This window comes from Mesorhizobium delmotii, assembly GCF_900149755.1.
GTDB lineage: Bacteria > Pseudomonadota > Alphaproteobacteria > Rhizobiales > Rhizobiaceae > Mesorhizobium > Mesorhizobium delmotii.
On sequence record NZ_FUIG01000019.1, the window covers coordinates 57,672 to 115,342 of the forward strand.

The following is a 57,671-nucleotide window of genomic DNA, read 5'->3' on the forward strand; positions in this document are numbered from 1 at the left end:
CAAGGCGATTAGCAGGAAATCCCGTAGCGGCGAGTACTCTGGAGACCATCTCAACGACATCGCCTCGCATGAACTGCGTTGGTGATAGATTAACGGCGAAATTGAGCTCGCCCGGCAATTTTACAGCTGCTCGACAGGCTTTTTCCAACACCCACTCGCCCAGGTTGACGATCAAGCCCGTGGCTTCGGCGATGGCGATGATTTCCTCCGTTTCGACGGGTCCGTGTCTGCAGCCCGGCCACCGCAACAGTGCTTCAAGTGTGGTAACTTGCAGCGTGTGAATGTTCACGATCGGCTGGAATACTACATCGAACTCCTGGTCAAAATCGGCGGCACGCAAATCGAGTTCGATCGTCCGACGGCGCTGAAGACGCGCATCCATCTCGGGCTCGAAAAAGCGATATGTGCCACGCCCGTGTTCTTTGGCCCGGTAGAGCGCCAAGTCGGCATTTTTCAGAAGCGTGTCTGGGTCATCGGAAATCCCGGAGGTCACGGCTACGCCGACGCTCACCCCGATAATCACCTGATGCCCATCGAGCTCGTATGGTTCGCTAAGGGCCTCGAGTATACGTTGGGCAAGTTGATCCACGTCCGCTGGCTGTGTGACGTCCGCCTGCAGGATCACGAATTCATCGCCTCCCAGCCTAGCCACAGTGTCCTCTCGGCGAACGAGGGTTGAGATGCGCGCAGCAACCTCGCGGAGGAGCCGATCGCCCATGGAATGTCCGAGCGTATCATTGACGTTTTTAAAATGATCGAGATCCAAGCAGAAAAGCGCGGCAGAGCGCTGATGCCTTTGGCACCGAGCCAGCTCACTCACCATGCGGTCACGAAGCAGTATTCGGTTAGGTAAGTCGGTAAGAGCGTCATGGCGCGCCATGTGCACCATTTGGGCCTCAGCGAGATGGCGTTCGGTAATATCGTCGTAAGTAGCCACCCAGCCTTCATCGTTCATCGGTTGATGCAAAATTGAAATCACGCGGCCATCGCTCAGTTCCTGCAGTAACGTACCCCGCTTCTTTCGAGCAATGAGGCTAAGTTGTTCCGAATGGATGTTCTCGGCGTTGTCCCGGGAGCAGATACCCGTCTGGACCGTGAGCCGTGTGATATCCTCAAGGGTACTCCCCGGCCGCAGCGATTCCGGAGACAGACCATACATGGTGGCCAACCTACGATTGCTAACAATAAGCCGGCGGTCTTCGCCGAACATGCAAAGCCCCTGCGACATGTTGTGTAGTGCAGTATCGAATAGACGGTTTTGCGTGATCAACTCATCATTTGCAGCGTGCGCTGCAGAATTGGCCTTCTCGAGGTCCCCGCTCGTTTGCACCAATGTCGCATTGAGCGCGTGGAGTTTTTGCTGAGCCTGGATAAGAAGTCGGTGCCGTCTTTCCAAAAGTACAATAAGAACAAACGTGCAGAGCACGAGGCCCCAAGCCAGGGCAGAGAACGTCCAATGCAGTTGCAGAAGTTCTTGTTGGTCGCGCGCGACCTGTTGACCGCCGTAATTATTGGCCTCCGCGGCGAGACCGATGAGGTCTCCTTCCAGAGGGATCATTTCTGATAGGATGGCTCTCGCAGTTGCGGGAATCTCAACCTGCTCGATCAGCATCTCGGCGCGATGGAGGAAGTTGGATAGCGATTCAACCGTCCTTCGCCGGTCGTCCGCTTCCAGCACAAACGGCTGAAACTCGCCGCTGCGAAACAGCTCAAGCCGATTCTTGACGATTTCAAACCGAAGCTGCGCCTCTTGCTTCGAGCCTTCACCGGCCGCCAATTCGCTGACGCGCTGACGCAGCCGCAAGAACTCGTTCACGCCCTGACCTGCGCTCCAGGCCACATTGTAGCGCGAGACCTTGGCAAGCATCTCCTGACGCTCGAAGATGAGCGTCGAAAGATAAACTGCGCCAACGCTGAGAACAATGATCGCGGTGCCGAGAGCTATCTTTAAGGGGTGAAAAGCGCCCACTGGAGAACCCCGCAACAACGCATAAATTATCTCTTGTTCATCGCACAATCAGGCGAGAAAGTTGCCAAATCGAACGTGCATAGTATTTTTGGGCCTGCAATTCTGGAGAGCTGTCGTAAGGATACACTACGAAGAGGGGCCCCTTATCGCTAACCGGCATGTATTGCTTATCGCGCTTCAGCGCCAATATCACATCGAAGTCTTCAAAATCCTTAAGAGGAATTGTCGTACGGTAGTCGTTCAGCGCTATGGCGACTACTTCCGTGCCGTGCGCTCCGACAAGCGCCATAATCCGTTTGAGTGAGACGCCCTCGAACTCGACCGGTCCGGAAAACCAAGGCGTAGTGGTGGTCAACGTGGTCATACCGAGCTTCTCAAGCATCGCACGATCGAACTGCGCCACACCGTCAGCGTTAGTCACTCGGATATTGCCCTCGATCGACAGGACGGGCGTCTCCTTTGGCGGCAACAGCTGTTGATCCTGAACGTGCCCCGGAGATATGGTCAGCAGAATAAGCGCAACAGCTAAGGCAAGTGCACCGCGAATCCTTGACATCATTTTATCCTTTCCCTCACTACCCGCTTTCAATGTCGTCGCGACCCTGAACGCCGCGTTAACTGCGCGCGTAAAATCGCGGGCTGACGACGCTTTTCATTGAGCCAGGGGGCGGCTCAGCCCGTTTGACACTGATCAATCAGAATGTCAGAAGCTCGGCCTCGGCATTTTAAGGAGTGAATTTTGGAACGTTCTGCCAGCGTCGCCATGGTCGAGACATACAAAGAGTTCACATTCGAGGCCGCCCACCAGCTGAAGCCATTTTCCGGGTTACACGGCCACACCTTCAGGGTTCGAGTCCACTTTAAGGGCTCACCTGATGCAGTGTTTGGCTGGCCGGCCAATCTTTACGAGGTAGAGCCGAGAATTAGTTCGGTGCAAAAAATCCTGGACCATACATACCTGAACGACATTGACGGTTTGGCGGTGCCCTCCTTGGAAAACATCGCCAAATGGATCTGGGATAATCTGGCGCCTCATTGCCCGCAAATTGATCGCATCACATTGTCGCGCGGCCCAGATGGGCAAGCCGAAGGCTGCACATATTCGAGGAGGCCCTGATTGCCGGGGGCCAATCGGCCCTTAAATTGCGGGTAGCGGTCAAGCCATTTCTTCGTTCTTCCATGGACGAGTTCTGTGGCGGAGGTGTCTGGCGATGTTCCGTTTGAGTGCCTCAGCTATGCAACGAGGACCCGGACAAGCCAACCTCAGCCGAATTCGACGAGTCACCGCACCAGGCCCGGGCAGAAGCATTGTGTCAGCCTTCAGTCCTGTTTGTCGTCGCCGGGGTCAACTGAACCGCGGCAACAGGCGCTGAGCGCCGCGCGGACACAATTTGACGCGCGACCATCTCACCAAGCCGATCCCGCCTTCCGTCGACAGGTTGAAGCGTTGGCCGGCTATGGCATTCCCGAACTCGGCATCGCCCGGTTGATCGGCGTCGACCCGAAGACGCTGCGCAAGCACTACCGCTCCGAGCCGGATCTCGGTCACCTCAAGGCAAACTCGGCGGTGGCGCAAAGCCTTTTCAAGAAGGCGACAGGCGACGGCCCGCATCTTCTGGGCAAAGACCCGCATGGGCTGGAAAGAGACTGTCGTCAACGAACATGGCGGCGTTGCAGACAAGTGTGCCGCTTCACAATTTAGCTTTCATTAGCAACGGCGCTGATAAAGAAGCGGCCGACGGGGCCGCAATTCCGATACGTCGGGCCTGACACTTTTGCGAAAGGCCAGGTTCATGGCAGTTGTTTCCGCGCAATCTCCCGGTCATGAAGCGTCTTTCGGATCAATCGAAGCAATCGAAATGGAGCTTCTGCTTCGCCGCTGGCGGTCCGCGCTCAAGGTCGGCGAGGCACTGCCAGCTTATGAGGAAGTCGCGCTCGACGGCCTCGGCCGGATGAACGAGAATATCGCCGTTGTCCGACAGGACGAGGACGACAGTTTCGAAATTATCAGAATCGGCGAAATCTTCCAGAAATGGCTCGGCGTCACAGCCAAGCGCCAACGGCTGCGCGAATTCCAGCCGGACTGCGCCCTTGCGCTGACGGGCGTCATCGAGCCAGCATTGCGCCAGCTAGCGCCGGCGCGATCTGTATCGCACAAGGTGATCGATGGCGCGGTGGCAACTTTCGACATCACTGCGCTACCGCTGGCAAGCCGATGGGGCCGGCCAATTCTCCTCGTCTGCGTCAAGGAACGTGCGTCCCGCTACAGCCTCGTCGATACCATCTTCGCGTCGACCGATGAGGGGATGCTGGCGCTTGCGGCGATTCGCGACACCAAAGGGGAGCCGGTCGATTTCCAGATCATTGCCTTGAACGACGGTGCCACGCGATTGATGAGCCTGCCACGCCAAGCGCTGCAGTGGAAGCGGCTGACCGAGACCAATCTGTGGTCTGAACAATTCGGGATCAGAGAGCATTTGTCGGACGCGCTGTCCACTGGCACGCGAAAATCCGTCGAGACGACCTATCCGACCGATGGCGGGCCGCGCCATTTCAGGGTGGGCGTTGTGCCGATCGGTGATCTGCTTTCAATCACGCTGACCGACATTGGCGACATCAAGGCCAGGGAGGAATCGTTTCGGTTGCTGTTCGAAGGCAATCCGGTGCCGATGTGGTTGTTCGATGCCGCTACCTCCCGATTTCTGCAGGTCAATGACGCAGCGGTGCAGCACTACGGCTATAGCCGAGAGCAGTTTCTTGGGATGTCGGTGTTCGATATCAGGCCAGCCGGCGAGCGGGATGCCGCTCGCCGCGTGCTCGAAGACGTGGCCGATGCCTATCAGCCAGGTCAAGTGTGGCATCATTTGAAGGCGAACGGCGCCAAAATAGATGTGTACCCTTATATGCGGGAGCTCACCATCGAAGGACGCCGGGCAATACTTGCCGCGGTGATCGACGTAACGGAACAGCGCAAGGCGGAAGCGCGCATCGTCCATATGGCGCATCATGACGCGCTCACGAACCTTCCGAACCGGGTCCTATTCCGCGAGCGCCTGGACGAGGCGCTGGTTCGCGCAAGGCGGAACGGCGAGGCCCTTGCGGTGCTCTGCCTCGACCTCGACCATTTCAAGAGCGTGAACGATACGCTTGGGCATCCTGTCGGCGACAAGTTGCTTCAGACAGTGGCCAAGCGCCTTCAGGATAGCCTGCGCGAAACCGATGTCGCCGCCCGTCTCGGCGGCGACGAGTTCGCTGTGATCGGGACCTCTATCGCCGATCCCACCGACGCCAGCGGCTTTGCGGTTCGTCTTATTGAAGCTCTGAGCAAGCCTTACGAAATCGACGGACACCAGGTGGTGATCGGCGCCAGCATCGGCGTTGCCGTGGCGCCGGAAAACGGCTTCGAACCGGATATTCTGTTGAAGAATGCCGACATGGCGCTCTACCGGGCGAAGGCGGACGGTCGCAATACCTTTCGCTTTTTTGAACATGAGATGGATGCGCGGTTGCAGGCGCGCCGTTTGCTCGAGCTCGATCTGCGCAAGGCGCTCGCCAGCGGCGAGTTCGAGCTGTTCTATCAGCCACTGGTTAATGTCCGGTCGAACGCGATCAGCGGCTTCGAGGCGCTGCTGCGCTGGCGCCACCCTGAACGGGGCATGGTTCCGCCGGCCGAGTTCATTCCCCTGGCGGAGGAGATCGGCCTCATCGTCCAGATCGGCGAGTGGGTGCTGCGTCAGGCCTGCCAGCAGGCCGCAACATGGCCGCAATCCATGCATGTGGCGGTGAATCTTTCGCCGGCGCAGTTTCAAAGCCGGAATCTCGTGCCCACCGTCGTAAGCGCGCTGGCATCGTCCGGCATGGATGCGAGCCGCCTTGAGTTGGAGATAACCGAATCCGTTCTGTTGCAGGACAATGACGACAACCTTGCCACGCTGTACCAATTCAAAAGCCTTGGCGTGCGGATCTCAATGGACGATTTTGGTACGGGCTACTCGTCGCTCGGCTATCTGCACAAATTCCCCTTCGACAAGATCAAGATCGATCAGTCCTTCGTGCGCGAGCTTTCCGCGCGCCCAGAAGCCAAGGCGATCATACGGGCCATTACCGGACTTGGCGTCAGCCTTGGGATTTCCACCACCGCCGAGGGCGTGGAAACCGTCGATCAACTCGAGCATCTGCGCGCGGAAGGCTGCACGGAAGTCCAGGGCTACCTGATCAGCAGGCCGAAGCCGGCAGGCGAGATTTCGGCATTGATTGCCGATCATCGGATAGCAGAAGCCATGACTTCAGCGGTTGCAAATCCGAATGTGAGCGTGAAGAGCGTTGCCGGGATGCGCTGATCAGGCGACGAGCATCGAATTGTTGGGCCGACGCGGTCTGGGATAGCGGCAGTGGTCACAGGGTACCAAGTGTCAGTTTCACCCCTCTGGGTCCAGATGGCTCCTGGCCGTGAGGGCACCCCGACATTGTCGATCAGCCGCGTCTCGCCAAGCCAGGCAGCCACGAGCAAGCGTCCGGGCCTGTCTAACCTGTGCATCGGTGCCAGGTCCTCCTCGGCCCGCAGCTCGAGATACTCGATCCGGGCATAGCCTGCCGCGGCAATAGCCGAGCGCGCCTCGTCGAGCGTCACGTCGACCGGCGCGCCCCCGGCGATGCGCTCGGCCGCATCGAAAGGATCGCTGCAAGCCGCGGCGCGACCTGCCGCTCCGACGCCGACAAGCGCACGTTGCGCGACGACATCGCCAGGCTGTCCTCTTCGCGCACGGTCGGGCAGGCGACGATCTCGATCGGAATGTCGAGGTCGCGGGCTATCCGTCGCACCACATGCAACTGCTGGAAATCTTTCTCCCCGAAGAAAGCGAGATCGGCGCCCGTCTGCAGGAAGAGCTTGGCGACGACCGTCGCCACCCCGTCGAAATGGCCGGGGCGATAGGCCCCGCACAAACCCTCGCTCACCCCTGCCACCGAGACGGTGGTGGCAAAGCCTTCGGGATACATCTCGGACGCAAATGGAGCGTAGAGCATGTGCGCGCCAAGCGGCGCGAGCTTGGCGGCGTCTTCGTGCTCGGTGCGCGGATAAGCGGCGAGGTCGGCGGCGCTGTTAAACTGCTTCGGGTTGACGAAGAGCGTGACGATCACCCGGTCGGCGCGGTCGAGCGCCGCACGGACGAGGCTGAGATGGCCCTCATGCAGGGCGCCCATGGTCGGCACGACGGCGACCTTCAAATCCTGCTTGCGCCATTCTGCTACTGCCTTGCGCAGTTCGGCAACGGTGCGGACGATCGGAATGCTCATGCGGCTTCACCTCCACTGACGGTTTTCGGTTTATCGCCGAAGACATGCTCGGCAGCCGGAAAGCGGCCCTCCCTCACTTCACGCGCATAGGCCGCGATCGCGGCCGACGCGGCGTTCCCCAGTTCGGCATAGCGCTTGACGAACTTTGGCCGGAAGTCACCGAACAGGCCCAGCATGTCGTCGACGACGAGAATCTGGCCGTCGCAGGCTGGCGAGGCGCCGATGCCGATGGTCGGAATCGCTACCTCTTCCGTGATGCGGCGGGCGAGCGGCTCGGGCACCTTTTCGAGCACGACCGCGAAAGCACCCGCCTCGGCAACCGCCAGGGCCTCGCGCCTGATGCGCTCGGCATCCTCCCCCCTGCCCTGCACGCGATAGCCGCCGAAGGCGTTGACCGCCTGCGGCGTCAACCCGACATGGGCCATGACGGGCACGCCCCGGCCCGTGAGGAAACGGATCGTCTCGGCCATCGCCTCGCCGCCCTCGAGCTTTACGGCCGCTGAGCCGGTCTCGGCCATGACGCGCGCGGCATTGCGAAAAGCCTGCTCAGAGCTTTCCTCATACGAGCCGAACGGCATGTCGACGACCATCAGTGCGCGTTCGAGCCCGCGGCGCACGGCCTGGCCGTGCATGATCATCATCTCGAGCGTCACGCCGAGCGTCGAAGGCAAGCCGTGGAGAACCATGCCGACGCTGTCGCCGACCAGCACGACGTCGCAGTGCGGATCGACCAGCCGGGCGACCGGGGTCGTATAGGCCGTCAGGCAGACAAGCGGCGTCTTGCCCTTGCGCGCGGAAATCGCCGGTGGCGTAAGAGCCCTGGCTTGTCCCGTTGCGCTCACGACATCTCCTTCCCCAGCGTTACCGACCGCTTGTGTCGCGTTTGGCATATTTTTGTGCAGGTGCGAAGAACTAATTTGCCAGGCGCGTGAGTTGACGTGCCGACCGTTATTGGTGAGAACAAAATTCAATCGGTTCAGCTACTTTCGCGGCCCAAGCACTTCAGGGACCATGGACGATCGCGCAAAAAGGATCAGAAAAGACAGGCCCGGAGGAAAGGCCGACACAGTCAAGGTCGACCTGACCGCGGTTGTCGTTGCGCTGAGCGACAATGAGCCCTGTGTGCTGACCATCGGACAGGCGGACACCTTGCCCTCGGGTCCGCTTGCGCTGGAGCACCGATCGCTGCAGTCCGGTCTGAGGGCATGGGTCGAGGAGCAGACCGGCCACCCGCTGGGCTACATCGAGCAGCTCTACACCTTCGCCGATCGGGACCGGGCCGGCACCGAACTTGAGCAGCGCGTCATCTCCATCAGCTATCTCGCACTCACCCGCAAGGAACATGCAGCGGCACCGTCCAGGTCCTGTTGGCAAAGCTGGTACGACTACTTTCCATGGGAGGACCACCGTGCCGGAACGCCGCCGATGGTGTCCGACGTCCTGCGGCCTCGCCTGATCGAATGGGCGGATGGCGCGGACGACGGTGCGACGCGCCTCGAGCGCCGGCGGCGGGCGGCGATCGCCTTCGGCTTCGACGACCGCCCATGGAACGAGGACCTCGCCCTCAAGCGCTACGAGCTGCTTTACGAAGCAGCCCTGGTTGAAGAGGCGATGCGCGGTTCGGTCCTCCCCCCGCCGGTTCGCGGCAAGTCCATGGTCGCCGACCATCGTCGCATCCTCGCCACTGGCATCGCGCGGCTACGCTCCAAGATCAAATACCGGCCGGTCGTGTTCGAACTGATGCCGCCGGCCTTTACCCTCCTTCAACTGCAGCGAACCGTGGAGGCGCTCGCCGGCAGGCTGATCCACAAGTCCAACTTCCGCCGCCTCATCGAGCAACACGAGTTGGTGGAAGAGACGGGCGATACGGCCACAGAAACAGGTGGCCGCCCGGCGAAGCTTTATCGCTTCCGCCACGCCGTGCTGGAAGAGGGGGAAGTTGCCGGGGCAAAATTGCCGCTGGCTCGGGGTTGACTCTTATACTCATATCAAGAATATGCCGCTTATATTCTCATTGAGTATAATCGGAGCCGTCAATGACCGCCGCGCCGCCTTCGGCCGCCTATCTCTACGAGCGCGTGCGCAGGGTAATCCCGCCGATCGAATGGCCGGCGTTCAGCGACGACATCGACGCCATCCTGGCACTGAAGCGCAAGCGCAACGCCGTCATCCTGGCGCATAACTACCAGACGCCCGAAATCTTCCATTGCGTCGCCGACATAGTCGGCGACAGCCTGGCGCTGGCCCGCAAGGCGATGACGGTCGACGCTGATGTCATCGTGCTTGCCGGCGTGCATTTCATGGCCGAGACGGCAAAGCTGCTCAACCCGGACAAGACCGTGCTGATCCCGGACTTGGAGGCTGGCTGCTCGCTCGCAGAGTCCATCACTGCCGCGGACGTGCGCCTGATGCGCCAGCGCTATCTGGGCGTTCCGATCATCACCTACGTCAACACCTCCGCCGCCGTAAAGGCCGAATCCGACATCTGCTGCACCTCGGGCAATGCCAGGACGGTGGTCGAATCGCTCGGCGTGCCGCGCGTCATCATGCTGCCCGACGAGTATCTGGCAAAAAACGTCGCCGCCGAGACCGATGTCGAGATCATCGCCTGGAAGGGCCATTGCGAGGTTCATGAGCGTTTTACACCAGCCGACATACACGAGCTGCGTGAGGCGCATCCCGGCGTCACCGTGCTCGCCCACCCGGAATGTCCGCCGGAAGTCGTCGCGGAGGCGGATTTCTCCGGCTCGACCGCCGCCATGTCCGACTATGTGGGGCGCGAAAAGCCCGCGCGCGTCGTGTTGATGACCGAGTGCTCGATGAGCGACAATGTCGCGGTCGTGCATCCCGAGGTGGATTTCATCCGCCCGTGCAATCTGTGCCCGCACATGAAGCGCATCACGCTTGCCAACATACGTGCAGCACTGGAGCAAAACCGCCACCTCGTGACGATCGACCCGCAAGTCGCGGACCGGGCCCGCCGGGCTGTGGAGCGCATGCTCGCCATATGACCCCAACGATCATGGACATCGGCGGGGCGCCACTCATCGTCGGCGCCGGCATTGCCGGGTTGATGACGGCGCTTCATCTGGCGCCGGAGCCGGTTGTCCTGCTTTCCAGTACGCCGCTTGGAACCGGAGGCTGCAGCAAGTTCGCCCAGGGTGGTCTGGCGGCAAGCCTCGGCTGCGACGATAGTCGGGAGCTTCATCTGAGCGATACGTTGGCGGCCGGCGACGGCCTCTGCGACCAAGCGGCTGTAAGGCGGATGGTCGAAGCAGCACCCAAGGCGATCGAGGACCTCGAGCGCTTCGGCGTCGCCTTCGACCGCGGGCCTGACGGCGCATTGCGGCTCGGGCTTGAGGCAGCCCACTCCTGCCGTCGAATTGTGCATGCCGCCGGCGACGCCACGGGGCGTGAGCTGGTCCGCGCACTCATCGCAGCCGTGCGGCGCACGGCCTCGATCACTATCCTTGAAAACATGGAGGCGCGCCGCCTGATCGTCGAAGACGGTGCGGTCGTCGGGGTACTGGCGGTCGGCGGCACAGATGTGGTCACAATCTCCACCTCACGCGTGGTGCTGGCGACGGGCGGCATCGGTGGCCTGTTTTGCGATACGACGAACCCTCTCGGTTCATTTGGGCACGGCCTCGCGCTCGCCGCCTGTGCCGGGGCGGAGCTTGCTGATCTGGAGTTCGTGCAGTTCCACCCCACCGCGCTCGACAGCCCGCTGCGACCGATGCCGCTCATCAGCGAAGCTGTGCGCGGGGAAGGCGCCGTGCTCATCAACGAGCGAGGAGAACGGTTCCTCGCCGACACGCCCGGCGGCGAGCTCGCTCCGCGCGACGTGGTCGCACGAGTGGTTTGGCATCAGATCGCCGCCGGACGTAGCGTGTTTCTGGATGCCAGCAAATGTCTCGGCCCGAGCTTGGGCAAGCGCTTCCCGGCAATAGCCCAGCTCTGCCGGGAGGCAGGGATCGACCCCGCCACCGAGCCTATCCCGGTGCGGCCGGCGGCACACTATCACATGGGCGGCGTGGCGGTGGACGCGGCGGGCCGCAGTTCCCTCAATGGCTTGTGGGCCTGCGGCGAGGTTGCATGTACCGGACTGCACGGCGCCAACCGGCTCGCCAGCAACTCGCTCACCGAAGCGGTGGTAACAGCCGCCTGGGTCGCTGAAAGCGTCGCCGGCGCATCGCCGGACTGCCGCCGGCGCTTGTTCCCCGCACTCGTGCCCCCTCGGCCGGACCCTTCGTGCATACGCCCGGTCGTCTCCCACGCACTCGGCATCATTCGCGAAGGCGAGACGCTGCGCAAGGCCGCGGCGGCGCTGCTGTCGATCGCCGCTGACAACGAGGCTGCGTCCGATTCGGCTGTGGTCGCACTGATGATCGCCATCGCGGCCCTGCGGCGTGAAGAGAGCCGTGGTTCACATTACCGGTCCGATTTCCCCGGGCGCGATGCAGACGCAAGCCCGTCACGGCTGACACTGCGCACGGCAATCCAGGCCGCGGTCGCGCTCGGCTGGCGGGCCCCGACACGGAGTCACGTGACATGAAATCATTCGCGCCTCTTCCAGCGATCGTCATCGAACCGATTGTGCGGACTGCCCTTCTCGAAGATTTGGGCAGATGCGGCGATCTGACCAGCGACGCGGTGATTCCATGTGATTGCACGACCACGTTGGTGCTCAAGGCGCGGCACCCGGGTGTCGTTGCCGGGCTTGATGTGGTGGCGTTGGCCTTCCTGCTCGTCGATCCGGCGACCGACGTGCACATCCGGCGCCCGGACGGCAGCGATATCGCTGCGGGCGAGACTATCGCGACGGTGTGCGGGCTGGCGCGGGGCCTGCTGACCGCCGAGCGCACGGCGCTGAACTTCCTCAGTCGTCTGAGCGGCATTGCGACGGCCACAGCGGCGATCGTCGACGCAGTGCGCGGCCACAAGGCAAAAATCGTGTGCACGCGAAAGACGACGCCCGGCCTGCGCGCGCTGGAAAAATACGCCGTGCGCGTCGGCGGCGGCGCCAATCACCGCTTCGGGCTCGACGACGCCGTTTTGATCAAGGACAACCACATCGCGATCGCCGGCGACATCCGCACCGCGGTCGGGCGGGCGCGCGCCGCCGCCGGTCACATGGTCAAGATCGAGGTCGAGGTCGACACGCTGGAACAGCTCGAAGTCGCCCTCAGGGTGGGGGTCGACGCGGTTCTGCTCGACAACATGTCGCTCGAGGAGCTGACGCGCGCCGTGCAGATGGTGGATGGGCGCGCCATCACCGAGGCTTCCGGCCGCGTCACGCCGAAAATGGCTCCGGCGATTGCGGCGACCGGCGTCGACCTCATCTCGGTCGGCTGGCTAACACACAGCGCGCCGATTCTCGACATCGGCCTGGACATGCCGGTCGACGGGAACATCTGCACGCACTTGAACTGACATTGGTTCTGGAGAAATGGGATGCGCAAGATCGTCGCCGGCAAGCTGCATGGCATCCACGTCACCGAGGCCAATCTCGACTACCATGGCTCGATCACGCTCGACCCCGACCATTGCGAGGCGGCAGGCCTCCTGCCGATGGAATTCGTCGAGATCTGGAACAAGAATTCGGGCGCGCGCATCTCGACCTATGTCATCCCAGGCGAGCGCGGATCGCGCTGTTGCATCCTCAATGGCGCCGCGGCCCGCACCTGCCAGCCCGGGGATCCGCTCATCATCTGCAATTCGGTCTATGTGGAGGAGGCCGCAGCTGACCAGGATCAGACCGCGGGTTTTGACCTTCAACAGGAACAATCACGTCATCGGGCGGCTGACCTATTCTGTGGAGCGCAATGACCACGGAGGCTACAGCTTTTCTATCCTCGACGAGGCCGGCGCGACCCTGCCGGTACCAGCGCTGGTCGGCAGCTCATAGCCAACCAGGCTCTGCACGCGCTCAGCGAACCAGCAACAGAGGCTTTTGACGATGACGACTGGAATGAACGTGGAACCCGACGTGAAGCCGGCCATGGAACCGACTGGCGGAGAACTGCCCCGATGGAACCGGGAAGCGGCCGAGGCTATCCACGACCTGCCGTTCAACGACCTGCTCTTCCGAGCCCAGGCGGTCCATCGCGCGTATTTCGATCAAAACCGGGTGCAGCTGTCGCGGCTGCTCTCGATCAAGACCGGCGGCTGCCCCGAGGATTGCGGCTATTGCAGCCAGTCGGCGCACTACCCGTCGGGGCTCAAGGCCTCGAAGCTGATGGAGGTTGGACGCGTCGTCGCCGAGGCCAGGAAGGCGCGGGACGCGGGCGCCACGCGCTATTGCATGGGTGCCGCCTGGCGAGGCCCGAAGGAGCGTGACATGGACGCGATCGTCGCCATGATCGAGGGCGTGAAGGCGCTCGGCATGGAGACCTGCATGACGCTCGGCATGCTCGATCCTGGCCAGGCGCAGCGGCTCAAACAGGCCGGCCTCGACTACTACAACCACAACATCGACACCTCCGAGCGCTATTACGGCGAGATCATCTCCACCCGCACCTTCGCGGACCGGCTGGAAACGCTTGGCCATATCCGCGAGGCCGGCATGAAGGTCTGCTGCGGCGGCATCATCGGCATGGGCGAGGAAAAGGCCGACCGCATCGACATGCTGGTCACACTCGCCAACCTGCCCGAGCCGCCGGAAAGCGTGCCGATCAACATGCTGATCCCGATCGGGGGCACGCCGCTTGGGCAGTCCGAACCCATCGATCCGATCGAGTTCGTCCGCGCAATAGCGCTCGCCCGCATCATGATGCCGAAGTCCTATGTCAGGCTCTCCGCCGGCAGGACGGCGATGAGCGACGAGATGCAGGCGTTGTGCTTTTTCGCGGGCGCGAACTCGATCTTCGTCGGCGATACCTTGCTGACCGCCGAAAACCCGCAAGAGGACAAGGACTGTGCACTGTTCAGCCGGCTCGGAATCAAGCCGATGGACCGCGAAGCACAGTGAGAGGACCTGCCGTGCTCGAGCGCTACGAGACGAGCCTGCGCGGGCTGGCCCGCAGGAACCAGTTGCGGAGCCTAAGTGCGCGCGAGGGTCTCGACTTCGCCTCAAACGACTATCTCGGGCTCGCGCGATCGAAGCGGCTGGCGGATGCGGTTGCCAGAGCTCTCGCCAATGGCACGCCCGTTGGTGCTACCGGCTCGCGGCTGTTGCGCGGCAACACGCCTGAGCATGAGACGCTCGAGGCACAAGCGGCCGCCTTCTTCGGTGCCGGGCGCGCGCTCTATTTCGGCAGCGGTTATGTCGCCAATTTCGCGGTGCTGACGACCTTGCCGCAGAAGGGCGATCTGATCGTGCTGGACGAACTCATCCATGCCAGCGCGCATGAGGGGGCGCGAGCCGGTCGTGCCGAAGTGACGGAAGCCGCGCACAACGACGCGGATGCGGTGGGCGATGCGATCCGGAGCTGGCGCGCACGAGGCGGCGCCGGGCGTGCCTGGATCGTGGTAGAGAGCCTTTACAGCATGGATGGCGACCGGGCCCCGCTCGCCGAGCTGATCGCGGTCGCCGACCGCCACGAGGCGTTCCTGTTCATCGACGAGGCGCACGCCACGGGAGTTTATGGCCCGGACGGGCGCGGTCTCGCCCATGATTTCGAGGGCCGCGACAATGTCGTGGTGCTCCACACCTGCGGCAAGGCGCTCGGTGCCTCCGGCGCGCTGGTGACCGGACCGGCCGTCATCCGCGACTACCTCGTCAACCGTTGCCGACCCTTCATCTATGCGACGGCCCCCTCCCCGCTGATGGCAGTGGCGGCATCCGAGGCGCTGGATATCCTGCGCGACGAACCCAGGCGCAGGGAGCGGCTGGCCGGCCTCGTCGCCTTCACCAGCGAAGCGCTCGACGCGCGTTGCGGTCTTGAATCGAGTGGCTCACAGATCCTCCCCGTCTTTGTCGGCGACGTCAGGCGCACCATGGCGCTGGCTTCTGCACTGCAGGGACGCGGTTTCGACGTGCGCGGCATTCGTCCGCCGACCGTGCCCGAGGGCACGGCACGGCTGCGGATCTCGCTGACGCTCAATGTCGGCGAGGCCGATATCGTCGACATGATCGACGCGCTGGCCGAAGAATGGGAGCGCATCAAGGCATGAGCAGAACCTTCGTCGTCACGGGCACCGATACCGGCATCGGCAAGACAGTTGTCGCGGCCGGTCTCGCCGGACTGCTGGGCGGCGCCTACTGGAAACCCGTGCAGTCGGGACTTGACGGCGAAACCGACAGCCAGGCGGTCGCCCGCCTCGGCGGAGTGCCGCCCGAGCGGATCCTGCCGGAAGCCTGGCGCCTGTTGAAACCGCTGTCGCCGCATCGTGCCGCCGAACTTGAAGGCGTAACGATCGACCCCGACCGCCTCGTCCTGCCCGCGGTCGAATGTCCCTTAATCGTAGAGGGTGCCGGCGGCCTGATGGTGCCGCTCACCCGCAAGACCCTGTTCATCGACGTCTTCGCCCGCTGGCAGGCGCCGGTGGTGCTTTGCGCGCGCACCTCCCTCGGCACGATCAACCACACGCTGCTGTCGATCGAGGCGCTGCGCCGCCGTGACATCCCGTTGCTCGGCGTGGCCTTTATCGGCGAGGCAATGCCTGACACGGAGTGCACGATCGCGGGGATGGGCGACGTGCGCGTGCTCGGCCGCCTCCCCTTGCTCGACCCGCTGACGCCGATGACGCTGGGGTGGGCCATGACAACCTATTTCAACATGGCGGCGTTCGATGAGGTCCGCGCATGAACCGCTCGGCTGTCTGGCATCCCTTTACCCAGCACGCGGTCGAGCCGGCGATCCCTGAAATCGTGCTGACGGAAGGCGCCTATCTGCACAAGGCCGACGGCGCGCGTATCCTGGACGCGATTTCCTCCTGGTGGGTGGTCACCCACGGGCACCGCCATCCCCGCATCATGAAGGCGATAGAGACGACCGCGTCGGCGCTTGACCAGATCATCTTCGCAGGTTTCACGCACGAGCCGGCGGAACGCCTGGCCAGGGCGCTTGTCAGCCTCGCTCCCTTCGGACTCGACTGGGTGTTTTATTCCGACAGCGGCTCGACCTGCGTTGAAGTCGCACTGAAGATGGCGCTCGGCTATTTCCGCAACCTCGGGGCACCGCGTTCGCGCATCGTCGTCATGGAGCACAGCTATCATGGCGACACCATCGGCACGATGAGCGTCGGCGCCCGCGGTGTGTTCAACGCCGCCTACGAGCCTTTGCTGTTCGAGGTCGACACCATTCCCTTTCCGGCCGCCGGGCGCGAGCAGGGCACACTGGATCGATTCGAAGCGGTGAGCCGCGACCGGCGCGCCGCCGCCCTGATCGTCGAGCCGCTGGTGCTCGGCGCCGGCGGCATGCTGATGTATCCGGCCTGGGTTCTGGCCGAATTGAAGAGGATCGCCGAGGCCTCCGGCACGCTGCTGATCGCCGACGAGGTGATGACCGGCTGGGGACGCACCGGAACGATGTTCGCCTGCGAGCAGGCGTCCATTTCTCCCGACATCCTGTGCACCTCGAAGGGCCTGACCGGTGGCGCGATCCCACTGGCCGCAACGCTTGCCACCGAAGCCATCTTTCAGGCCCACTATTCGACGGACCGGAGGAAGACCTTCTTTCACTCGAGTTCCTATACCGCCAATCCGATTGCCTGCGCGGCAGCACTTGCCAATGTCGAGATCTGGCGTGACGAGCCGGTGGCCGAACGGATCGCGGCCTTGAGCGCGATGCAGGCCGCTGGGCTTCGACGCTTTCGCGACAATCCCAACTTCACAGACAGCCGGGCGACCGGCACGATAGCGGCGCTCGATCTGCGCGCCGGCTCAGCCGGCTATCTGGCCGAGATCGGGCCGAAGCTGCGCGCTTTTTTCCTCGAGCGCGGCCTGCTTGTGCGTCCGCTCGGCAATGTCCTCTATCTTCTCCCGCCCTATTGCATAACCGGCGATGAGCTCGACCGGCTCCATGACGCAATCGAGGAAGCCGGCGAACGCTTCGGTTCGAGGCCATGAGCAGATCGTCGCGCATTCTCGGGTTTGGCCATCATGCGCCTGGGCGCAAAGTGGAGAACCCGGAAATCGAAAACAATCTCGGGCTCGAACCCGGCTGGATCGAGCGGCGAACGGGAATTCGCTCGCGCTTCTGGGCAACGGACGAAGATACGCTGTCGGGCCTTGCCTCCTCTGCCGGCGACATGGCGTTGGCGAATGCCGGCATCGAGCGCAGCGACATCGGGCTGCTGTTGCTCGCCACTTCGACGCCCGATCACCTCCTGCCGCCCAGTGCGCCGCTGGTCGCATACCGGCTGGGACTGAGCCGCGCCGGCGCTGTCGATCTGACCGGCGCCTGCGCTGGCTTCATCTATGCGCTGATGTTCGCCGACGGGTTCACCCGCCTGCACGGAAAAGCGAGCCTTGTCATAGCCGCCAACATCCTCAGCCGCCGCATCAATCCAGCCGAGCGCGCAAGCTCGGTCCTTTTTGCCGATGCCGCCGGTGCCCTGGTGATTGGTCCGTGCGAGGACGCCTATCAGGGCATTCTCGGTGCATCAGTCGATTCGGACGGTTCGCGCTACGGACTGATCCAGATTCCCGCCGGCGGAAGCAACGTCCCGTTCCAAAGTGGCCTGGATCTCGGGCAAACCCGCATGACGATGACCGATGGCCGCGAAGTATTCAGCAAGGCTGTGGAGATGATGACCGCCTGCTCGCAGGACGCGCTCACTGCTGCCCGAATGCAGCCGCAGGATATCGGTCGGTTCGTGCCACATCAGGCCAATGCGCGCATTTTCGACGCGGTCGGGCGAAGCCTCGGCATTGCCGATCGCTCAATCGTCAAGACAATCGCCGACTACGGCAACTCTTCCGCCGCGACGATCCCGCTCTCCCTGTCGCTCGCCCACCAATCGGAGCCGTTTCGGCCGGGCGAAAAGATCCTTCTGGCGGCAGCGGGTGCCGGTCTCAGCGGCGGCGCCCTCGTCGTCGGAGTTTAACCGAATAATTGGCCGCTCCTAGGGGCGGCATGATTAGTCACGCATGATCGATAGGAAACGGACCAATGCGAAAAATAGTCGCCGGCAAGCTGCACGGCATCTACGTCACCGAAGCGAACCTCAATTACCATGGTTCGATAACGCTCGACCCTGACCACTGTGAAGAAGCAGGAATCCTGCCCATGGAATTCGTGGAGATATGGAACAAGAATTCCGGTGCGCGGATTTCGACCTATGTCATCCTCGGCGAGCGCGGCTCACGATGCTGTATTCTAAACGGAGCAGCCGCCCGCACTTGCCAGCCCGACGACCAGATCATTGTCTGCAACTCCATTTATCTGGACGAAGCGCATATCACCTCTCTGAAGCCGCGGATCGTTACGTTCGACCAGGATAACCACATACTCGACCGCCTGAGCTACTCCGTCGATCTTGACGCCGATGGCCGTTACAGTTTCTCCATTCTTGACGAGGCGAATGAGGCTTTGGCCATTCCTGCCCTGGTCTCCGGGGCGTGACTTGCGCCGTATATGTGAGAGCCTCTCCGCCTCGTTGCAACTCGCCCAGCGCCGAAGAGAGGACCTCACGGAGCTGCTGACACTCCAGCTTCGAAAGGAGGAGGCCCGCCGCGCCTTCCGGGAACGTGGGCTTTCGTGAGATGGCGCAATGTCCCGCGTCTCCATGGTGCGCCAACAGCGGCGTGGCTCTAATGTGAATTTGCGTGTTTGACCCCTGTCTCAGGTTACTTGCCGTGGCGGCTTGCAAATTCTTGCTGCTTTTTCCAGCGCCGCGGCCGGGTCCTTGACGACCTGGCTTTTCATGATCTTTGCCGCCGTGTCGATGAGGCAGGTCACATAGTCGTCTTCCGCATCGGCAGCGGTGCCAACCATCATCGTAAATATGGCCAGCCGAACGGCCGCAAATAGCGTTGAAATGGCCCTTCGGCGATGTGTTTCTCCCGCCGGCGCCAAAGGCTCACCAGCCATCCAACGTCTTCCCAAATCCGGTGGCCTGCCAGCAAGGCCGAGCCTGGCTCGTTGGCCTTCGGCGAAATTCTCGGCGGGAGACTGTGTCTTGAACCGATGAACTGTCAGTTTGCCGTCCTCAACAATATGAACGACCCATCCGCCACCGGCGCGTTTGACGCGCACGTCGTTTGGTTCGCCAGCCACCATTGCTGCCCCTCATTTTCGTCGCCCTGGACCGAGACTGGAAGTCGTTCCCCGCACAGCGAAAAACACGAGACCTTACGTAGCGTCAAGCGCGGATTTTCTGATAGCTGACGCTTTATGGATTGGGCGGGGACAGCGATTTCGGCCCGGAACCTCCGAGCCCGCTTCATCTTGCATTCGGATCGATTTAGATGCGTGAATTTTGCATGTTAATGCCGCCTTATTATCCGCAGCCAATGTGAGTGGGAACGCGTATTCAGTTCGAGTAGCTCTGCAAAAGCCCGCCGCTCTTGCCCTCAAGAGTGGCGGGTTTTTCGGCTGTGAAATGCTGGCGCGACCGGTGCGGATGCTGCCTCGCGAACGCGACCTTCCCGACGAAACCATTTCTGAAGCGCTACGATCAATTCCGGCAACAGGTCGATGCCTTCATCGACATGCCCGAGCGGTTGATCGATCTGCTCTTCCGTTTCCCTCACCAGTATTGTGGCCAACCTGTCGACACGCCCGCGAAAAGGAATTCGCCGCGCTGACCAGGCAGGGCGGATCGAGGCGATCTCCTCGCAAACCTTTGGTGCCGATTGGAGGCGTGATCATCATAAGGATTGATCTTTAGTCCGACGGTTTGGCAGGTCCCGTTGATCCGTCGCCAGGTCTCCGGAGCGTGATTTGTCGCCGACACATGTGCGAGCGTTTTCCTCGGGTTTGTTCGACCGCCGATCACCGCCACTGGCCGAAGGCGCTTGACAAAGCAGTGCCGGCTCGTTCAATTCCAAGCATTCACCAGGGGAGTCCCGGCAAGGGGCTGAGATACTGCTGGCTTTCGCGGCGCAGTGACCCGTTGAACCTGATCCAGTTCATACTGGCGTAGGGACGGTGCAAGCGCTTTGCGGGAGTTTACGCCCGAAAACCTGTAAGCAGGCAGACCAAAGCGTCTTTTCATCCTTCCGGCACAGAACTGGGTCTCCAATGCATGAGCAAAGGAGCCTCACGATGAATGCCCTCACCCCCGCCGTGTCGACGGGACCACTGCCCGCCTCGCGGAAAATCCACAAACCCGGCTCGATCCATCCGCAGATCAGGGTGCCGATGCGGGAAATCGCCGTTTATCCGACGGCCGGCGAACCGGCGGTTACCGTCTATGATCCGTCCGGCCCCTATACCGATCCGACGGTTGAAACGAACATCGAGAACGGCCTTGCCCGGATTCGGCACGGATGGATCAAGGCGCGCGGCGATGTCGAATTCCAGGAAGGCCGCGGTGTGAGGCCGGAGGACAACGGGTTCGCATCAGGCGAACGGCTGACGCCGGAATTTCCCATCCGCAATCGACCACTCAAGGCCAAAGCGGGCAAGGCGGTGACCCAGCTCGCCTATGCTCGCGCCGGCATCATCACACCCGAAATGGAATTCGTCGCCATCCGCGAGAATCTCGGCCGCGGGATCCTGCGCGGCAGCGTGCTGCGCGACGGCGAAGCCTTCGGCGCCGCGATCCCCGACTTCGTCACGCCGGAATTCGTACGCGACGAGATTGCACGCGGGCGGGCCATCATTCCCGCCAACATCAACCACCCCGAGAGCGAGCCGATGATCATCGGCCGCAATTTCCTGGTGAAGATCAACGCCAATATCGGCAACTCCGCCGTCACCTCGTCGATGGCCGAAGAGGTTGAAAAAATGGTCTGGGCGATCCGCTGGGGCGCCGACACCGTCATGGACCTTTCGACTGGCCGCAACATCCACAACATCCGCGAATGGATTCTACGCAATTCGCCGGTGCCGATCGGCACCGTGCCGCTCTACCAGGCGCTCGAAAAGGTCGGAGGCGTCGCCGAGGACCTGACCTGGGAAATCTACCGCGACACGCTGATCGAACAGGCCGAGCAGGGTGTCGACTATTTCACGATCCATGCCGGCGTGCGGCTGCACTACATCCCGCTGACGGTTGACCGGGTCACCGGCATCGTGTCGCGCGGCGGCTCCATCATGGCCAAGTGGTGCCTGCATCATCACCGCGAGAGCTTCCTCTACGAGTATTTCGAGGAAATCTGCGACATTGCCAGAGCCTACGACGTGTCCTTCTCGCTAGGCGACGGCCTTCGTCCCGGCTCGATCGCCGACGCTAACGACGCGGCGCAATTCGCCGAACTAGAAACGCTCGGCGAGCTGACCAAGATCGCCTGGGCCAAGGACTGCCAGGTCATGATCGAGGGGCCCGGCCACGTGCCGATGCACAAGATCAAGGAGAACATGGACAAGCAGCTCGCCGTCTGCGGCGAGGCGCCGTTCTACACGCTTGGGCCGCTGACCACCGACATCGCACCCGGCTACGACCACATCACCTCAGGCATCGGCGCGGCGATGATCGGCTGGTACGGCACGGCGATGCTCTGCTATGTCACGCCCAAGGAGCATCTCGGTCTCCCCGACCGCAACGACGTCAAGACGGGCGTCATCACCTACAAGATAGCCGCGCACGCCGCCGACCTCGCCAAGGGACATCCGGCTGCGAAGGTGAGGGATGATGCCCTTTCCCGCGCGCGATTCGAGTTCCGCTGGGAAGACCAGTTCAACCTGTCGCTCGACCCCGAAACCGCGCGGTCCTTCCACGACCAGACCTTGCCCAAGGAGGCGCACAAGCTGGCGCATTTTTGCTCGATGTGCGGGCCGAAATTCTGCTCGATGCGCATCTCCCACGACATTCGGGCCGAGGCACAGAAAGAGGGCATGGCGGCGATGGCCGCGAAGTACCGCGAGGGCGGCAATCTTTACATGCCGGTGGACGGCGAACCGCCCATGCCGAAGATGCCGGAGCCGTCATGAGGCTGCTGGTCAAAGGGGCCGGCGTCGCCGGCCTCACCGCCGCCTTCGAACTCGCCGCCCGCGGTGCTGCGGTAACCATTGCCGAGACCCGGCATGGCCTTGGCGGCAACGCATCATGGATGGCCGGCGGCATGCTGGCGCCCTGGTGCGAGCGCGAAAGCGCCGAGCAGCCGGTGCTGGATCTCGGACGCGATGCCGCCGACTGGTGGGATGCGGTCCTGCCGGATCATGTCACGCGGGCCGGAACGCTCGTTTTGGCAATGCCGCGGGATGCGGGCGAACTCGACCGGTTTGCAAGCCGCACGTCGGGTTATCGGCGGGTCGACGAAGACGAAATCGCGCTCCTGGAACCCGATCTCGCCGGCCGCTTCCGTCGCGGGCTGTTCTTCCCGGGCGAAGCCCATCTCGACCCACGCCGTGCAATGGCGGCGCTGCATGAAAAACTCGCCGGAAGCGGCGTCGAGTTCCGCTTCGGAGTGGACGCCCGGCACGTGACGGGATTCGACCGCGAGATCGACTGCATGGGAATGGCGTACGGCGATGAAAGGCTTCGCGGCGTTCGCGGCGAGATGCTGATCCTGCGTACACCGGACATCTCGCTGTCGCGCCCGGTCAGGCTGCTGCACCCGCGTTTGCCGCTCTATCTGGCGCCGCGCGCCGACCACCATTTCATGGCGGGTGCAACGATGGTCGAGAGCCTGTCCACGGAGCCGGTCACGGCACGGGCGATGATGGAACTTCTGAACGCCGCCTATTCGGTTCATCCCGCCTTCGGCGAGGCCGCGATCGTTGAGACGGGGGTCGGCATTCGCCCGGCATTTTCCGACAACCTGCCGCGCGTCGAAGCGCATGGCAGGACCGTCGCGATCAACGGGCTCTACCGCCACGGTTTCCTTCTGGCCCCCGCCATGGCGCGCCGGGCGGCCGACCTTGTTTTCGATTCTGACAAACCGGTGGAACTTGCTGATGAAACTGACGGTCAACGGCAAAGCGCATGAGATCACCGCCGCCACCCTGGCGGAGCTTCTCGCGGCGCTTGACTACGAAGGCAACTGGCTTGCAACGGCCGTGAACAGCGACCTTGTGCACGCGACTGAGCGGGCGCTGTTCCAGCTGAAGGACGGCGACCGGATCGAAATTCTCTCACCCATGCAAGGAGGTTAGTAACGTGATCGAGCTTTACGGAACCAAGCTTCCGTCGCGCCTGCTTCTCGGCACCGCACAGTACCCCTCGCCCGCCATTCTTGCCGATGCGGTCAAGGCATCCTGCGCGTCCGCGGTGACCGTCTCATTGCGCCGCGAAATGGCCGGCGGCAGGGGTGGGGAGAAATTCTGGTCGCTCATCCAGTCGCTGCGGCTGCACGTCCTGCCCAACACCGCCGGTTGCCACTCCGTCAAGGAAGCTGTCACGACCGCAAAGATGGCGCGCGAGGTCTTCGGCACGAACTGGATCAAGCTCGAGGTGATCGGCAATCACGATACGCTGCAGCCGGACGTCTTTGGCCTGGTCGAGGCCGCGCGAATCCTGTGCGAAGACGGGTTTGCCGTATTTCCCTATACCACGGACGATCTCGTCGTCGCCGAGCGGCTGCTGGAGGCCGGATGCAGGGTGCTCATGCCTTGGTGCGCGCCGATCGGTTCGGCGCTCGGACCGGTAAACGTCACCGCACTCCGCTCGATGCGCGGCCATTTCCCGGATGTCCCGCTGATCGTGGATGCGGGCCTTGGCCGGCCATCGCATGCGGCGCTGGTGATGGAACTCGGCTTCGACGCGGTTCTCCTCAACACCGCCGTCGCCAAGGCAGGCAATCCGGTTGCCATGGGAGCGGCGTTTGGCAAAGCGGTGGAAGCAGGCCACGAGGCATATTGCGCCGGTCTGCTCGAGCCGCGCGACATGGCCGTTCCCTCCACACCCGTCGTCGGCATGGCAGCGTTTTCATGAAACTTGATCCGTTTTACCTGATCGTCGATTCCTGCGCGTGGATCGAACGTCTGGTGCCGCTTGGTGTGAAGCTGGTGCAACTGCGCATCAAGGACAAGGACGAGTTTTCGCTGCGCCAGCAGATCTGCTCTTCGATGGCGATATGTGAACGCCACGGCTGCCAGCTCATCGTCAACGATTACTGGCGCATCGCGATCGAGGAGGGTTGCGACTTCGTCCATCTTGGCCAAGAGGATCTCGCACGGGCCGATGTGAAGGCGATCCGGCGGGCGGGCATCAGGCTGGGCCTCAGCACCCACGACGACACCGAGCTCAAAACCGCGCTTGCGGCCGAGCCGGATTATGTCGCGCTCGGCCCGATCTACCCCACCACACTCAAAGCCATGAAATGGGCGCCGCAGGGGCTCGACCGCATCGCTGTCTGGAAGCAGCGCGTCGGCGACCTTCCGCTCGTTGCCATCGGCGGGCTGACCATCGAGCGCGCAAACTCCGTCTTCGCTCAGGGCGCTGAGAGCGCCGCGGTCGTGACCGACATCGTCCGCAACGCGCGTCCCGAGGTTCGTGTCCTCAAATGGCTGGCGGCGACGGCCCAATGGCGATGACGCGGCATGTGCTGGTTGTCGCCGGCTCGGATTCCAGCGGCGGAGCCGGAATCACGCGCGACGTCGAGACGATCGCGGCGCTGGGCCTCAGGTCGTGCGTCGCCGTGACAGCGGTCACCGCCCAGACCCACCAATCAGTCGAGTGGATCGAGCATATGCCGCCCGGCATGGTCGCAGCCCAGATGCGGGCAGCGATTGCCGCCAACAGCGTGAAGGCAATCAAGATCGGGATGCTTGGCACGACCGGCGCAATCGCGGAAACCGCGACGGTTCTGCGGGATCACTCCGATATTCCGGTGGTGCTGGACCCGGTTTTCGCCTCCTCGTCCGGCAGGCCGCTGATTGTCCAAGACGCTGTCGCCGCGCTGCGTGGCCATCTCATGCCGCTTTGCCGGCTTGTCACGCCGAACTTGCCGGAATTGGCCGCGCTGACCGGATCGGCGATCGCACCCGATGAGGCATCTGCGTGCCGCCAGGGTCAGGAACTATCGAGATCTGTCTCGACCGCCGTCCTCGTCAAGGGCGGTCATGCCCGCGGCAACGAGGCAGTCGACCTGCTGGTGCAGCCGGACCGACTTCCCCTTCGATTTGTGGCGCCGCGCCTGCCAGGCGAGATGCGGGGAACCGGTTGCATGCTCTCCAGCGCAATTGCCGTCTTCCTTGCACTGGGCGCGTCCCTGGAAGAAAGCGTGCGCAACGCCAAGAAGTTCGTATTCAACATCCTTGCTGGTCAAAGTGAGATTTCGGCCACTTGGGATGATGAACAAGCGGCCGGATGAATTGAAACTACCTTTCAGCCCAGCGATGATCGCAGTGGGTCTACCCGCCTGCTTCTTGAGGTCCTATGCGAAGGCCACGTGTGCGGATTAGAAATCCACACCCCGCCAACCGTACAGCTTCGTCGCCTTGAGGAGGGAGACAATATTGCCCCTGCGCCCGCCGTTGATCCGCCACCTGAAATTCCCCGACCTGTTCGGCGCCATCGACTGCTTGCCGTGCCTTGGTACGCCGGTGAACGACCGGACATTCGAGGTCTTCAACCCGTCGACTGGCGAATTGCTGGCAGAGCTTCCCGACATGGGCGTCACGGAGACGCGTGCCGCGATCGACAAGGCGTTTGCGGCGCAGGCTGGATGGGCGGCGCTGACCGCCCGCGAGCGCAGCGACATGCTCTGGCGCTGGCATCAGCTGATCGTCGATCATGCGGACGACCTTGCAGCGATCCTCACCGCCGAGATGGGAAAGCCGCTTGCCGAAGCCAAGTCGGAGGTCTCCCATGCGGCCGCGTATCTCCAATGGTACGCCGAAGAGGCCAACCGCATCTATGGCGAGACGATCTCCCCGCCGTCGACTGACCGCCGCATGCTGGTGATCAAACAGCCGATCGGCGTCGTTGGCACGATCACGCCGTGGAATTTCCCGGCGTCGATGGTGGCGCGCAAGATCTCGCCGGCCCTGGCCGCTGGCTGCACGATCGTGCTCAAGCCTGCCGAACAGACGCCGCTGGTGGCAGGTGCGATGTTCGCCCTCGCCCACAAGGCTGGATTTCCCGAGGGCGTCGTGAACCTGATATACGCTTCCGAAGGTGATGCGGTCGGGCGAGAACTCTGCTCCAATCCCAAGGTTCGTAAGATCAGTTTCACCGGCTCGACCGAGGTCGGGCGGCTGCTGATGCGCCAGTGCTCGGACCAAGTCAAAAAGGTCAGCCTCGAGCTCGGCGGCAATGCACCGTTCATTGTCTTCGACGATGCCGATATCGGCGCGGCCGTCGACGGTGCAATCCAGGCGAAGTTCCGCAATGCCGGCCAGACCTGCGTTTCCGCGAACCGGCTTTATGTCCAGTCAGGCGTCCATGATGAATTCGTCGACAAGTTCGTGGAACGGGTTCGCCAGCTTCACGTCGGTGACGGCTTCGATCCAGGAGCAGCTATCGGACCACTGATCGACAGGCGTGCACTGACCAAGATCGAATCCCATATCGCCGATGCCGTCGCGAAAGGCGGCATTGTCCGATGCGGTGGCGATCGCATCGGCAAAGAAGGGACTTTTTTCCAACCGACGGTCCTCACCGATATTTCCCGAGACATGACTGTGGCGCAGGAGGAGACGTTCGGGCCGCTGGCTCCGGTCATTCGCTTCGACGACGCGGATCAGGTCGTCCATGAGGCAAACGACACGATCTACGGCCTTGCCGCCTACTTCTATGCCTCGAACCTGAAGCGTGTCTGGCGTGTGGCCGAAACCCTGGAATATGGCATGGTGGGCATCAATACTGGACGCATGTCCTCCGAAGCCGCACCCTTTGGCGGCATGAAACAGTCAGGCATCGGGCGCGAGGGTTCCCGCCACGGGCTCGAGGATTACCTCGAGATGAAATACCTCTGCATGGGCGGCATCTAAACCGTTTGGAAAAGGAATCTGTACACCTTCGTCGGCCAACCGATGCGTGACGCCCAGCGCCGCACCAGATGAGCTGCGGCAGGCTTCCCACTGTCGATGCGCAAGTCAGCGCCAAAAACGTCGTTCAGCGCGAGCAAAATGACGAAGCGCCACCGTATCGTCAACTGGCCGAGCGGGACTGCAATCGCATCGGTAAAGAAGGGACGTTTTTCCAACCAACGGTCCTCACCGATCTTTCCCGAGACATGACTGTGGCGCAGGAGGAGACGTTCGGGCCGTTGGCGCCGATCATTCGCTTCGAAGATGCGGATTAGGTCGTGCATGAAGCCAACGACACGATCTACGGCCTCGCCGCCGCCTACTTCTATGCCTCCAACCTGAAGCGTGTCTAGCGTGTAGCCGAGCCCTTGGAATACGGCATGGTGGGCATCAACACCGGCCGCATGTCCTCGCAAGCGGCACCCTTCGGAGGCATGAAGCAGTCCGGTATCGGGCGGGAGGGTTCCCGCCACGGGCTCGAGGACTACGTCGAAATGAAATACCTCTGCATGGGCGGGATTTGAAGCACATATGCTTGCGTGGGCCCGATCCCGTAGGGATCATAGTCGTGGACGATTGAGACCTCGGCACTCTCGTCGAGCTTGTTGTTCGGCAGGACGTCGTTATCCAGATCTCTGCGTTTTTGTCGTACCGCTGTGACGTTTGCAGCACAGGATCGATGTTGACGTCATCCTTCCCTGCGAGAAGTGAGGCGGTGCGTGTTTTGAAGACTAGTGCACGGTCGATTGACAGTACTTCGCCGCCTGCGCTGCAGGGAAGGACCCAAGCCCATGGCAAAGGCTGAAGCACGGTAAAGACGGCGCAGACCGTCATGCTCAAAAGAGACAATTCTGCAGAGGGATCGTTCATCATTGATCCGGCGGGTCGGGAGGCGCGGCCGGCTGAAAGAGGACGATGGCAACGATGCGGTCAGGAGATAGAAGGCGCCAGGCATCCGCACCGATCACCTCCCCAAAATGGCGGGCCGGTTCCGGAATCGAGCCGCCGTCGCGAGATTTTCGCGGCCGTGGAGGCTTCGCCGTCTGCTGTCCGCAGGGCGAAGCGCGCAGCAGATGAAAGTTGCGGGCGCACCATACTTTACTGCAAACTGCTGGCGTCGGCGGAACGCATCGGCGTCAACATTGTCGGCGAGCGGCAGTCAGGTGACATCGCCGAACTCATGGACGAGGCAGTGCACACTTGCGGGGCCGATCGGCTCCCACCCTGAGCGCGAGATGAAATGCCGATGCAATCATACGGCTTACATTAAGCGAACAGTTGCGGATCAGGCCATTTCCGACGGGCTTGTCCGCAACCAAATTGACCATCGCCGTTAAAGTGTGCGTTGCCTCTATTCAAGTGCATCGTTCCTGACCAAACGGCCGCGCAGCAATGCAGGAATATCATCGATCGGGACAGGTTTCCCGATTAGATAACCTTGAGCTTCATCGCATCTGACGCGGCGCAGATATTCGAGCTGTTCCAGAGTTTCGACCCCTTCGGCTGTCACGTCGATTCGAAGCTCATGCGCCAGTGCAACCAATGATCTTACAATCGCGGCGCAGTCGAGATCTGTAAGCATGTCCTGGACAAAGGATCGGTCGATCTTGAGCCGCGAAAGCGGCAATTTGCGAAGGTAAGTGAGTGACGAATAGCCGGTGCCGAAATCGTCAAGCGCAACTGTGACGGATAGAAAACTCAACGATTGCAACAATGCGATAGCGTCTTCAAAATTCGAAATCAGCACCGATTCCGTGACTTCGACCTCAAGTCGCTTCGGTTCCAAACCGGCGTCCGACAAGGCCGTTAGGATCCCATCAAGTAATGCCTTGTTCTTGAGCTGCACCACCGACAAGTTGACGGCGACCCGCAAGTCGCACGGCCATTGCGCCGCGGCCAAGCAAGCCGACTTGATGGCCCAATGGCCGATGTCGTGAATCAATCCGATGTCTTCAGCGATAGGAATGAATTCCGACGGCTGGATCGCGCCAAGTGTCGGATGGCGCCACCGCAGAAGCGCTTCGAAACCTCGGATGCGGTCGCTCCCGAGGTCAAGAAACGGCTGGAACGCGAGCGAAAGCTGGTTGTTGGCGAGCGCAGATGCCAGATCGCGTTCAAGCGCATGGCGCCTCACGGCCGCTTCATCGTCGGTTGCGCGGAAAAACTGAATCGGACCCGCTCCCAGCGTCGTGGCCCGGTATAGTGCGGTGTCGACGCACCGCAAGAGCTGGTTGGCATCCGAGCCGTCAGAGGGTGCGAAAGCGATACCAACAGAGGCCTTGCAATATAATTCTCGCCCTTCGATCAAGAACGGGGCGGGCATGGCATCCGTGATCTGTTTGGCCAGCGATCTGATTTGATCTGGCCTGCAGTCGCGAGAAGCGATTATTGCAAATTCCGCCCCCTCAAGCCTCGCAATACAATCGCTCTCCCGTGTCGCCTTCCGAATTCTGGCAGCCACTTCGACCAGAACCGCATCGGCCATCGCTCGGCCGAAACGATCATTGACATTTTTGAAGTTGTTGATGTTGAACAAGAGCAACGCAAACTTCTGATCGAATTGCGTGGCGTTTGCGATTGCGTTCTCAAGCCGCTCATTGAAGCTGAACCGGTTTGGTAAACTCGTCAGCACGTCCCGTCGAATGGCACGTTCGCCTTCCGCTTGCAGAATGAAGCGCTGGGTAAATTCGAACGCGTGGGCAAGCACTGCACGAAACAGCGTGGTGGCGTAGGACATGATCAGGATTGCTACGGGCAGATTGACTGCGTCTTCCACCCGCGCAATCGCAAGCATCGAACCGACGAAGATTGGTAGCGTATACGCGACGGCCGCAATAGGAATCGTGGAGAAGGAAGCGGCACCGCCTGCGATCATCCCCGCGCTCAGGCAGGTAATGACAACCTGCACCGCGCTTGCTGCGCCACCGAAGAACAGGACGGGAAGCGCCCCCCACCAAGTGCCGAACAGGAAAGCGTTCCGCACCAGGTTTTGTGTTGTGCGGCGGGACACCGACCTTGGTTTGACCGACTGAAACGATGACCTCGCTTTGAGGCCCACAACAGCAGCCGCTACGATGATGCCACTCGCCCAAAGGATGGCTTCCGTTTGCTCGGGCGAGCCCCAAAGCGCCATGACAAAAACGGCCGCATTAAGTATGTTCGCAAGCATCACAAGAGGGGTGTTGCGAAGCACGATACTGACCTGCTCCGCCCTGATCCGGCCGGCGAGCGGTTCGACCGTAGAGGGCCCGCCAAAGGCGCGCAGGTCTCCCGCCAGAAGGTCACCCAACCTCGCCGCATCCAGACGCTGCATCACTCTTTCACTCCCCGCGCTGGAGCAGTAGCTGCGCTTGGTCCCCTACCACCGAACAATTCGGAAAAAGTAAACTTCAACCGCAAGTTTTGACAACTCAGTAGGAAGACTAGAGCCTCGGAATTCGAGACAGAGAACCGGCCAAACGCAACGCTCCCTTCGGAATCGCCGACCTTTGAGGTTGGCAATCGCGCTTTCTGTTCCACTCTGCTAGACGTCACATTTTGTGTCCCTGCCGTATCCGAATACCCATTTTTCGATCCGCCTTTCTGTCGGCTGACAAAAGGAACCGCTGGTGTTGCAACATCACCGATAAATAGGCCGAGAGCGGCAAATTTCTCTTGGGTTGAATACGGGTTGTCAGCCTGAGCGGTTCATCAGCGTCGCTTTTGGTTGGAGAGGAAGCGATGGCGAAGGGATGGATCGTGGACGGAAGTCATAACCCTGGATGAGAACTCCTGATCTCTTCCTAAGCGCCGCTTGAGATCTCAGTGGAATACGAGCGGCCGCGCTTGGAGCGGATACTCCACGCCGGCTCGAAGCAGTCGGCTGCACGGCGGCAGATGCTCGAAACCGCGAAGACTCCGCGTGCGGGAAGGACGGGAACCATGTTCGTCGCGCCGCATAGCGCCCAGCCAGGTGAGCCTCGCGCCAGTCTCGCCGCCTCTTGCCATCGTCGGTACCTAGGCTTTTTGATTGGCCGATTTGCAGGCGGCAATCCATTGCATCGCAAAGGTCGGATCTTCCAGCATGCCGAACCGTTGCGCGAACTCGCAAAAGGCATCGCGCGCGGCGCTTATGGGTTTGCGCCCGTCGTCATAGCACACCCTTAGGGCGGTATCGTGGATCAGGTCTCTGCGATCTTCGGGCCATTCGTCGAGAAAATCGATAGCGTCCGCAAGGCTGGCAATCTCCTGCACGATGTAGGTGGCGCGCTTCACGAAAATCGGACTGCTGAAAGCCTCAGCCTGCATTTGCTCCTCCCAATCTGCTGAACAACTGGTGTGCATCAAGCGGGACCGCATCGACGCTCGCGTTGCAGAATGTGCTGTCACTTCGATGACGCTTCAAGGGTGCTCTGCAAAATGCCACACCCAGCGGCGCATCCACATCCTTCCGGCCGCTGCCGATGAAGTTACGACTGCCACGTCACTGAGAAGGGCCGACGATCGCTCTGCGTCGCAATTGCTGACGCAGGAAACCCGCCACCTCCGATTTTGAGACTAGCTGATAGGCTTGGGACTGCCTTAGTCCAGCCCCAGCCTCCTCTTCAGTTCCGCATTCTCGTTGCGAAGACGTTCCGCAAGCAGGCCCTTCAGGCGTTGGTTTTCTTCCTCGAGCGCGATGAGATCCTTGAGATCATCGCTTGTCGCTGCCGGCGCCGAGGCCTTCTTCCAAACATAATAGGTTTGCTCTGAGATCCCCGCCTGCGTTACCGAGCTCTTGAGGGTGGCGCCTCCGCTGATCGACCTCGCGATCAGGGCCAGCTTTAGGGAGCGTTCCTTTTGGGAATAGACTTTCCGAGGCCCGCGCGATGTCGCTACCGATGCCCCATTCCCCTGGGAAGCCGCCTTGGCGCCATTCGTCCGAGCAGGTGGTGTGGGCTCAGCTTTGGCCTTCCGTGGCCGCCGGGCTTTCTTCGTCGTCTGTGGCGCCTCCGCTTTCACGGCACCTTCCGCCGCAGCGTCTATTGATTCAGCACGCTCTGGATCTGCCATAAGATGCTCCAATGTCGATTGGTTCAAAGGTTCAGCATCATGGGTCACGGTAGTGGAGTCAACAAGCTGACGATTTGGCAGCTCGATCTCCTGGAGTTCCCTTGTTGTCCCGGCGATAGCCGCGGAGAAATCGAAATCGCCCCAGATGGAACGACCGCGTTTTTGTAAACTGCGCTTCTGTTTCATTTCCACGATGAATGGTCGACTCTGCCGCTTCATGATCCTTCCTTGGCTCCTTGCCATGCACAGGAAGCCGCTGCTGACGAAGCCTGAACTATCCAGGCATTTTCCATTTCGGCGCGCGGAGCATTACCGGATGAGGCCAGTTGGGAGCAAGGGCGACTTCAAGCCGACTGTCTTTAGGCGGCTGGTCCAAAACCCGGCACTGGCTGGCTGGCGCGCGCGCAAATGAATTCTTTCAGTCGCCCCGCCGGATCATTCCGGCGGGCTTTTTTTGGCGATGACGGCCCGAGCCACCTCCCCCTCCCCTTACCGATGTCCGGTACAGCTCTCGTTGGGGCAAGACAGTGCTTGACAACGAAGCTGAGCCGCGGCTTGGACAGCAGCAACTTTTCGAAAACCGTTGGGAAATGCACGGCCGCGGGTCCGTTTCACGCGCAGCTTTCAATCGTGCTGAGAGTCGACGAGGTGGCCGGTTATACCACAGCCGGGGCGCGCGGGCGCGAAAGCGGCAGGAAATTCGCGTTTGACGTTTGCCCGCGCAGCCCGTGTAGCTCGACGCGACACTTCCGGTCCGAGCTCCTGGCTTAAGAACTTGGGATTGAGCGCGTCATCCGAAACCGATATGTCGGCTGCACGGATGAACTTGGAGCATGCGCAAGCGGGTGCTGGGTCATGCCCTGGAAGTACTGACGGGTTACAGAACATCGCAGAGACAAAAAGGCAGTAGTGGCAGCCGTGAATTAGATAGTCGGCTGGTCGAAGGTAAAAACGTGCAGCACGAACATCCTCATCCGTCAGCTCCGACGACGCTTGCCCCGCTTCGCAACCCGGCATTTCGATCGATCTGGACTGCCACACAAATCTCCAGCCTGGGGTGGCTCGTGCAAACGGTGGCCATCAGCTGGCTGATGGCCACCATTTCGGCTTCCGACCTGATGGTCGCACTCGTTCAGGCCGCATCCACATTACCGGTGTTTCTCCTCTCAGTTCTTGCCGGAGCCATCGCGGATAACTTCAGCCGCCGATGGGTGATGTTTGCGGGGCACTGCCTGATAGCATCGGCATCAACGACGCTGATGATTGCTGTGGGCCTGGGATTTGTCGATCCCTGGCTCCTACTCGGATTGGGCTTCCTGGCTGGCTGCGGCTTCGCTTTGAACGATCCGGCCTGGCATGCTTCGGTCGGCGATATTCTTCACAAGCGCGACATTCCGGCCGCTGTGACGCTTATGTCTGTCGGATACAACATCGTGCGCAGCGTCGGTCCGGCTTTGGGGGGCGTGATCCTGGCCTTCTTTGGACCGCTTGCCGCGTTCGCCTTGGCCGCGCTGAGTGATCTGGCGCCTCTAGGCGCAATATGGCGCACCAAGTGGAAAGTTCGCTCTTCGCCTCTCCCTCGCGAGAGAATGGCGATGGCGATTCACGACGGTGTCCGCTTCACGGTGATGTCCCTGGAGATCAGGGCGGCCATCGCCCGTGCGACCCTTTTCGGGTTGGCCAGTATTGCTATCCTCGCGCTGCTGCCTCTCGTCGTCCGGGATCAGCTGAAAAGCGGGCCGATCGTCTACGGCATCTTGTTGGCGGGCTTCGGAATAGGGGCTTTCATAGCAGGGATGAGCAACGGCTTCTTAAGGCGGATCACGTCTCAAAACAGGCTGGTGGCGTTCGCCTCCGTCGCCTGTGCGGCATGCTGCCTGTGCCTTGCACTGACATCGTCGGTCCCTGTGGCGGCAGTCGCGCTGGCGTTCGGTGGCGCGGGTTGGCTGATCACCTGGACCGGTATTGACGTATCGGTGCAGTTGGCAAGCCCGAGGTGGGTTGTCGGCCGGACGCTCTCGATCTACTACGCCTTGAGCGCTGGCGGTATGGCTGCCGGCAGCTGGATCTGGGGCACTGTCGCTCAGAACTACTCCTTGACCTGGGCTATGGAGGGCGCCGCAGGGGCTCTGTTGCTGGTTGCGGCAGCGGGAATAGTGCTGCCGATACGTCCATGGGAAGAAACGGATCAAGAAAGTTCGGACTTTCGCGCCCCGGAGCTCGCACTCGATCTGAAGCCAAGGAGTGGTCCGATCGTTGCCAAGGTCGACTATTCCATACCCGAAAAGAATACCGACGCCTTCCTCGCCTGCATGCGCGCAAAGCGCCATGCTCTTAGCCGTGCCGGTGCACGAAACTGGACGCTCCAGCGCAATCTTCAAACGCCTTCGCTTTGGACGGAGACGTTCCGCACGCCAACCTGGATGGACTTTCTTCGCCTCAATCATCGGCTCACGGCAGCGGACAAGGAAGTAGGCCAGCACCTTCTCGCCTTGCATGGGGGCGAACTTCCTCCGCACACGGAGCTTTCGATCGAGCGAACGACCGAGGCAGCCCGTAGCCGTGTCTCGACATTCGTTTCTCGTCCTCCGAGGTGACGTCATGATGAAGCCGTTACAGGCGCGATAACCCCGGGATTTCCAGAGCACAAGGTTCGCACGGTGCCGGCTGCAGGAAGCGATCTGTAGACTGACGTTCCGCACTGCCCTTTTATGCGACTTTCTAAGCACAAATCGGGAACAGAAACCTCGACGAGGCTCCCCACTCCACTTCACATATTCTATTCATAGTAGGCGCGAAATTTCTCATGATTCCGCAAGGCCTCAGGACGATAGGAGCCGGACCCAGCGCATTGCGGAACCTGCGTGAGTTGGAATCGCTCTTCTACGGTAGAATGGACAGGAGCTTCCGGATTGATTTCCCGGATTTTGGTCTTCCATCCAAGGCGGCTTGCGAGCAGGCGCAGCCAGCGGGGAATGCGGGCTTCAAGCACATCCTGCATGCCCGCGACTTCGCAATGCTGCAGGGCGTCAGCTCTCGGGAAGAGGTGGAGAGGTGTCCCATTTTCAGACGTCTGCGGCAGACGTTTGCCGTCGACAATCACTGGCCCCATCTTAAGACCGTCGGGCAGCCCCAACACCTCTTCGATCATCCATTGCAAGGCAATGTCGGAGAGCCGTGATTCACTCTCCGGGTAACTGCCGCCGATGTCGGAGTGGTTCCCGGCGAACCACAGCTGTTTGAACGTACGGACGTCGTTCCGCTCCTTCGGCATGTCCCTTGTTGGACCCCAACCCACGCGAGCAAAGTCCTCTCTCGTTTCATCGATGGCATTCGCGGAACGCGCATATCCCACAAATCGGCTTAGCAGGCGGTCGAAGTTCTCCCCTTTCCACTCCGCAAGGTGAGAGGATTTATCACCAGGATTAGGGAAATCGCGGATGACTTTTCTGATTGATTTGCGCTGTTGCCAAGTGATCAGAACACCGCCGGCAACCGCCGCTAATCCGACGAATGCCAGCGTCGAAAACCAGAAGGCGAAACCGAAAAGGGAAAGGATGCCGGCCACTACAAGCGCAGGTACTAACGCAAGCGCTGCTGCGAGCAAAGCGGCGCCGACGGCCAGGAAAATCTTGATACCGATCGCAAGCGGACCTTTGGCGCCAAGAGCCGCTACGGTATCAAACACGCCGATGAAGTATGGCGATGCGTTGGAGCGGTGGACCTCACCAGATTCATGATCGGCGCCGTATTGGGCTCGAAACCGGCGTGCAAGCTCGAGCCTTTCGTCCTCAAACTTCGCACGTGGGTGCCCTGCCCCGTGTTCCAGCACGGTGTGAACTGCACTGCTGGCGATATCGCGGACCGCCTTTCTGAAGCGCGGGATCGGATGATCGCCATTGCGGCTGGGAATCCCACAGAGCATCAGCAGGCTGGCCAGGCTCCGCACCGTGTAGGCTCCCCTGCTGAAGCCTAACAAGAAGATCCTGTCGCCAGGTTCATAGTGATTGATCAGGAATTCGTAGCAGTCGACGATGTTGGTCGTTATTCCGCGGCCGGACACGGATGCCAACGTCTTTTGCACCCACCGCACTACACTCGTGAAGCCCGTTGCCGTGGTTTCGGTCCCGAGGCCAGGATCATAGAACGCAACCTGATCGTGAGGATCAATCGATGTTTCTGGGCCGACCCTGCAAACTCGGTACATCTTGTAAATGTTGCTCAGGCGCTGCTCGACCCGAATACCACCCTCCTGACCGGTGCCGTCGGAAAAGATGACGATGTTTTTTGTCATGGGCCGCGCTCCTCTTGTAAGGATAGTATATGCGCCTCAATCTAGACGTTCAGGCAAGCTTTGCCTTTTCCTACAGACGGGATGATCAGCTAGGGTCAACGGGAAGGACAGATTGCCCTGCAGAGGCGAAATCTCGGCCTTCTTTCCAAGTTGATCCACCGCTCTATCGAGGAGAACGATGTCTTCGAACTACGTCGTCTGCGCGGCCGCCCGTGCCCACATGGCGCGCATCGTGGGCGAGTGATGATCCCGACGATCATCAGATGTACCGTCCATAGTCGGAATTGACCCGCTCGTCGGTCACATACTTGAGCACCTCGCCGACATTGCGCGCCGCCCGGATCGGAATGGGCAGTTTCTGGTTCATCTGTGTCGAGTTCCAGTTGACCTTCGTCAATGAGAAGACCTCCTCGGCCAAGGTCCTGACCGTGCTGTCGCTGCGCGAATGTGGGCAGATGAGCAGAGGCTTGGGATCGTACATGCCAGGATAGGTCCCATAGTAGGGAATGCTGCCGGTAGTATAGAGAAGCCCCTTCCCACCCATCTCAACAAAGGTCCCCCGCATCACCGGGTAGTTCCCGTCGCGAAGCAGCTTGATGTGCGAAGACTCCTGCACCCAGACCAGGTCGCGCAGTGCCGTGCCGGCCTCTTGCAGCGCTTCCAGAATGCCGCCTGCCTCCTCGTCGCGAAACCGGGAGGTCTTCAACACGATCACTCGAGCGGGATAGTTCATGTGATGGGCACGATAGGCCGCCAAGACCTCTCGGATCAGTTCCTTGGCATCCTCCTCCGCCATATAGGGATGCCGGCCACGCGTTTCGGTCCGAGCGCGCTTGCCTTTCAGGATGAAGCCTCTTCCACGTTCGTCGAACATCTGGGCGGCGCTGGTGAATAACTGCTGTCCACCAACCTCGCGATAGTAGCTGATGCCTATGTAGCAGGCGGTGTATTCGCCTTCTTTCGGCATCCGGCGCCATGGGATGCGGCCGGATCCCTTGTAGTAGAGCGTCGTCATCAGATTCCAAGTGCGATCGGCCTTGTCCTGGATCTGGCGGCCGGTAGCTTCCTTGATCTTCTGCGGGATGGTCACCGCGTCGTCGAGCACGTCCTCCCACGCGATCTGGATCGGGAATCGTAGATCCATCGCGCGCGCCTTGAGCATACCCCGGAAGTTCGGCGCATCGCTGCCGCCGCTGTCCTCATGCTCGGTCGTGCCCTCGGCGGAATACTTGGCGTTCACGACGCGTTCGATCAGGCTCACCGGCAATGCCACGATGGCCACGTTCGGGCGATCGGTGCCCTCGTCGATGGCCCTGAGCAGCAGCATCACCTCGTCGACGGCCATCTCCACCGCTTTCTCGTGGCGCGGTTCCTTCAAGATGGCTTCGATCCGGGCCTGTGGGACGGCCAACGCAGCGCCATCGATTAATTCGAATTTGCACCGAAAAGGGTTCTGGTTCCCGAGACCGGGAAAGTCCGGATGCATGTTCGGATGCTTGTCGGTCTTGCCGGGAAACCCTACCGTCGCGTCATTGAGATAGCGCCTGGTGTCCTCGATCGTCTTGGCATTACCGACCACAGCGATCCTGATGGCGTCGCCGACGGGAGTCTGTAACGGCCCCGCCTCGAAAAGACCTAGGCGAGGGTCCGGATGATGGTGCTTGTCGCCGAACTCGAGATGCGGTTCTTGGAAGATCGTGGTTTCGAACTTCATTTGAACTGGATCTCCGCCTGCTTGCTCTCGGCGTCGTCGTCCTTGACCTTCCTGCTTCCCCACACATCTTCCGGAACCCGCATCTCAAGGTGCACTTCGGGAGGCGTCCCGAACCTCAATCTGGCTTCCTCGACGGCTTCGACGAACAGGCTGCGGGCATCCTCATCCCCAAGGGTCAGGAACCGGTGCCACAATATTACTTGGCCGCGGAGCGATGCGCTGTTGTCCAATCTCTTCTTCCCTGCCAGCAGTTCGGCCGGATACGAGTGCGGCTGGAAGCCGTTGGTGGTAAAGTGGTAGTTTGGATTCACCACCAGGAACCATTCGTCGAGAAGTTTCTCGAAGCGTGGAATGAAGGCGTGATGCCGGACGAAGGCTATTCGTTCGGGGTTGGACTTCTGCTTGGCGACGTTGACGACGTCGGAGCTCGCCTTGACCTTCGACGACTTGTACGAGAACGTCCGCGACGTGTTGGCAGCCAATGCCTTGAAGTAGAATTGGCCGCGATCCTTGTCCCAGCCGAGATCCTTCTGGAACTGATGGCTCAGCGTTCTTCGCAACAGATGGGCGAAGGCGTTGCGCTCGTCGATATCCTCATGGAAGGCTAGATAGCGGGTATCGATTGCCTCCACCATGTCATGCTCGACTATCTCGTCGCAGACGTTGTTCCTGGGGTCTTGGAACGACCAGAAGGTGTCGCCTTTCATCACCCAATCGAAACGCGCCGGTTCGTCCAGCTCCAGCAACGCCTTGATCGCTTCCTTTGGCGTGCGGGTGGTCGGAGCCACATACATCTCGGTCGGCAACATAATCGGCAGCATGTTGACGAGCGCGTCCTCGCCACCGCCCAGCGGAGGTATGTAGTATCCGAAACCGGCCTTGGGTACTGTGATTGCAGCAAGCCGGTCGACAGCTTGCTCATCAAGAACATCAAGGCGCTTGTCGAAGCGGAGTCGACGCTCGCCCCCGATGTCGCGCGGCACTTCTTTCCAGAAGAAAGTTGCATCGGAGTCCCGATAAAGTACGATAATCACTGGCAGGTTCGATGGCCGCCAGTACTCTAAGTCCTCGCTGCGCAGCGTGTAATAGAAGCCGTCATCGTCCTCAGACGCATAGTCGTTTGAGTACCGCGCTTTCACCTGGACGGCGATCATCTTCGCCAAGGGCTTTCCCTTGTCCATAACCTCCACAATGGCATCGATCCCCGCTTCCAACCGCGATCGAACGTCGAATTGGAAACCCAGCTTCAAGAACCGAAGTCGAGCAGCAGCCTCGCCGATCTCACCCAGCAACTGATTGTCGGTAATCCTCTTAGACATCGACGCTCCCAGGGAACATTAGGCGAACGAACAATATCGGTGTCATGTCGTCGATTGTCGATACTCTTTCGTGGACTGGCGTGGGTTATGCATGCATTCAATTGCGGAGCGTAGGGCATGGGCGACGTCTCTCGTCCATGCCATGGCGCTACGTTGATCGTGTGAGCTCAACGTCGACCAAGATGATTCGTAAGAACGGCCGCTTACCCCTAACACTGGTCGCAACCAGACTGTCCGCAGTCGGCCCATTTCTGCCGTAGGCGCATCACGTCCGAAAGAGCCGTTTTTGCCCGAAGCTGTCCCTGATAGGCGGCCGGCAAGTCTAAGACGAAAGACCTCTAATACAGGGGCTGTTGCCGTCGCGTCGGCCAGGCCACACCTTTGCGGGTTATAAAGGCACGTTCTAGGTCGCACGTCGGGACCTTTGTCGGAGGTTACATGTGAATTTGGGCTGTCCGCTCGATCACTTCGTTCCGCAAGCGTGTTAGCAAGAGGAATGCAAAACCTCGCCAATCCTTCGACCACTGGCCAGTCCGAATTCATCGACCTCGATCGCACGCTGCGTGACATCCCTGTCGGCGAGAACCTGACGGACGAGCTCGAGCTGCAGAGGCGCATAGGTTCGGGCGCTTCGAGCACCTGGGCCGAGCTCTGCCCGGAAATGCGGGTGGTCGTATTGGCCGAGGCGGGAGCTGGAAAGACCTGGGAGATCCGCAATCTCGCCGACCGCCTCCGCCACGAGGGCAACGTGGCGTTCTTCATCCGCCTGGAGTTGCTGGCGGAGAATTTCGAACTCGCGTTCGAGCCGGAGCAGTATCCGGATTTCGAGGCGTGGCTGGCCGGCCAGGAAGAAGCATGGCTGCTCCTCGACTCCGTGGACGAGGCACGATTGCGCCATCTTGGCGATTTCGGGATCGCGATCCGAAAGTTCGCCAGCGTGCTGGGCGCGGCGAAGGCCCGCGCCCACATCGCGCTGACCAGCCGAATCAGCGCCTGGCGACCTGCCACCGACCTTGGCTTGTGCGTCGAGCTGCTGCCGCATCCTTCACCGGACACCAATACACGGACGAACGAGAGCGGCGATGCGTTGGACGGCGACACTGTCCGGACGGAGCGTGTTCAAGGCGGCGCCACATCCGGGTACCGAGTGGTCGCCCTCGAAGACCTGGGCGACGACCAGGTCAACCGCTTTATCGCCGCGCGCGGGGTCGCGAATCCTGCAGCGTTCGTCGATGCCATAGAACGCGCCGATGCTAAGGGCTTCACAGGGCGGCCCCAGGATCTGGACGAGCTGGTCGATTTCTGGCGTGTCAATGGCAGGATCGGCTCCCGATGGGAGGTCCTGACGGCCAGCATTGACCGCCGGCTGGACGAGCGCGATCAGAACCGGGCCGATGTCAACGCCCTGTCGCCCGAGAAGGCCAGGTTGGGTGCACAGGCCCTGGCAGCCGCCGTGACGCTGACGGGGGTGCCGGTCATTCGGGTGCCCGATGGTGCGGACACCACCGATGGCGTTGCCATCTCCACCGTTCTCCCGCAGTGGACTGATGCCGAAGCGGGAGTGCTGCTGCAACGCCCTGTGTTCGACGGCGCCATCTATGGGACGGTCCGGTTCCATCATCGGTCGGTTCGTGAGTTCCTGGCGGCGCAATGGTTCGCCGACCGGCTTAGACAGGCGCCGTCGCGCCTTGGCCTGGAACAGCTGTTCTTTCGCCGCCAGTACGGGATCGAGGTGCTGTCGCCCATGCTGCGCCCGGTGCTGCTTTGGCTAATGCTGATGGATGAAGGCATCCGGCGGCGGGTGCTGACATTGGCGCCGGAGGTGGTCTTCGAAGGCGGGGACCCGAGCCGCTTGCCTTTGGCCGATCGCAAGAGGATCCTGGCCGACGTTTGCGAGCAACTTTGCAAGCACACGTCTGGACGTTCGGTGCAGGACTACTCGGCCGTACAACGGTTCGCAAAAGAGGACATCTCCGACGAGATCCGGGTGTTGCTGCAGCGCTACGCGGACGATCCGGAAGTGGCGCCCTTCCTGCTCAGGATGGTCTGGCTTGGACGGCTTCGCACCCTCGCCCCCGAAGTCGTCGGACTGGCAAGCGATCCCGCCGATGCCGGCTATCGACGGCTGACGGCTTTCCGCGCTCTCAATGCGATCGGGACGGAACCCGAAATCGACGCGGTGCGCCAGGCGGTCCTTGCGGAGCCTGGCGATCTCGACCGGCGGCTACTGTCCGAGTTGATCTCGGGCTTGCCCGGCACACCGGCGAGCGTCACCTGGTTGCTAGCAGCGATCGGGCGTGCGGCGCCGAAAAAGAAGCGCGCCGCCGATCATCTGTCGCATGAGCTTGCCGCCTATGTGGAGCGGAGTCCGGTCATCGACCCGGCCCTGGTGATCGGCTTGGAGGCGCTGCTGGGCACCGCGCCGATGCTCAGCGACCTGAGTAACCAGGTCTCGCAGCGCTTCGAGTGGGTGCTGGTCGCGGCCTCGCGGGCGGTGGACCGGCTGATCCACGAACGTGACCCCATCGTTATGACGCATGCCGCTCACAGCATCATCCGCCGTGTGAGCACCGCCCGCAGCTATCAGAGCGACGTACTGTCGGGGGAGAAGGAGACGTTCGCCGAACTCGTTCCGGCGTGGCCGGAGCTCAACCGGGCGCAGTTCTGGCATGATGTTGAGCAATTGCGGGTGCACCAGGCCGCAAAGGGCGGGCCGCGGGTCGTCGACTGGTGGCGGCCGGCAAACTACGGTGCGGCCTGGAAGTTCGGCGCCAACGATTTCGATTATACGGTCGAGGCGATGACGTCGAAGCCGGTGCTGGACGATCAACTCGTTGCCTTGACGCTGGCCTTCCATCTCTACCAGAACAACGGCCGCCCGCGGCACTGCCTGACTGCTATGAAGCGAGCTGCAGCAGAGGGGGAGGTGGCGGATCGGCTGCAGGCGCTGCTGCATCCGGTGGCCGATCCGGAGATGCGCAAACTGAAGGTCCAAGAGCGGCGATGGACGCGTCGCGACAAGGAGCGCCAGGCGGCCGAGGCGAGAGAGCTCAGGGAGTCTCGCGACAATCTCAATGCACATCTCGAACAGTTGCGTACCGAGCTCAGTTCTCACCCGGAGCGGGCTGGCCAGCTGAACGCGATCCGCTACCTTTTCGACCGCACCCGGGACGACCAGCACCAGAACCACTGGTCAAGCTATGACTGGCGTGGTCTGGCCGCGGACTTCGGGTACGACCTTGCACGGCTGTTCAGGGACGCGGCGCAGAATTCCTGGCGCCTCAGCCGACCGACGCTCCGGTCGGAAGGGGCACCGGACAATGAAACGGCGTTCGCCACCATCCTGGGCCTTGCCGGCCTCGATATAGAGACGCGAGAAACGCCTTCAATCCTCAAAACTCTGAGTCCAGAGGAGGTCGAGATCGCGGCGCGGCACGCGGTGTTTGAACTCAACGGCTTCCCGACCTGGTTTCCCACGCTTTACGAGCACCATCACGAGGCAGTGGCGGCCTTTCTGTTTGCCCAGATTCGGTACGAACTGACCGAGGCCGCCGCTGAAAACCGGGGCAACGACGTCCTTGGCGACGTGAGCTGGTCGGGCCAATGGGCCTGGGACGATCTGGGGCCGATGCTGATCGAGCTGCTGCACGAGCATGAGCCGGCGGATAGCGGCGCCTTGAACAAGGTGCTGAAGATCGTGAGCGGCGCTAGCGACCCCGATGCGGCCATCGCTGCCCTGGCGCGGTCGAAAAGCCAGAGTGTGGCGGAGGTTTCACACATTGGACAGTGGTTCGCGGTGTGGATGGGCGTTGAGCCGGACGCGGCGATCCCGGCCTTCGCTGGCCACCTCGCGACGCTTCCGGCCAAGCAGGCGAGCGAGCTAGCGATGCACACGGCCGTTGCCTTGTTCGGAGGGGACTTCCACGCCGGACCGGTGGCACGGTCCGGCTTTATGCAGCCCCGATCGCTGCGCCGGCTCTATGACATCCTGCATCAGTACATTCGGCGGGCTGACGATATTCACCGCGCCGGTTCGGGCGTCTACAGCCCCGGATTGCGCGACCATGCCCAAGAGGCCCGAGACAGCATACTCGATCGGTTGCGCGACCAGTCCGGAAAGGAGGCGGTGCTGGCGCTCCGCGAGATCGTGACCTCGCAGCCGGGCCGGGAATGGGTCTCGGGACTGCTGCGCGGCAAGGCAGAGCGCGAAGGCGACTTCGAGCCGTTCGCTCCCCAGGACATCCTCTATCTGGGCGAGCACTTCGAACGCCGCCCCCGGAGCGCCCGCCAGCTCGGCGACACCGCTAGACTGCGCCTGCTGCAGTTGAAGGAGGCGGCCGAGGAAAGCCTATCGCTCGACGCCGGAGTGCTGGACATTGCCGATGCGCAAGCCGTCCGGGAGCTGGCGCAGACCCGGCTGGAGGCCCGGTCCGACAACGCCTACAGCGTGGCTGTGCCGGCCGGGCTGCCGCCTTCGCTGGTATTATCCGGCGTGGGGTATGCAGCCGCCCAGCCGCTCGTTACCGGCACGTCCGAGGACGTGCCAGAGGTGTCCTGGATAGACACTCTTGAGGCAGGAAACACGTCGCACCGCGGCGTGCTTGCCGTGTTCCATCTGGCCCGGTCGAAGCGATGGCGCTGGCCGTGGTCATCGCCCCCGACTCTGGAGGAGACGGTTGCGGCCGCTCGGGCGCAGTGGGAGGCTAAGGAAGAACACGTGCCCACGCTCGATGACGTTGAGGTGATCGGCATCGACCTGACCCGGATTCCGCCGGTGCTGGGCAAGAAGGATATCTGGGACCGCATCTTCGATTTTCTCCGCTGGTTTTGGGGTACGACGCTGCTGCGGCTGGGGACGATGATCGCGACTGCCGGCGTCACGGCTATCACCGGCGTGTTCCAGGTCGTTGTCGAATGGGCCCTCTATAAATTCCTGGGCATCCGGCTCGACATCCCCGAGATCGCGGGGTGGATCGGGTGGGTGCTGTTGGCTATCGGCATCGGCGTCGCCTTGCTTGGTGCCGCTGATCAGCGCAAGGGGCGATAGGCATGCAGATCTTCAATCCGATTGGCTCCTCCAGCCAGGACGTATCCTGATGATGGCTGCTGGACACGGGTCCTTCGACAACCCAGCGGCGGTGGACGTCGAGCGTGAAGCGGGCATGCTCCATCCGTTCCTCATCGTACAGGTGAGAGAAGTGGCTGGTATAGACGCGGATCAGGCCGATCGGCGTATCGATCGTCGCCTCGGTGAGGCCGCGCTGGATGGAATGACTGTTGGTCGGCCCAAGCTTGGGAAAAAGGAAGGTCGGCGTAGTCAAGAGCGGCCACCGTGACAGGATGGCGTTGCCGAACTGGCGCCGCACGGGACGACCGTCGAGGCTCTTGTGTATGTCCACGGCAGCGCCGAAGACGGCGTGATAGCCGCCGAGACGCTCTGCGATCCGCTCCACCTGACGAATATTGCCAGAGCGCTCCCAATAGGCCTCCACCTCCTGCAAGCCGATGACGTCGGCTCCAATGAGCGCATCGCAGTGCGGTCAATGTCATAACGGTCGTCGCGGCCTTTACCATATTGGATATTGTAGGTGATGACACGCATCAAAGCCTCGCAGGTTCGGGAAGGGGATCAACTGGATAGCGGGTAACGCCGCGTGCCAGGATAGAAGCCTGCCCTCGTGTCGCGCAATTGATGATGCGGTGACCGCCACGTGAAGAATAATGGAAGACCCGGTCACTCATACCTGCCTTCAGCTTCACTGATATCAGCGAAGCGTACGATACTGGCGGGAAACCCGCGAGAAGGATCATGGATATCGAACCCGAAGATAGCGACCACCCGAACCCCGTCGCAAAGGGGCTCCGCATTTATGGCAGGAAGTAAGTCTAGCGATCGAGAAGGACATACAGCCTGGCTCCGGGGAAGCGTTTGGCGACCAAAGAGGAACTTGCGCGGCGCACGACGCCAATTCGGTTGGCGGGTACCGGTTTTCAGGGGATAAGCTCAAGGTTTCTGCGCCAAGGCAACGGCAAGCCGAACGAACGGGAACTGGTGAGTGACATGGCCGTCCTTCGCCTGTCGAAAACGAGCGGTTCCGTTGTCGATTTCAGAAGAACGATTTCAGTATTGACCAGAAGAGCTTTTCAGCAGGTCACACAGCCTGCTTCCTGGGAACGGTGCGCCGCGACTTTTGTACATCTGTTCCGGCCCCGGCCCAGCCGATGCGCTCCAGTGAATCAATGAGTGTCGAGCGAGGTACCTTGAAGGTGCGGCACACCGAGGCCTTGCTAGTGCCACTGTCGAGGGCGGCGATGATCTGTTCGATCTTCTACGGGTCCAGCGAGGGCGGCCGTCCTCCCTTTCGACCGCGCCGCCGGGCGGCGGCAAGCCCCTGCCGTCACCCGCTCCGTTATCAAGGCGCGCTCGTATTGGGCGAGCGAGCCAAAGATGTTGAACAGGAGCTCTCCATGGGGCGTTGTGGTGTCCATCTGCTCGGTCAGCGAACGGAAGGCAACGCCACGCTCCTTCAGTTCATCGACGATCCGGATGAGGTGTGATAGGGAGCGGCCGAGGCGGTCAAGCTTCCACACCACCAACACGTCGCCGGATCGCAGCTCCTCCATGCAGGCCTTCAGTCCCGGTCGATCGTCGCGAGCGCCGGAGGCTTTATCCTGATGCAGATGACGTCCGTCGACGCCGGCGGCGATTAGCGCATCACGTTGCAGGTTGACCGACTGACGTTTGTCGGCAGATGAACACGCATGTAGCCGATCAGCATATACGATAAACCTCGAATTAGACGTTCTCGTACATTGCCACAATCCGACAGGGTTTGTCGCATAAAAAGCGGGGCTGAAACGACGCTTCAGACGTCTGCCTTGTAAAGTGACGACAATCACCTGTTTGTCGTTACACCTATGGGGCATGCGCGTCTAAGCCAACGGCAGCGGGCACGGGTGACGCCTGGGTCGCCTGTAGCGCCTCGACGTTGAGCTCGACCAGCGGAAACCCTCGCGTGCCAGGCTGATCGCAGAAGACAGAGTATCGGAGAACGACAGTGCCGTATCGTCGCACCAACTCCGCTCACCCGGCCAGGCATCCCGGAAGCCCGCTTCCATAACCATCACGTCTGATCGAGAAGCGATCCTCGACGCCCGCGAAGCTGAACTTGTGCGGATATGAAGGTGTGAAGTTCAACACGCGAACGCGGTTCTCTGCAGCGACGTAGCAGATTGCTGTGCCGCCGCCGGCCAAGCCCGACATGTAGGGCACAGCGACATTGCGTGCCGCCGCCGTCGCTGCTGCGGCGTCGAAGGCGTTTTCGGTGTTGGCGAGCACACGCGCTCTGGCGCTGGCGGCCAGGGGATGAGCAGCGGCGACGACTCCGAACAGGGAGGCGATGGTTGATTGCCTTCCTCATCTGACGGGTCCGTTCCTGAGGTTTTTCACGAGCGCAACCATGGCATTGGTGAGATCCTGCCTAGTTTGCGGTGCCACCAGGGAGAGACGGATCTTGTTCGGCATCGTCATGCCACCCGCATTGAAGAGATCGCTCGGACGAATTTGCACTTTGAACGGGCGGACGGCCTCGGCGAGTTTTGTGGGAGTCCAGTGATCCGGCAGGCCAAGCCAAAGATGCAGTGCATTTTTGTGGGTGTGGAATACTTGCCCGTGCAGCGCTTCCGTCGCGATTTGCTGGCGCACCTCTACCTCGTCGCGGATTTTCATAGCGATCTCGTCGGCGGATCCAGTTTCTATTAGGTGCGTTATCAAGGCGCTTGAAATTGCGGGGATGAACCAGGCAGAGATACTCTGAACAGGCCCTCTAAGTTCGGCGAGCGCTGTTGAGCTCGGCGCGACCAAGAACGCCGTGCGGAGCCCCATGCCGATGCACTTGGACACGGACATGATGTACCATGTGATATCCGGCGCGATAGACGCGATGGGAGCCGGTACGTCCAACGCGATCATTCCATGGACGTCGTCTTCTATGATGGAAACCCCGTACTTGCGCGCCATTTCCGCAATCGCAGACCGCCGAGCCTCCGGCAACACCGAAGTCGTAGGGTTGTGTATAGTGGGATTGCAATAAAGCACACGCGGCCGGTCTCGCTCACAAACATCGGCGAACGCCTCCGGAATTATGCCATATTCATCGATGGGAATGCCCACCAGCTTGAGACCCAGGAGCCCGCAGATCTGCGTCGTTCCCGCATATGACAGCGTCTCAGTTGCCACACAGCCGGCGGTTCCGCCCAAACGCGCAAGCAATATCTGGAGCGAATTCTGTGTCCCGCCCGTCATGAAAACGCGATCTGCCTCTGGGCGGAAGCCCAGCCGCGTCGACAGCCACTCAGCAGAAACTGCGCGCTCTGAATCAGTACCAAAGAAGCGATGCCTTTGGACAAGTTGGGAAAGGTCATCCCGTCCGACCACGTACGACATCCCATCTTGAATGTACGTCTCGAAGCCTTCAATCTGGGGGGGCATCGTTCTGGTCATATCGATCATGCCCGCCTGGGGCATTGGCGAGCTGGCTTGCTGAGTGTTCATTTTCGTGCCCTTTCTTCGTCCGCTTGCGCGGGCGAGGGGGCGGCAAGCAGGGTGTCGACCTCGCGCAGGGTCGATTTCATTTCGTGCAGGAGGTGCAGGCTCGCGTGGGCGACCTCGCGGGCGCCGGACTCGCCCAAGAAAAAGAAATGCCCGCCTTCCGAGTGGATGGTAAGGCGCTGCCAGCCTCGCGCGGCAATTTCGCGCAACCCGCTCCACACGTCGGTTGAAAGCGGTTTCTCAGCCGCGGCGCGTCGCACCAGCCATTGCGTGTTCAGATGCCCCCAAGACGAGGAATCTCCGAGAACATGCGCCATGTCCGACGAGGCGGTTGGTACAATCGTGGCCGTTAGCGGGGCAGCGTCCAGGTCGCCGTTCAGGGTGTCGGCGGCAGCCTCGTCTTCGCTCCAGTGCATCCGGCCGGCGCAGAACCGCTGCGCCGTGCCACGCAGCATGATGGGCGTGTTGCATAAGAAATGTTCGTGATAGGCGTCGATTCCGATGGTCTGCCGCCCGGCCCGTGTCGATTGATCGGCTATGGCCTCATCGAAACCCCGCATGAACTTGTTGCCTTGGAAGGTCCAGAAGCCGGTCTTGCCAAGAGGCTCACCGCCATCACTCAGCGGGATAAGGCCGGGCAGTGGCGGCGTTGCGGCCAGAGAAATGAAATGCACCTCAATCCCTTGGGCAAGGCAGGCGCGGTTGAGCGCGAACACCGAGCGTCCCGCCATACTCCACATCTGGATCAGCACGTCGGATGCCTTGTCGTTCCGGGCCTTGTCCGCAACAACCTCCGCCACATACGCAGCCCATTCCGCGATGGTCAGGTCAGACCGGGTGCTGCTTACCGAGGGGTGGTCCGTCGGATAGCTGAGGCCCAAGAGACCGCATCCAAGTTCCTCGAACCAATGGTCAAGGAAATCGCGTCGGTCGCCCCGGCCTTGGCCATAGGCAATGCGGGCAAGGTGGCACCCGCCGGGAAGGAAGACGATCAGGGGGCGCCCCTGCTGGCCCGCACGGTGGTAGGCCAATGATGTTAGGCCTGAGCCGGTGGCGGGATACTCCGGCGGCTGCATATTGGGGAACGACATTTCAGAGTTCTTTTCAGATGGAGACAGACGAGCGACGCGCGGCCGGCACTGCGACCTGCTGCGGGCGCCATTGCGCATTACTGCAGCAGGCCGTTTACCCGGGCCGCAAGTTCCTTCAACTCAGTCTTGGGTTGGGCTTTGCCCGTCACCACCCGGTAACATGCATCTTCGATCGCCTTGATGATCTCCGAGTTGTTCTTCGGGAAGGAATACCAGCCGGTCAGCTTGGACATCAGCGGCGTGGTTGCTTTCACGAATTCGGGATTCTCGCTGTAGAACGTCTCGGTGGTTTTCGGGTCATTCAGGACGTTGGTGTTCACCGAGGAGTAGCCAGTGCGCGTCAGCATGACGTTTTGGCCAATGGGGCCAGTGGCGAACTTGATGTACTCCCACGCCGCCGCCTGCTTTTCCGGATCGGCGGTCAGCATGACGATGCCGTTGCCCGCCGCCGGTAAGAAAGCATCGGCGCTGGACTGCGGATAAGAGCCTACCTTCACCGTGAAATGCTCCTTGGCAGCCGCGACATGGGAGGTCAGCGCACTGCTGGCGCTGAAGAGGATGCCAAGCGTGCCGCGTAAGCCTGGCGTGCCTGGTTGCGCTCGAACGGCGGCTGACCTTCCTTGCCCAAGCGATGCAGCAATTCCATCGTCTTCTCGCCAGCGTCGCCATCGAAGGCGACGCTCGCCTCGTCAGAGGTAACCATCTCGCCGCCAAAACCGCCGACGAATGTCTGGAAGGACCCGCTGTTATTGGTGTACTCGACATAGAGGCCGCTGACGTCATCTCCCAGGGCGTCGATCTTCTTCGATAGCGCGATGATGTCTTCCCAGGTCTCGGGCAGTTTATCAGGATCACCCCCGGCCTGTTTCACTAGATCCGCATTATAGAACACCACGGGAAGCGAGATGCCGAAGGGTAGGCCATAGGTCGTGCCGCCATAGGCAGCTAGGTTGGTGATCGCAGTACTGTAGCCCTGGCTCTCCCAATCGGGTTCCTTCTGAATGAAAGTGTCCAGCGGCACTGGAAGCTTGCGTTCGACGAGCGTGCGGATCTGGTTCAGACCCTGGTAGGATATATCGGGCATCTGTCCGGTAATGCTCGCCCGGATCGTTTGCTGGACCAGCGTGTCATAGCTGTCGGAACCGATCTCGAGCTCGACCTTGGTATCGGGATGGATCTGCATAAAGCGATCGGCCAGATCCTGATAGAGTTCCTTGTAGGTCGCGGGCGAGTAGGACACTCGCAGCGTCGTCTCGGCTGCGGCAGTGGTGGCCATCATAAATGTCAGGCCGGTTAGGGCCAGACAGGTTCGTGTTTGGATCATTCGCATGACGTCTTCCCAGAGCTTTACAGTGGATCTATTTCACCGCCCCGCCTGTGAGACCCTCAAAGAACCAGCGTTAGCTGACAGGTAGGCGATGATGAGAGGCGCTCCCGCGGAGGCCGAATGGCGAGAACGGCTGATGCTGGATGCCTTAGCGTAAAATGAAAATCCTCCGGTTCTATTGGACCCCGAGCTTCGGCGGAGCCCTGTCCAAGTGATAGACTGCAACCGCATTGTCATGAAAGATTGCCATTTCGTCGCTCGGCGAAGCGCCTTTAAGCGACATGCGTACGATCTCGATCCATCTTCGATAGTGCGTTTCCGAGACCACGATTGGCCAATCGCTTCCGAATAGGGTGCGTTGGGGGCCGAAGACCTCGTAGGCATGTGCAAAATAGCGCGATATGACTTCGGTGAGCGCACGCCCGTCATCGCCAAGGGTTGCCAGTCCGGAAAGCTTGCACACCACATTTGGGAACCGTGCAAGACGCGCGAGATCATCCGCCCATTGATCGAAGGCGCCGCTAGCAATATTCGGTTTGCCGGCGTGGGTGATGATAAACTGGGTTCGCGGGCACCTTGCGGCGATTTCCGTCACGTCGTTGATGCCCGCCGGCCATACGCCGATCTCGCATGTCAGGTCGAGCTCAGACAGGCCGCCTAGCAGCCGCGATATGTCGTTCCGCAAGAAGAATCTCTGGTCGCGGGCAAATCTGCTGAGCAAACGGATACCACGAACCAGAGGGGTCTCGGCGAGAGCTGCGATTGAAGCTTCATTGTCTTCGCCTGACTCCACGTCGATGGCGGCGACGAACCCCGCCAAACGTGGATCAATTTCAGCCTGTTCCGAGGCGAATGCGACTTCTTGGCGAACGTGTTCCCAGTTGGCAGCGGCTTCGACGAAGATAATCTTTTTCAGATCAGGGGTTTTTACGGCCGCGAAGACGTCGCCGACATAGCATTTCCTAAGATGTTGTGGGAGCTCGTCTGTCCAACGATATGTGAAGCGAGCGGGATCACACAGATGAACATGGGTATCGATAATGTCCGTACGTCGATACGATACCGGAAGCCCTTGTGCCGAGGGCCCTTTATATGCTTGTAATCCGTTTGAGTTTACGTCCATTGGACTGGACCCTCCAGATAGCCCACCGATTTGGAACGATCGGCATAATTTGGCTGGTCGCCCGCCGGTATTCACTGCCAGCAGGCGCGTGCTTCAGGTTAGGCTTCGCCCCATTCAGTTGCCGACGGGACAATTGGTAGGCAGCAGTCCTCGAACTTCCTGGGTCAGCTTCGGGAATACATCGGAGACCTTCAGACTGCCGCTGACGAGACCCTCGACTTTGTTGTTGATCACGTCCTTGATCTTGATCCCGTTCGCGCCCGCCCAGGACTCCCACGGCTGGGCGATTGCCATCTGATTGACGCTTGTTAGCTGATTGGGATGCCCTTCGTAGTAGTTGCCGAGCATGGTCGGTTCGTCGACGGGAAGGCGATTGCTCGGGCCATAACCGGTCTGCGACACCATCAGGGTCTGACCGACCGGACCGGTCGCGAATTTCAGATATTCCCAAGCGGCTTGTTGCTTTTTCTTGTCTCGCGTCAGAATGACCGCGCTCGCTCCACCCGTCGGCACGCGACCGTCCTTGGCAACATCTGGCCACGGCATGGTACGAAAAGTAAACTTGTCGCCGATGATGGTGTCAGCTTGGGCGACATAGGCCGTGGAGCCGGCTACAATTCCCATCTTACCCGCGTCGAACGCCGGTCGATTCTGCTTATATGTCAGGTATTCCATGCCTTCTGCGTGGAACTTCTCGAGCATGGAAAAGGCCCAGGTGCCTGCCTTGCTGTCGAAAAGCACTTCGCAGCCGTTTTCGCTCGTCATGTGCCCGCCTTGGCTGTTTATGAGAGCCTGGACGAGCCAGTTTCCGGAACTGTCCCACTGGAATGAGAAGCCGCCTGGAGCGCCCGGTAAGGCTTTGATCTTCTTCCCGAGGGTCAGGATGCCGTCCCAAGTAGTCGGAAAATCATCCATCGAGCTGCCAGCCGCTGTGACGAGATCCTCATTGACGTACAGAATCGGGGTCGAGATCGCGAATGGCAGTGCATAGGTGGTGCCGTTCATCTGGCCGAGCGATACAACCGTAGCCATATACCCAAGTTTGTCAAAGCCTCCGTCAGCCTCGGCAAACGGTTCCAGGTCAACGGGTAGATCCCTTTCGACCAGCGCTCGGAGCATATCGAGACCGATGTAGGCGACGTCAGGCGTGTCTTTTGTCAGTGTGGAACGAAGTATCTGCTGCACTGCCTGCGCATAATTTTCAGCCGGGGCCTGGAATTTGATCTTGATGTCCGGATGCGCCTCCATGAACTTTCCGGCAATTTCTTCCTGAAGTTTGGAGAAAGTGGAGGGAATGGGGTACAGGACAGATATTTCCGTTTCAGCTTCTGCCTGTAGGGAGAGCATAGAAAAGCATATTATACTTGTGGCAATTGTTGATAACAGTCGCATTGCTTTTTCCTTCTCAAAGGGGTTCACGACACCCCCTGTCAGACCTTCGTCGATGATGTAAGTCTTATCTAGACGGAAATGGCGTCCGCGACCTTAGAAAGAGAACCTTGCAGTTCCTTGACATCCGTCGCTGCGCCAACGCAAATTCGGAATGCATGTGGCTCAGTGCCCTGACGACCCCCATAAGCGGCGACCGACCTGACAACGATATCCTGATCACGGAGAAGTCGGACGACCTCCGCTTCGCTGCGCGATCCGGTTATAGGTAGCCAAGTGAAAAGGCCCTCTGGGTCGAAACGGATATTGAAATTTGCAAAAGTGCTTGCTGCGCACTGGTGACGAACCGCCAGCTCCGCTCGAACTTCCAATCCTATTCTCTCGGCCGTTCCGTCGTTGATCCATCGCGTGGCAACCTCCGCCATGACGGGCGATGGGTGCCAACCGGAGAGCGATTTCATCCGCGACACAAAGTGCTGCGCCTTTTGCGCGTCCGGCGCCACGATATATCCGACCCGAAGTCCTGCGCCGACACATTTCGCCAGGCCACTCACAAACCAAGTCGTATCCGGAGCAAGCGAAGCTATCGCCGGCGGCGCCTCTGTCTTCAGCCATCCGCAGATGTCATCTTCGATGATCGTTACGCTGAATTTCCGGGCTATGTCGGCAATCTCCAAGCGCCTTGTCCGCGGCGTCGTATAAGTTTCGGGATTGTTCAGCGTCGGAACGATGAAAAGCACTTTCGGCGCATCGCGCACGCATTGATCCTGAAAGGCGTCCGGAATGATGCCGTGTTCGTCGCAGGCAATGCCGACGTGGCGCATTTTAAGAAGTTCCGGAATGCCCCATACCTTCAGGCTGCTGAGTTCCTCGGTCGCAATGATATCTCCTGAGGAACCAAGCAACAGCAGTAGGGCCAAAACCGCCGATTTCGTGCCGTTGGTAACGATGATCCTGTCGATCGGTAGATCACCTTGGAACCGCTGCGCAAGCCATTTTGCCCCAGCTTCCTTGTCCGATGGTGCCCCGTCATATCTATGGTCCGGCAGGAGTTCTCCGATGTTCGGCATCGCCGAAATTTCAACAAGGGTCTGCGAAAGCGCCGAACCGACGAATTTCGGAAGTGGCGGTTTGGCCAGTGTCAAGTCAACGAGCATAGTGAAGCCTCTGTTTCTGCTTGGCGAGCGATCCGATTGCAGCTGCCGCATCGCGTTCGGTGCGGCAGCTGCGGTTGGTCCTGCATCCTATTTTGGCAGAAGAGAGCGCACGTCTTTGACCATGTCAGAAAGGGCATCCGCTGGCGGTTTCTGTAGCGTTACCACCGCTTGCAGATGGTCGCGGATGACGGTCGTAATCTTCACCGAATTCTGCCCGGGGAAGGAATACCAGCCCGTTGCGAAAGGCAATTGCCGAATTCCGGCCATGTGGAGGGGGTGATCCGCATAGAAAGAGCCCAGCAGTTCGGGATTGCGGACTGCCAGCGAGTTACCTGGCGCATATCCGGCCTCCTTGACCATGAGCGTCTGGCCGACCGGACCCGTTGCGAATTTGACGAACTCCCATGCAGCAGCTTTTGCATCCGCATCTTTCGCAAGCACCATGCCGACGGCGCCGCCAGCCGGTATGCTGCCCTTGGAAGAGGGGCGAGGGAACGATGCCGCGCGTACATCGAAATTACCTGCTGCCGCCTTCTCGAACTGCACAGTTGAAGCACTTGATGTTATGATCATCCCGAGGGTACCCGCAGAGAACGCTTGGGCCGCCTGGCTGAGCGGCATGTCCACCATGACTTCACCGATGCCACGTAGCACCTCCAGCGACCTCAGGCCTTCGGACCCGCCGAACGCCACGTCCTTGTCGTCGGCGGTCGCCATCATGCCGCCGAAACTCTGGACGAGCGCGATGAACGTCCAGTTCCCACTCACATTAAAATACTCGAAATGCATCCCGAGCGTGTCTGCGCCAAGGCTTCTGATCGACTTAGCTAGACTGATGATGTCATCCCAATTGTCTGGAAACTTGTCAGGATTACCGCCGGCCTTACGGACGAGATCGGCATTGTAGAATATAACAGGGGTGGAAATCGCAAATGGTAGTCCGTAACTATCATTGCCAACCCTTCCTAGTTTCAGCGTTGCGGGATCGTATCCCATCTCTGTCCAAGCGCTGTCCGAATCTACAAAGAGCCGCAGCGGCTGCCCGAAATTGCGGTCGACCATCGTTTTCAGCCTGTTCAAGCCCTGAAAGACGACATCGGGAGCATCGCCTGCAATCGCGCCTCGCAGAACGCGCTGCGTGACGTCCTCGTAAGTCTGCAAGGGCGTTTCAAGGTTCGCCATGATGCCGAAATTTTCTGCATTAAAGCGTGCCGCGACCGCCTGATACATGTTCGCTGGCAGACCATGGACCACGCTGATGTTCTTCTTGTCCTGGCCGAAGGCGATTTTCGGTATAGCAGGGGCAAACAATGCTGAAGCTGCGGATGCGCGAATAAGGTCGCGTCGTGTGATAGGCATTTTGGTATCTCCTGAAATGAATTTCTATTTCACTGCCCCGCCCGTCAGCCCTTCGACGAACCAGCGTTGAGCCGACAAGAATGCGATGATGAGGGGCGCGACGACGAGGGTGGACACTGCCATCAACGGACCGTAGTCATTGCCGGCCTCTTCGTTCTTAAAGGCCATGATGCCGAGCGGGGGCGGCATGAGGGACTGGTCACGCACGGCGATCAGCGGCCAGAACAGGCTGTTCCAGTGGCCAACGACCGAGAAGATGCCGAACGCGATGATCGCCGGCAGCGCCATCGGCACCATGATCTTCCAGACGATTGACAGTTCCGACAGCCCGTCGAGCCGGGCAGCGTGGATGACGTCGTCGGGAATGGTCTTGAAGAACTGCCGGAACAGGAAGATGCCGAATGGTGAGACGACGTAAGGGAAGATCAGCGCCGCATAGGTGTTGAGGATGCCGATCTGATAGCCAAGGATGAACAGCGGCAAGGCCAGGACTTCGTGCGGCAGGAGCAGCGCGATCAGCACCATTGCAAAGAGGAGATTCTTGCCCGGAAAGTCGAGCTTGGCGAGCGCATAGGCCGCCGGCGCGCAGACGAGTATCTGGAGCACGACGATCATCGCACAAACAAAGACGCCGTTGAGCATATAGCGCGGCAGCGGCGCCTCGGTCAGTGCCTTGGTGTAGTTCTCGATCCCGTAGAACTGTTCAGGCCAGAATGAGAAGGAGGCGCGGAAGATCTCGCCCGGCGGCTTGATCGAGAGCGAGACCATCCAGACGAAGGGAATGAGGATCAGCGCGCCGGTGATCAGAAGGGCTGCATGACGAAGGATGGCCGACCGCGGCGTGAGGCGATGGATGCTCATTGGTAGTGAATCCTTTTGTCCATCACGCGCGCCTGGATCAGCGTCAGCGCGACGACAATGAAGAGGAAGACGACGGCGACTGAGGCGCCATAACCGGTGCGCAGATATTCGAAGCTCTCGCGATAAAGCGTAAAGAGCAGCATTTCCGAGGCATGGCCGGGTCCGCCTTGCGTCAAAACCTGCACGGTATCGAAGGTCTCGAAGGCTCTCAGCGCCACGACGATGAAGACGAACATGGAGACAGGGCCGAGCATCGGCAGTGTGACGGTTCTCAGCCGGTCGAGCCACTGATCGGCGCCGTCGATGTCGGCGGCGTCATAAAGGTCCTGTGGGATCGACTTGAGGCCGGCGAGGAAGAGCACCATGGCATAGCCGAGGTTCTGCCAGATGCCGATGACCGACAAGACCGGCAGCACCGTGTTCTCGTCACGCAGCCAGTTGGCTGTCGGCAGACCAAGACTGACAAGCGTCTGGTTGACGAGGCCGATGGTAGGATGCAGCAGCGCCTCCCAGGCGATCGCCATGGCCGTCAGGGTCGCCATGAAGGGCAGGAAGTGGATGGCACGGTAGAAAGCGCGAAACGACTTGCCGCTTTCGATCAAGAGCGCAATCACGAGGCCAAGCACAATCGTGCCGGGCACGACGATCACGACATAGAGGATCGTATTGACGAGCGAGGTGCGGAAGCCCTCGTCGGCGAAGACTTCCCTGAAATTGCCGAATCCGACAAAGGAGAGTGTGCTCGCGCCGAACTGCCAGTCGGTCAGCGCGATGGCGAAGACGGCAAAAACCGGTAGGAAGAACAAGGCAACGAGCAGGATCAGCGCCGGTCCGGCCAGCGACCAGGCGGCGAATGTTTCACCGATCCGCTGCTTGCGCAGCACTTTGGAAGCTTTGGCACTGTTGGTTGAAGACGTTGTGTGCTCCGGCGTTGTTGAGGAGGCAATGCTCATCAGGCGCGCTCCCTCATATGAAGCACCTTCGCCCGGGGGTGATCATGGGGCCGCAGGCGCTTTCCGTCGGCGGCAAATACCAGCAGGCGTTCCGGTTTGACGCCGATATGCAGTGTCTGGCCAGATGTGATCTGCGGTGCGCGCTCTGCAAGCAGCCGGGCGATGACGGGATGCTCGGTCCCCGGCACATCGAGATGGACATAAAGATCTGAGCCCATATGCTCGACCATCCGGACGGCGCCTGTCAGAATGTTGTGGCCGCCGGCCTCGA

The 57,671-nt window shown here is 60.9% G+C and carries 48 protein-coding genes, 3 pseudogenes and 1 riboswitch (2 of these 52 cut by a window edge); of the genes and pseudogenes, 24 read left to right on the forward strand and 27 right to left on the reverse strand.

Going from position 1 to position 57,671, the window contains the following annotated elements; translation table 11 throughout:
- Together BQ8482_RS11155 and BQ8482_RS11160 are read right to left on the reverse strand one after the other, a co-directional pair.
- On the reverse strand, positions 1-1,969 hold the 5' portion of the coding sequence (locus BQ8482_RS11155) for a putative bifunctional diguanylate cyclase/phosphodiesterase (protein WP_244602740.1). It extends 413 nt beyond the left edge of the window; only the first 1,969 of its 2,382 coding nucleotides appear in the window; the start codon lies at positions 1,967-1,969; its stop codon lies beyond the left edge, outside the window.
- 37 nt (positions 1,970-2,006) lie between these two features.
- Entirely contained in the window at positions 2,007-2,525 is a 519-nt protein-coding gene (locus BQ8482_RS11160; protein ID WP_123147809.1) for a putative pterin-binding protein, read from the reverse strand.
- 183 nt (positions 2,526-2,708) lie between these two features.
- On the opposite strand from BQ8482_RS11160, the gene BQ8482_RS11165 reads away from it, so the two are divergent.
- On the forward strand, positions 2,709-3,086 hold the full coding sequence (locus tag BQ8482_RS11165; protein ID WP_244602741.1) for a 6-pyruvoyl trahydropterin synthase family protein: 378 nt from the start codon (positions 2,709-2,711) through the stop codon (positions 3,084-3,086).
- Positions 3,087-3,416: 330 nt separating this feature from the next.
- The gene (locus BQ8482_RS11170; protein WP_208867631.1) at positions 3,417-3,671 is read left to right on the forward strand and encodes a hypothetical protein; all 255 of its coding nucleotides are present in this window, start codon (positions 3,417-3,419) and stop codon (positions 3,669-3,671) included.
- 139 nt (positions 3,672-3,810) lie between these two features.
- Here the strand turns inward: BQ8482_RS11170 and BQ8482_RS40315 are convergent, their stop codons facing one another.
- Positions 3,811-4,029: a hypothetical protein gene (locus tag BQ8482_RS40315; RefSeq protein WP_244602742.1), complete on the reverse strand. Its 219-nt coding sequence runs from the start codon at positions 4,027-4,029 to the stop codon at positions 3,811-3,813.
- 333 nt (positions 4,030-4,362) lie between these two features.
- Between BQ8482_RS40315 and BQ8482_RS11175 the strand changes: the two genes are divergently transcribed.
- Positions 4,363-6,309 carry a putative bifunctional diguanylate cyclase/phosphodiesterase gene (locus BQ8482_RS11175; protein ID WP_342210943.1) on the forward strand — a complete coding sequence of 649 codons (1,947 nt, stop codon included), beginning with the start codon at positions 4,363-4,365 and terminating at the stop codon, positions 6,307-6,309.
- 116 nt (positions 6,310-6,425) lie between these two features.
- On the opposite strand, the pseudogene panC reads toward BQ8482_RS11175, so the two are convergent.
- Positions 6,426-7,264 (reverse strand): annotated as a pseudogene (gene panC, locus BQ8482_RS11180) (pantoate--beta-alanine ligase); the annotation flags it as partial.
- Complete coding sequence (panB, locus tag BQ8482_RS11185; RefSeq protein WP_123147677.1) at positions 7,261-8,106, reverse strand: 3-methyl-2-oxobutanoate hydroxymethyltransferase; 846 nt, start codon at positions 8,104-8,106, stop codon at positions 7,261-7,263. The pseudogene panC and the gene panB, both read right to left, overlap by 4 nt.
- Positions 8,107-8,275: 169 nt before the next feature.
- Here panB and BQ8482_RS11190 point away from each other — a divergent pair, with 169 nt between their 5' ends.
- From BQ8482_RS11190 to panD (BQ8482_RS11240), 11 genes and pseudogenes are all read left to right on the forward strand, one after another.
- On the forward strand, positions 8,276-9,238 hold the full coding sequence (locus BQ8482_RS11190) for an NUDIX hydrolase (RefSeq protein ID WP_123147678.1): 963 nt from the start codon (positions 8,276-8,278) through the stop codon (positions 9,236-9,238).
- 62 nt (positions 9,239-9,300) lie between these two features.
- On the forward strand, positions 9,301-10,275 hold the full coding sequence (nadA, locus tag BQ8482_RS11195) for a quinolinate synthase NadA (RefSeq protein WP_123147679.1): 975 nt from the start codon (positions 9,301-9,303) through the stop codon (positions 10,273-10,275).
- Positions 10,272-11,819 (forward strand): L-aspartate oxidase, encoded by a 1,548-nt coding sequence (locus BQ8482_RS11200; RefSeq protein ID WP_123147680.1) that lies wholly within the window; start codon positions 10,272-10,274, stop codon positions 11,817-11,819. The genes nadA and BQ8482_RS11200 overlap by 4 nt, the downstream gene beginning before the upstream one ends.
- Entirely contained in the window at positions 11,816-12,697 is an 882-nt protein-coding gene (nadC, locus tag BQ8482_RS11205) for a carboxylating nicotinate-nucleotide diphosphorylase (RefSeq protein ID WP_123147681.1), read from the forward strand. The genes BQ8482_RS11200 and nadC overlap by 4 nt, the downstream gene beginning before the upstream one ends.
- Before the next feature lie 21 nt (positions 12,698-12,718).
- Positions 12,719-13,172: pseudogene (panD, locus tag BQ8482_RS11210) on the forward strand (aspartate 1-decarboxylase).
- 93 nt (positions 13,173-13,265) lie between these two features.
- Complete coding sequence (gene bioB, locus BQ8482_RS11215; protein WP_244602753.1) at positions 13,266-14,234, forward strand: biotin synthase BioB; 969 nt, start codon at positions 13,266-13,268, stop codon at positions 14,232-14,234.
- 11 nt (positions 14,235-14,245) lie between these two features.
- On the forward strand, positions 14,246-15,379 hold the full coding sequence (locus BQ8482_RS11220; protein ID WP_244602744.1) for an 8-amino-7-oxononanoate synthase: 1,134 nt from the start codon (positions 14,246-14,248) through the stop codon (positions 15,377-15,379).
- Positions 15,376-16,014, forward strand: a complete 639-nt coding sequence (bioD, locus tag BQ8482_RS11225; RefSeq protein WP_123147684.1) for a dethiobiotin synthase — start codon at positions 15,376-15,378, stop codon at positions 16,012-16,014. The genes BQ8482_RS11220 and bioD overlap by 4 nt, the downstream gene beginning before the upstream one ends.
- Positions 16,011-17,276, forward strand: coding sequence for an adenosylmethionine--8-amino-7-oxononanoate transaminase (locus BQ8482_RS11230; protein ID WP_123147685.1), 1,266 nt, complete (start codon positions 16,011-16,013; stop codon positions 17,274-17,276). The genes bioD and BQ8482_RS11230 overlap by 4 nt, the downstream gene beginning before the upstream one ends.
- Complete coding sequence (locus BQ8482_RS11235) at positions 17,273-18,256, forward strand: beta-ketoacyl-ACP synthase III (RefSeq protein ID WP_123147686.1); 984 nt, start codon at positions 17,273-17,275, stop codon at positions 18,254-18,256. Before BQ8482_RS11230 ends, BQ8482_RS11235 begins: the two co-directional genes overlap by 4 nt.
- A 65-nt stretch (positions 18,257-18,321) precedes the next feature.
- Positions 18,322-18,774 (forward strand): aspartate 1-decarboxylase, encoded by a 453-nt coding sequence (gene panD, locus BQ8482_RS11240; RefSeq protein WP_123147687.1) that lies wholly within the window; start codon positions 18,322-18,324, stop codon positions 18,772-18,774.
- A gap of 219 nt (positions 18,775-18,993) precedes the next feature.
- Here the strand turns inward: panD (BQ8482_RS11240) and BQ8482_RS39145 are convergent, their stop codons facing one another.
- Positions 18,994-19,431: a hypothetical protein gene (locus BQ8482_RS39145; protein WP_244602745.1), complete on the reverse strand. Its 438-nt coding sequence runs from the start codon at positions 19,429-19,431 to the stop codon at positions 18,994-18,996.
- Positions 19,432-20,200: 769 nt separating this feature from the next.
- Positions 20,201-20,317, forward strand: a riboswitch (TPP riboswitch).
- Between the two features lie 101 nt (positions 20,318-20,418).
- Between BQ8482_RS39145 and thiC the strand changes: the two genes are divergently transcribed.
- From thiC to BQ8482_RS11290, 8 genes and pseudogenes are all read left to right on the forward strand, one after another.
- Positions 20,419-22,248 carry a phosphomethylpyrimidine synthase ThiC gene (gene thiC / locus BQ8482_RS11255; protein ID WP_123147811.1) on the forward strand — a complete coding sequence of 610 codons (1,830 nt, stop codon included), beginning with the start codon at positions 20,419-20,421 and terminating at the stop codon, positions 22,246-22,248.
- Positions 22,245-23,246: a glycine oxidase ThiO gene (gene thiO / locus BQ8482_RS11260; RefSeq protein WP_123147689.1), complete on the forward strand. Its 1,002-nt coding sequence runs from the start codon at positions 22,245-22,247 to the stop codon at positions 23,244-23,246. The genes thiC and thiO overlap by 4 nt, the downstream gene beginning before the upstream one ends.
- On the forward strand, positions 23,215-23,412 hold the full coding sequence (gene thiS / locus BQ8482_RS11265) for a sulfur carrier protein ThiS (protein WP_123147690.1): 198 nt from the start codon (positions 23,215-23,217) through the stop codon (positions 23,410-23,412). Before thiO ends, thiS begins: the two co-directional genes overlap by 32 nt.
- 4 nt (positions 23,413-23,416) lie before the next feature.
- Positions 23,417-24,190: a thiazole synthase gene (locus tag BQ8482_RS11270; RefSeq protein WP_123147691.1), complete on the forward strand. Its 774-nt coding sequence runs from the start codon at positions 23,417-23,419 to the stop codon at positions 24,188-24,190.
- Positions 24,187-24,792 (forward strand): thiamine phosphate synthase, encoded by a 606-nt coding sequence (locus BQ8482_RS11275; RefSeq protein WP_123147692.1) that lies wholly within the window; start codon positions 24,187-24,189, stop codon positions 24,790-24,792. The genes BQ8482_RS11270 and BQ8482_RS11275 overlap by 4 nt, the downstream gene beginning before the upstream one ends.
- Complete coding sequence (locus BQ8482_RS11280; protein ID WP_123147812.1) at positions 24,783-25,571, forward strand: hydroxymethylpyrimidine/phosphomethylpyrimidine kinase; 789 nt, start codon at positions 24,783-24,785, stop codon at positions 25,569-25,571. The genes BQ8482_RS11275 and BQ8482_RS11280 overlap by 10 nt, the downstream gene beginning before the upstream one ends.
- Positions 25,572-25,716: 145 nt before the next feature.
- Complete coding sequence (locus BQ8482_RS11285) at positions 25,717-27,192, forward strand: NAD-dependent succinate-semialdehyde dehydrogenase (RefSeq protein WP_123147693.1); 1,476 nt, start codon at positions 25,717-25,719, stop codon at positions 27,190-27,192.
- 182 nt (positions 27,193-27,374) lie between these two features.
- A pseudogene (locus BQ8482_RS11290) lies at positions 27,375-27,755 on the forward strand (aldehyde dehydrogenase family protein); the annotation flags it as partial.
- 827 nt (positions 27,756-28,582) lie between these two features.
- Here the strand turns inward: BQ8482_RS11290 and BQ8482_RS11300 are convergent.
- The 3 genes from BQ8482_RS11300 to BQ8482_RS11310 form a co-directional block, all read right to left on the reverse strand.
- A complete protein-coding gene (locus BQ8482_RS11300; protein ID WP_123147695.1) occupies positions 28,583-30,544 on the reverse strand; it encodes a putative bifunctional diguanylate cyclase/phosphodiesterase in 1,962 nt (653 codons plus the stop codon).
- Positions 30,545-31,227: 683 nt separating this feature from the next.
- Positions 31,228-31,518 carry a DUF982 domain-containing protein gene (locus BQ8482_RS11305; protein ID WP_123147696.1) on the reverse strand — a complete coding sequence of 97 codons (291 nt, stop codon included), beginning with the start codon at positions 31,516-31,518 and terminating at the stop codon, positions 31,228-31,230.
- Between the two features lie 273 nt (positions 31,519-31,791).
- A complete protein-coding gene (locus tag BQ8482_RS11310; RefSeq protein ID WP_123147697.1) occupies positions 31,792-32,481 on the reverse strand; it encodes a transposase in 690 nt (229 codons plus the stop codon).
- A 734-nt stretch (positions 32,482-33,215) separates the two neighbouring features.
- Here BQ8482_RS11310 and BQ8482_RS11320 point away from each other — a divergent pair.
- Positions 33,216-34,859 carry an MFS transporter gene (locus BQ8482_RS11320; RefSeq protein WP_123147813.1) on the forward strand — a complete coding sequence of 548 codons (1,644 nt, stop codon included), beginning with the start codon at positions 33,216-33,218 and terminating at the stop codon, positions 34,857-34,859.
- Between the two features lie 182 nt (positions 34,860-35,041).
- On the opposite strand, the gene BQ8482_RS11325 is transcribed toward BQ8482_RS11320, so the two are convergent.
- The 3 genes from BQ8482_RS11325 to BQ8482_RS11335 form a co-directional block, all read right to left on the reverse strand.
- A complete protein-coding gene (locus tag BQ8482_RS11325; RefSeq protein WP_123147699.1) occupies positions 35,042-36,556 on the reverse strand; it encodes a DUF2235 domain-containing protein in 1,515 nt (504 codons plus the stop codon).
- 259 nt (positions 36,557-36,815) lie between these two features.
- Positions 36,816-38,270, reverse strand: coding sequence for an argonaute/piwi family protein (locus tag BQ8482_RS11330; RefSeq protein WP_123147700.1), 1,455 nt, complete (start codon positions 38,268-38,270; stop codon positions 36,816-36,818).
- The gene (locus BQ8482_RS11335; protein ID WP_244602746.1) at positions 38,267-39,562 is read right to left on the reverse strand and encodes a DUF4365 domain-containing protein; all 1,296 of its coding nucleotides are present in this window, start codon (positions 39,560-39,562) and stop codon (positions 38,267-38,269) included. The genes BQ8482_RS11330 and BQ8482_RS11335 overlap by 4 nt, the downstream gene beginning before the upstream one ends.
- Positions 39,563-40,085: 523 nt before the next feature.
- On the opposite strand from BQ8482_RS11335, the gene BQ8482_RS11340 reads away from it, so the two are divergent.
- Entirely contained in the window at positions 40,086-44,636 is a 4,551-nt protein-coding gene (locus BQ8482_RS11340) for an NACHT domain-containing protein (RefSeq protein WP_123147702.1), read from the forward strand.
- Here BQ8482_RS11340 and BQ8482_RS37660 read toward each other — a convergent pair.
- The 15 genes from BQ8482_RS37660 to BQ8482_RS11410 all read right to left on the reverse strand — a co-directional run.
- Positions 44,581-45,111 (reverse strand): endonuclease/exonuclease/phosphatase family protein, encoded by a 531-nt coding sequence (locus tag BQ8482_RS37660; protein WP_342210944.1) that lies wholly within the window; start codon positions 45,109-45,111, stop codon positions 44,581-44,583. The genes BQ8482_RS11340 and BQ8482_RS37660 overlap by 56 nt on opposite strands.
- A 630-nt stretch (positions 45,112-45,741) precedes the next feature.
- Positions 45,742-45,915: a hypothetical protein gene (locus BQ8482_RS40545; RefSeq protein WP_425294094.1), complete on the reverse strand. Its 174-nt coding sequence runs from the start codon at positions 45,913-45,915 to the stop codon at positions 45,742-45,744.
- Entirely contained in the window at positions 45,878-46,489 is a 612-nt protein-coding gene (locus BQ8482_RS11350) for a recombinase family protein (RefSeq protein ID WP_425294093.1), read from the reverse strand. The genes BQ8482_RS40545 and BQ8482_RS11350 overlap by 38 nt, the downstream gene beginning before the upstream one ends.
- 184 nt (positions 46,490-46,673) lie before the next feature.
- Complete coding sequence (locus BQ8482_RS11355; RefSeq protein ID WP_165848514.1) at positions 46,674-46,928, reverse strand: gamma-glutamyltransferase; 255 nt, start codon at positions 46,926-46,928, stop codon at positions 46,674-46,676.
- Between the two features lie 78 nt (positions 46,929-47,006).
- Complete coding sequence (locus tag BQ8482_RS11360; protein ID WP_123147705.1) at positions 47,007-48,143, reverse strand: aminotransferase-like domain-containing protein; 1,137 nt, start codon at positions 48,141-48,143, stop codon at positions 47,007-47,009.
- On the reverse strand, positions 48,140-49,231 hold the full coding sequence (locus tag BQ8482_RS11365; protein WP_133254744.1) for a hypothetical protein: 1,092 nt from the start codon (positions 49,229-49,231) through the stop codon (positions 48,140-48,142). Before BQ8482_RS11365 ends, BQ8482_RS11360 begins: the two co-directional genes overlap by 4 nt.
- Before the next feature lie 77 nt (positions 49,232-49,308).
- Complete coding sequence (locus BQ8482_RS40045) at positions 49,309-49,728, reverse strand: extracellular solute-binding protein (protein WP_165848515.1); 420 nt, start codon at positions 49,726-49,728, stop codon at positions 49,309-49,311.
- A 35-nt stretch (positions 49,729-49,763) separates the two neighbouring features.
- Positions 49,764-50,561: an extracellular solute-binding protein gene (locus BQ8482_RS40050; protein ID WP_123147708.1), complete on the reverse strand. Its 798-nt coding sequence runs from the start codon at positions 50,559-50,561 to the stop codon at positions 49,764-49,766.
- Positions 50,562-50,733: 172 nt separating this feature from the next.
- Complete coding sequence (locus BQ8482_RS11380) at positions 50,734-51,681, reverse strand: amidohydrolase family protein (RefSeq protein ID WP_123147709.1); 948 nt, start codon at positions 51,679-51,681, stop codon at positions 50,734-50,736.
- Between the two features lie 114 nt (positions 51,682-51,795).
- A complete protein-coding gene (locus tag BQ8482_RS11385; RefSeq protein ID WP_133254745.1) occupies positions 51,796-53,100 on the reverse strand; it encodes an extracellular solute-binding protein in 1,305 nt (434 codons plus the stop codon).
- A gap of 41 nt (positions 53,101-53,141) precedes the next feature.
- The gene (locus BQ8482_RS11390) at positions 53,142-54,227 is read right to left on the reverse strand and encodes an aminotransferase-like domain-containing protein (protein WP_165848516.1); all 1,086 of its coding nucleotides are present in this window, start codon (positions 54,225-54,227) and stop codon (positions 53,142-53,144) included.
- 87 nt (positions 54,228-54,314) lie between these two features.
- Complete coding sequence (locus BQ8482_RS11395; RefSeq protein ID WP_123147712.1) at positions 54,315-55,586, reverse strand: extracellular solute-binding protein; 1,272 nt, start codon at positions 55,584-55,586, stop codon at positions 54,315-54,317.
- 24 nt (positions 55,587-55,610) lie between these two features.
- Entirely contained in the window at positions 55,611-56,447 is an 837-nt protein-coding gene (locus BQ8482_RS11400) for a carbohydrate ABC transporter permease (RefSeq protein WP_123147713.1), read from the reverse strand.
- Complete coding sequence (locus BQ8482_RS11405; protein WP_208867633.1) at positions 56,444-57,400, reverse strand: carbohydrate ABC transporter permease; 957 nt, start codon at positions 57,398-57,400, stop codon at positions 56,444-56,446. The genes BQ8482_RS11400 and BQ8482_RS11405 overlap by 4 nt, the downstream gene beginning before the upstream one ends.
- Positions 57,400-57,671, reverse strand: the end of a protein-coding gene (locus BQ8482_RS11410) for an ABC transporter ATP-binding protein (RefSeq protein ID WP_123147714.1). The gene runs 901 nt beyond the window's last position; only the last 272 of its 1,173 coding nucleotides appear in the window; its start codon lies off the right edge, out of view — the gene reads right to left on this strand; its stop codon occupies positions 57,400-57,402. Before BQ8482_RS11410 ends, BQ8482_RS11405 begins: the two co-directional genes overlap by 1 nt.

Excerpts from the sequence above, each read along its gene's own strand:
- BQ8482_RS39145 (WP_244602745.1), bottom strand. The coding sequence starts at position 19,431 with ATGGTGGCTGGCGAACCAAACGACGTGCGCGTCAAACGCGCCGGTGGC.
- BQ8482_RS11400 (WP_123147713.1), bottom strand. The coding sequence starts at position 56,447 with ATGAGCATCCATCGCCTCACGCCGCGGTCGGCCATCCTTCGTCATGCA.
- BQ8482_RS40050 (WP_123147708.1), bottom strand. The coding sequence starts at position 50,561 with ATGCGAATGATCCAAACACGAACCTGTCTGGCCCTAACCGGCCTGACA.
- BQ8482_RS11405 (WP_208867633.1), bottom strand. The coding sequence starts at position 57,400 with ATGAGCATTGCCTCCTCAACAACGCCGGAGCACACAACGTCTTCAACC.
- BQ8482_RS11365 (WP_133254744.1), bottom strand. The coding sequence starts at position 49,231 with ATGTCGTTCCCCAATATGCAGCCGCCGGAGTATCCCGCCACCGGCTCA.
- nadC (WP_123147681.1), top strand. The coding sequence starts at position 11,816 with ATGAAATCATTCGCGCCTCTTCCAGCGATCGTCATCGAACCGATTGTG.
- thiC (WP_123147811.1), top strand. The coding sequence starts at position 20,419 with ATGAATGCCCTCACCCCCGCCGTGTCGACGGGACCACTGCCCGCCTCG.
- BQ8482_RS11300 (WP_123147695.1), bottom strand. The coding sequence starts at position 30,544 with ATGCAGCGTCTGGATGCGGCGAGGTTGGGTGACCTTCTGGCGGGAGAC.
- BQ8482_RS11175 (WP_342210943.1), top strand. The coding sequence starts at position 4,363 with ATGAGCCTGCCACGCCAAGCGCTGCAGTGGAAGCGGCTGACCGAGACC.
- bioB (WP_244602753.1), top strand. The coding sequence starts at position 13,266 with ATGGAACCGACTGGCGGAGAACTGCCCCGATGGAACCGGGAAGCGGCC.
- BQ8482_RS11390 (WP_165848516.1), bottom strand. The coding sequence starts at position 54,227 with ATGCTCGTTGACTTGACACTGGCCAAACCGCCACTTCCGAAATTCGTC.
- BQ8482_RS11380 (WP_123147709.1), bottom strand. The coding sequence starts at position 51,681 with ATGGACGTAAACTCAAACGGATTACAAGCATATAAAGGGCCCTCGGCA.
- BQ8482_RS11360 (WP_123147705.1), bottom strand. The coding sequence starts at position 48,143 with ATGAACACTCAGCAAGCCAGCTCGCCAATGCCCCAGGCGGGCATGATC.
- BQ8482_RS11325 (WP_123147699.1), bottom strand. The coding sequence starts at position 36,556 with ATGACAAAAAACATCGTCATCTTTTCCGACGGCACCGGTCAGGAGGGT.
- thiO (WP_123147689.1), top strand. The coding sequence starts at position 22,245 with ATGAGGCTGCTGGTCAAAGGGGCCGGCGTCGCCGGCCTCACCGCCGCC.
- BQ8482_RS11305 (WP_123147696.1), bottom strand. The coding sequence starts at position 31,518 with ATGCAGGCTGAGGCTTTCAGCAGTCCGATTTTCGTGAAGCGCGCCACC.
- BQ8482_RS11330 (WP_123147700.1), bottom strand. The coding sequence starts at position 38,270 with ATGAAGTTCGAAACCACGATCTTCCAAGAACCGCATCTCGAGTTCGGC.
- BQ8482_RS11160 (WP_123147809.1), bottom strand. The coding sequence starts at position 2,525 with ATGTCAAGGATTCGCGGTGCACTTGCCTTAGCTGTTGCGCTTATTCTG.
- BQ8482_RS11395 (WP_123147712.1), bottom strand. The coding sequence starts at position 55,586 with ATGCCTATCACACGACGCGACCTTATTCGCGCATCCGCAGCTTCAGCA.
- bioD (WP_123147684.1), top strand. The coding sequence starts at position 15,376 with ATGAGCAGAACCTTCGTCGTCACGGGCACCGATACCGGCATCGGCAAG.
- panD (WP_123147687.1), top strand. The coding sequence starts at position 18,322 with ATGCGAAAAATAGTCGCCGGCAAGCTGCACGGCATCTACGTCACCGAA.
- BQ8482_RS11280 (WP_123147812.1), top strand. The coding sequence starts at position 24,783 with ATGGCGATGACGCGGCATGTGCTGGTTGTCGCCGGCTCGGATTCCAGC.
- BQ8482_RS11340 (WP_123147702.1), top strand. The coding sequence starts at position 40,086 with ATGCAAAACCTCGCCAATCCTTCGACCACTGGCCAGTCCGAATTCATC.
- BQ8482_RS11230 (WP_123147685.1), top strand. The coding sequence starts at position 16,011 with ATGAACCGCTCGGCTGTCTGGCATCCCTTTACCCAGCACGCGGTCGAG.
- BQ8482_RS11190 (WP_123147678.1), top strand. The coding sequence starts at position 8,276 with ATGGACGATCGCGCAAAAAGGATCAGAAAAGACAGGCCCGGAGGAAAG.
- BQ8482_RS11310 (WP_123147697.1), bottom strand. The coding sequence starts at position 32,481 with ATGAAGCGGCAGAGTCGACCATTCATCGTGGAAATGAAACAGAAGCGC.
- BQ8482_RS11235 (WP_123147686.1), top strand. The coding sequence starts at position 17,273 with ATGAGCAGATCGTCGCGCATTCTCGGGTTTGGCCATCATGCGCCTGGG.
- thiS (WP_123147690.1), top strand. The coding sequence starts at position 23,215 with ATGAAACTGACGGTCAACGGCAAAGCGCATGAGATCACCGCCGCCACC.
- nadA (WP_123147679.1), top strand. The coding sequence starts at position 9,301 with ATGACCGCCGCGCCGCCTTCGGCCGCCTATCTCTACGAGCGCGTGCGC.
- BQ8482_RS11275 (WP_123147692.1), top strand. The coding sequence starts at position 24,187 with ATGAAACTTGATCCGTTTTACCTGATCGTCGATTCCTGCGCGTGGATC.
- BQ8482_RS11200 (WP_123147680.1), top strand. The coding sequence starts at position 10,272 with ATGACCCCAACGATCATGGACATCGGCGGGGCGCCACTCATCGTCGGC.